At 72.2% G+C, this 51,078-nt stretch carries 46 protein-coding genes and 3 pseudogenes; 19 read left to right on the top strand and 30 right to left on the bottom strand.

Annotated features, from left to right (window positions below; genetic code table 11):
* Positions 1-389: 389 nt before the first annotated feature.
* Together UW392_RS00950 and UW392_RS00945 are read left to right on the top strand one after the other, a co-directional pair.
* On the top strand, positions 390-1,958 hold the full coding sequence (locus tag UW392_RS00950; RefSeq protein ID WP_320772879.1) for a trypsin-like peptidase domain-containing protein: 1,569 nt from the start codon (positions 390-392) through the stop codon (positions 1,956-1,958).
* A 3-nt stretch (positions 1,959-1,961) separates the two neighbouring features.
* Positions 1,962-3,731, top strand: a complete 1,770-nt coding sequence (locus UW392_RS00945; RefSeq protein WP_320772878.1) for a CHAT domain-containing protein — start codon at positions 1,962-1,964, stop codon at positions 3,729-3,731.
* 13 nt (positions 3,732-3,744) lie between these two features.
* On the opposite strand, the gene UW392_RS00940 is transcribed toward UW392_RS00945, so the two are convergent.
* The 4 genes from UW392_RS00940 to UW392_RS00925 form a co-directional block, all read right to left on the bottom strand.
* A complete protein-coding gene (locus UW392_RS00940; RefSeq protein WP_320772877.1) occupies positions 3,745-4,179 on the bottom strand; it encodes a hypothetical protein in 435 nt (144 codons plus the stop codon).
* Between the two features lie 114 nt (positions 4,180-4,293).
* Positions 4,294-4,461, bottom strand: coding sequence for a hypothetical protein (locus tag UW392_RS00935; RefSeq protein WP_320772876.1), 168 nt, complete (start codon positions 4,459-4,461; stop codon positions 4,294-4,296).
* A 255-nt stretch (positions 4,462-4,716) separates the two neighbouring features.
* The gene (locus UW392_RS00930; protein ID WP_320772875.1) at positions 4,717-5,991 is read right to left on the bottom strand and encodes a cation:proton antiporter; all 1,275 of its coding nucleotides are present in this window, start codon (positions 5,989-5,991) and stop codon (positions 4,717-4,719) included.
* Positions 5,992-6,186: 195 nt separating this feature from the next.
* Complete coding sequence (locus UW392_RS00925) at positions 6,187-7,707, bottom strand: MFS transporter (protein ID WP_320772880.1); 1,521 nt, start codon at positions 7,705-7,707, stop codon at positions 6,187-6,189.
* A 140-nt stretch (positions 7,708-7,847) separates the two neighbouring features.
* Between UW392_RS00925 and UW392_RS00920 the strand changes: the two genes are divergently transcribed.
* On the top strand, positions 7,848-8,303 hold the full coding sequence (locus tag UW392_RS00920) for an RpiB/LacA/LacB family sugar-phosphate isomerase (protein ID WP_320772874.1): 456 nt from the start codon (positions 7,848-7,850) through the stop codon (positions 8,301-8,303).
* Positions 8,304-8,410: 107 nt separating this feature from the next.
* Here the strand turns inward: UW392_RS00920 and rocD are convergent, their stop codons facing one another.
* The 3 genes from rocD to UW392_RS00905 all read right to left on the bottom strand — a co-directional run bounded on the left by rocD (position 8,411) and on the right by UW392_RS00905 (position 11,094).
* A complete protein-coding gene (gene rocD, locus UW392_RS00915) occupies positions 8,411-9,634 on the bottom strand; it encodes an ornithine--oxo-acid transaminase (RefSeq protein WP_320772873.1) in 1,224 nt (407 codons plus the stop codon).
* Entirely contained in the window at positions 9,634-10,452 is an 819-nt protein-coding gene (ddaH, locus tag UW392_RS00910; protein WP_320772872.1) for a dimethylargininase, read from the bottom strand. Before ddaH ends, rocD begins: the two co-directional genes overlap by 1 nt.
* 126 nt (positions 10,453-10,578) lie before the next feature.
* Complete coding sequence (locus UW392_RS00905; RefSeq protein WP_320772871.1) at positions 10,579-11,094, bottom strand: Lrp/AsnC family transcriptional regulator; 516 nt, start codon at positions 11,092-11,094, stop codon at positions 10,579-10,581.
* A gap of 77 nt (positions 11,095-11,171) precedes the next feature.
* Between UW392_RS00905 and UW392_RS00900 the strand changes: the two genes are divergently transcribed.
* From UW392_RS00900 to UW392_RS00885, 4 genes and pseudogenes are all read left to right on the top strand, one after another.
* On the top strand, positions 11,172-11,921 hold the full coding sequence (locus tag UW392_RS00900) for a LytTR family DNA-binding domain-containing protein (protein ID WP_320772870.1): 750 nt from the start codon (positions 11,172-11,174) through the stop codon (positions 11,919-11,921).
* Positions 11,922-11,923: 2 nt separating this feature from the next.
* Positions 11,924-12,280: pseudogene (locus UW392_RS00895) on the top strand (hypothetical protein); the annotation flags it as partial.
* A gap of 62 nt (positions 12,281-12,342) precedes the next feature.
* Positions 12,343-14,067 carry a cation acetate symporter gene (locus UW392_RS00890; protein ID WP_320772869.1) on the top strand — a complete coding sequence of 575 codons (1,725 nt, stop codon included), beginning with the start codon at positions 12,343-12,345 and terminating at the stop codon, positions 14,065-14,067.
* On the top strand, positions 14,064-15,269 hold the full coding sequence (locus UW392_RS00885) for a sensor histidine kinase (RefSeq protein ID WP_320772868.1): 1,206 nt from the start codon (positions 14,064-14,066) through the stop codon (positions 15,267-15,269). The genes UW392_RS00890 and UW392_RS00885 overlap by 4 nt, the downstream gene beginning before the upstream one ends.
* Positions 15,270-15,274: 5 nt before the next feature.
* On the opposite strand, the gene UW392_RS00880 is transcribed toward UW392_RS00885, so the two are convergent.
* From UW392_RS00880 to UW392_RS00850, 7 genes are all read right to left on the bottom strand, one after another.
* Complete coding sequence (locus UW392_RS00880) at positions 15,275-15,445, bottom strand: hypothetical protein (protein ID WP_320772867.1); 171 nt, start codon at positions 15,443-15,445, stop codon at positions 15,275-15,277.
* Positions 15,446-15,459: 14 nt separating this feature from the next.
* The gene (locus UW392_RS00875; protein WP_320772866.1) at positions 15,460-17,346 is read right to left on the bottom strand and encodes a serine/threonine-protein kinase; all 1,887 of its coding nucleotides are present in this window, start codon (positions 17,344-17,346) and stop codon (positions 15,460-15,462) included.
* Positions 17,347-17,350: 4 nt separating this feature from the next.
* The gene (locus tag UW392_RS00870) at positions 17,351-18,661 is read right to left on the bottom strand and encodes a DUF6777 domain-containing protein (RefSeq protein WP_320772865.1); all 1,311 of its coding nucleotides are present in this window, start codon (positions 18,659-18,661) and stop codon (positions 17,351-17,353) included.
* 90 nt (positions 18,662-18,751) lie between these two features.
* Positions 18,752-19,705 (bottom strand): cytochrome c oxidase assembly protein, encoded by a 954-nt coding sequence (locus UW392_RS00865; protein ID WP_320772864.1) that lies wholly within the window; start codon positions 19,703-19,705, stop codon positions 18,752-18,754.
* Positions 19,706-19,861: 156 nt separating this feature from the next.
* A complete protein-coding gene (locus UW392_RS00860; RefSeq protein ID WP_320772863.1) occupies positions 19,862-20,887 on the bottom strand; it encodes a 6-phosphofructokinase in 1,026 nt (341 codons plus the stop codon).
* A 180-nt stretch (positions 20,888-21,067) separates the two neighbouring features.
* Complete coding sequence (locus UW392_RS00855; RefSeq protein ID WP_320772862.1) at positions 21,068-21,796, bottom strand: glutamine amidotransferase; 729 nt, start codon at positions 21,794-21,796, stop codon at positions 21,068-21,070.
* Positions 21,797-21,820: 24 nt separating this feature from the next.
* A complete protein-coding gene (locus UW392_RS00850) occupies positions 21,821-23,059 on the bottom strand; it encodes a Mur ligase family protein (protein WP_320772861.1) in 1,239 nt (412 codons plus the stop codon).
* A 218-nt stretch (positions 23,060-23,277) separates the two neighbouring features.
* On the opposite strand from UW392_RS00850, the gene def reads away from it, so the two are divergent.
* Positions 23,278-23,832, top strand: a complete 555-nt coding sequence (gene def / locus UW392_RS00845) for a peptide deformylase (RefSeq protein ID WP_320772860.1) — start codon at positions 23,278-23,280, stop codon at positions 23,830-23,832.
* A 1-nt stretch (position 23,833) separates the two neighbouring features.
* Here def and UW392_RS00840 read toward each other — a convergent pair whose 3' ends face one another.
* Complete coding sequence (locus UW392_RS00840) at positions 23,834-24,475, bottom strand: TetR family transcriptional regulator (RefSeq protein ID WP_320772859.1); 642 nt, start codon at positions 24,473-24,475, stop codon at positions 23,834-23,836.
* Positions 24,476-24,656: 181 nt separating this feature from the next.
* On the opposite strand from UW392_RS00840, the gene UW392_RS00835 reads away from it, so the two are divergent.
* A complete protein-coding gene (locus UW392_RS00835; RefSeq protein WP_320772858.1) occupies positions 24,657-25,883 on the top strand; it encodes an acyl-CoA dehydrogenase family protein in 1,227 nt (408 codons plus the stop codon).
* Between the two features lie 89 nt (positions 25,884-25,972).
* Here the strand turns inward: UW392_RS00835 and UW392_RS00830 are convergent, their stop codons facing one another.
* The 3 genes and pseudogenes from UW392_RS00830 to UW392_RS00820 form a co-directional block, all read right to left on the bottom strand.
* Positions 25,973-26,494, bottom strand: coding sequence for a cupin domain-containing protein (locus UW392_RS00830; protein WP_320772857.1), 522 nt, complete (start codon positions 26,492-26,494; stop codon positions 25,973-25,975).
* Positions 26,495-26,501: 7 nt separating this feature from the next.
* Complete coding sequence (locus UW392_RS00825; RefSeq protein WP_320772856.1) at positions 26,502-27,713, bottom strand: cytochrome P450; 1,212 nt, start codon at positions 27,711-27,713, stop codon at positions 26,502-26,504.
* Positions 27,710-28,795: pseudogene (locus UW392_RS00820) on the bottom strand (type III polyketide synthase); the annotation flags it as partial. The pseudogene UW392_RS00820 and the gene UW392_RS00825, both read right to left, overlap by 4 nt.
* Before the next feature lie 172 nt (positions 28,796-28,967).
* On the opposite strand from UW392_RS00820, the gene UW392_RS00815 reads away from it, so the two are divergent.
* Positions 28,968-29,678 carry a transcriptional regulator gene (locus tag UW392_RS00815; protein WP_320772855.1) on the top strand — a complete coding sequence of 237 codons (711 nt, stop codon included), beginning with the start codon at positions 28,968-28,970 and terminating at the stop codon, positions 29,676-29,678.
* Here UW392_RS00815 and UW392_RS00810 read toward each other — a convergent pair.
* From UW392_RS00810 to UW392_RS00790, 5 genes are all read right to left on the bottom strand, one after another.
* Positions 29,675-29,914: a DUF6213 family protein gene (locus UW392_RS00810; RefSeq protein ID WP_320772854.1), complete on the bottom strand. Its 240-nt coding sequence runs from the start codon at positions 29,912-29,914 to the stop codon at positions 29,675-29,677. The genes UW392_RS00815 and UW392_RS00810 overlap by 4 nt on opposite strands.
* Positions 29,915-29,940: 26 nt before the next feature.
* Positions 29,941-31,326, bottom strand: coding sequence for an NADP-dependent succinic semialdehyde dehydrogenase (locus UW392_RS00805; RefSeq protein WP_320772853.1), 1,386 nt, complete (start codon positions 31,324-31,326; stop codon positions 29,941-29,943).
* A 104-nt stretch (positions 31,327-31,430) separates the two neighbouring features.
* On the bottom strand, positions 31,431-31,898 hold the full coding sequence (locus UW392_RS00800) for an NUDIX domain-containing protein (RefSeq protein ID WP_320772852.1): 468 nt from the start codon (positions 31,896-31,898) through the stop codon (positions 31,431-31,433).
* Positions 31,895-33,433 carry an ATP-dependent DNA ligase gene (locus tag UW392_RS00795; protein WP_320772851.1) on the bottom strand — a complete coding sequence of 513 codons (1,539 nt, stop codon included), beginning with the start codon at positions 33,431-33,433 and terminating at the stop codon, positions 31,895-31,897. Before UW392_RS00795 ends, UW392_RS00800 begins: the two co-directional genes overlap by 4 nt.
* A 30-nt stretch (positions 33,434-33,463) precedes the next feature.
* On the bottom strand, positions 33,464-34,474 hold the full coding sequence (locus UW392_RS00790; protein ID WP_320772850.1) for an NAD(P)/FAD-dependent oxidoreductase: 1,011 nt from the start codon (positions 34,472-34,474) through the stop codon (positions 33,464-33,466).
* A gap of 78 nt (positions 34,475-34,552) precedes the next feature.
* Here UW392_RS00790 and UW392_RS00785 point away from each other — a divergent pair, with 78 nt between their 5' ends.
* The 6 genes from UW392_RS00785 (at position 34,553) to UW392_RS00760 (ending at position 39,933) form a co-directional block, all read left to right on the top strand.
* Positions 34,553-35,125: an XRE family transcriptional regulator gene (locus UW392_RS00785; RefSeq protein ID WP_320772849.1), complete on the top strand. Its 573-nt coding sequence runs from the start codon at positions 34,553-34,555 to the stop codon at positions 35,123-35,125.
* A gap of 102 nt (positions 35,126-35,227) precedes the next feature.
* Positions 35,228-36,208 carry an NADPH:quinone oxidoreductase family protein gene (locus UW392_RS00780; protein WP_320772848.1) on the top strand — a complete coding sequence of 327 codons (981 nt, stop codon included), beginning with the start codon at positions 35,228-35,230 and terminating at the stop codon, positions 36,206-36,208.
* Positions 36,205-37,386: an acyl-CoA dehydrogenase family protein gene (locus UW392_RS00775; RefSeq protein WP_320772847.1), complete on the top strand. Its 1,182-nt coding sequence runs from the start codon at positions 36,205-36,207 to the stop codon at positions 37,384-37,386. Before UW392_RS00780 ends, UW392_RS00775 begins: the two co-directional genes overlap by 4 nt.
* The gene (locus tag UW392_RS00770; protein ID WP_320772846.1) at positions 37,383-38,549 is read left to right on the top strand and encodes an acyl-CoA dehydrogenase family protein; all 1,167 of its coding nucleotides are present in this window, start codon (positions 37,383-37,385) and stop codon (positions 38,547-38,549) included. Before UW392_RS00775 ends, UW392_RS00770 begins: the two co-directional genes overlap by 4 nt.
* A 179-nt stretch (positions 38,550-38,728) precedes the next feature.
* Positions 38,729-39,592, top strand: a complete 864-nt coding sequence (locus UW392_RS00765) for a phosphatidylinositol-specific phospholipase C/glycerophosphodiester phosphodiesterase family protein (protein ID WP_320772845.1) — start codon at positions 38,729-38,731, stop codon at positions 39,590-39,592.
* Positions 39,593-39,738: 146 nt separating this feature from the next.
* The gene (locus UW392_RS00760; RefSeq protein ID WP_320772844.1) at positions 39,739-39,933 is read left to right on the top strand and encodes a hypothetical protein; all 195 of its coding nucleotides are present in this window, start codon (positions 39,739-39,741) and stop codon (positions 39,931-39,933) included.
* Between the two features lie 10 nt (positions 39,934-39,943).
* Here UW392_RS00760 and UW392_RS00755 read toward each other — a convergent pair whose 3' ends face one another.
* Complete coding sequence (locus UW392_RS00755) at positions 39,944-41,113, bottom strand: phosphodiester glycosidase family protein (RefSeq protein WP_414495359.1); 1,170 nt, start codon at positions 41,111-41,113, stop codon at positions 39,944-39,946.
* A gap of 243 nt (positions 41,114-41,356) precedes the next feature.
* Here UW392_RS00755 and UW392_RS00750 point away from each other — a divergent pair, with 243 nt between their 5' ends.
* Together UW392_RS00750 and UW392_RS00745 are read left to right on the top strand one after the other, a co-directional pair.
* The gene (locus UW392_RS00750) at positions 41,357-41,617 is read left to right on the top strand and encodes a hypothetical protein (protein WP_320772842.1); all 261 of its coding nucleotides are present in this window, start codon (positions 41,357-41,359) and stop codon (positions 41,615-41,617) included.
* A 68-nt stretch (positions 41,618-41,685) separates the two neighbouring features.
* Positions 41,686-43,275 carry an MFS transporter gene (locus UW392_RS00745; RefSeq protein ID WP_320772841.1) on the top strand — a complete coding sequence of 530 codons (1,590 nt, stop codon included), beginning with the start codon at positions 41,686-41,688 and terminating at the stop codon, positions 43,273-43,275.
* A gap of 65 nt (positions 43,276-43,340) precedes the next feature.
* On the opposite strand, the gene UW392_RS00740 is transcribed toward UW392_RS00745, so the two are convergent.
* From UW392_RS00740 to xylB, 6 genes are all read right to left on the bottom strand, one after another.
* The gene (locus UW392_RS00740) at positions 43,341-43,742 is read right to left on the bottom strand and encodes a luciferase family protein (protein WP_320772840.1); all 402 of its coding nucleotides are present in this window, start codon (positions 43,740-43,742) and stop codon (positions 43,341-43,343) included.
* Positions 43,743-43,955: 213 nt separating this feature from the next.
* Complete coding sequence (locus UW392_RS00735) at positions 43,956-45,041, bottom strand: lytic polysaccharide monooxygenase (RefSeq protein ID WP_320772839.1); 1,086 nt, start codon at positions 45,039-45,041, stop codon at positions 43,956-43,958.
* A 113-nt stretch (positions 45,042-45,154) separates the two neighbouring features.
* Positions 45,155-46,291, bottom strand: coding sequence for a GH12 family glycosyl hydrolase domain-containing protein (locus UW392_RS00730; protein WP_320772838.1), 1,137 nt, complete (start codon positions 46,289-46,291; stop codon positions 45,155-45,157).
* A gap of 398 nt (positions 46,292-46,689) precedes the next feature.
* Positions 46,690-47,295, bottom strand: a complete 606-nt coding sequence (locus UW392_RS00725; RefSeq protein WP_320772837.1) for an N-acetylmuramoyl-L-alanine amidase — start codon at positions 47,293-47,295, stop codon at positions 46,690-46,692.
* A gap of 474 nt (positions 47,296-47,769) precedes the next feature.
* Positions 47,770-48,996 (bottom strand): ROK family transcriptional regulator, encoded by a 1,227-nt coding sequence (locus UW392_RS00720; protein WP_320772836.1) that lies wholly within the window; start codon positions 48,994-48,996, stop codon positions 47,770-47,772.
* 290 nt (positions 48,997-49,286) lie between these two features.
* Positions 49,287-50,732 carry a xylulokinase gene (xylB, locus tag UW392_RS00715; RefSeq protein ID WP_320772835.1) on the bottom strand — a complete coding sequence of 482 codons (1,446 nt, stop codon included), beginning with the start codon at positions 50,730-50,732 and terminating at the stop codon, positions 49,287-49,289.
* A gap of 184 nt (positions 50,733-50,916) precedes the next feature.
* On the opposite strand from xylB, the pseudogene UW392_RS00710 reads away from it, so the two are divergent.
* Positions 50,917-51,078 (top strand): annotated as a pseudogene (locus tag UW392_RS00710) (xylose isomerase); the annotation flags it as partial.

Raw genomic sequence — 51,078 nt, 5'->3', positions numbered from 1 at the left:
CTCACCTCTGCGGCCTTCGTATGACTCTGATTCCTTGGCGGAACGCAGGATCATGCGAAGGCCGTCCGCCTGTCCGGCGAATCCCCAGGTGAGTGACGGTGTACGACGCCCTGTTCGAGCCCAGAGGTTAAGTAACAAGCTGAGAACCGGTGCCTGATCCACGCTCCTCGTACTCATGAGAACCGGTCCTTCCGCGGTCGGGTCGGGGGACAGAGCCTGTGCTCAGAGTCCGCCCAGAAGGGCGCCGGGTCCATGGGCCGGGCCGTGCTGTGCCGCGGCGGCCGGACCGCACCGGACGGCATCGCGCGTTCCGGTCGCCGGCGGTTCTCAATTCCACACACACGCGTTTCCGTACACACGCGTTTTCGCACACATGGGGGAATCCAGTGATGTTCTTCTCGCGTACACACCGAGGCCGGTCCCGCACCCGGGCCCGTCTCGCGCTCACGTCCGCCGCGCTCGTCGTGGTCGCCGGTCTGACGGCGGCGCCCGGTGTCCGGGCCGCACCGGAGGCCGACGACCCGCTTCCACGGGTGACACCACAGGCCCGCGCCCAGGAACTGGTGCAGCCCGCGACCGTCTTCGTCCAGGTGGATTACCTCGCCTATGTGCTCACCGACATCGAGGGATTCGCCTTCGACGGGCCGTTCACCTGGACGGAGGGCTGCAGCGGGGTGATCGTGGAACCGACCGGATACGTGGCGACGGCCGGGCACTGCCTGGACCAGAGCATGGAGGACGGCGCCCGGGGGAAAGCCGTCGAATACGCCGTCGGCGCACTCGTCGACGAGTACGGACTCGACCCTTACGAGGGTCAGCAGTTGCAGGCGGACGTGATCGCGGGCAACCGGCGCTGGACCGTCGAGGGAAACACCAACGGCTCCCCTCCCGAACGCGAAGCGCATGTGCAGGTGGGGGGCGACCGGGTCACGTGGCGGACCGACGCGCCCGCGGCCGGTGCGGCCGCCCGGGTCATCAGCGTGACCCCGTACAGCGAGGGTGACGTCGCCCTGCTGAAGGTGGCGCAGGACGAACTCCCGGCGGCGGAACTGGCGCCGCAGCGGGACATAGAGGTCGGTCAGGACGTCATCTCCATCGGCTACGCCTACGGGGACGCCGAACCCGGGGCCGAGGAGATATCCCCGACCGCCCGCAGCGGAAAGATGTCCTCCATCGACACGCTCGGCCGGCACGGACCCGGCAACGACTTCTACGAGACCAGCGCCGCGCTGAGCGAGGGGATGAGCGGAGGAGCGGCATTCAACCTCGACGGCCAGGTCGTCGGCCTCGGGAGTTCGCAGTCGTCGGGGAACGAGAGCGCCAACTACATCGTGCCCTCGTCGATCGTCGGCGAGATGCTGGCCCGCAACGGAGTGAAGAGCCGGCCGGGCCGCCTGGACACCCTGTACCGGGCGGGGCTCGCCGACTTCTACCAGGGCTACTACAGCGACGCCATCGACAAGTTCGACCAGGTCGTCGCGATCATGCCCGAGCACAGGTCGGCGGTGGTGAAGCGGGCCAAGGCCGCCGAGCTGAAGCAGCGCTTCGGGGACCAGCCCAAACCCGCGCCGGCGGCCCGCGCGGAGGAGGAGGGGACGCCGATCACCCTGATCGCGGGCATCGGCGCCGGGGTGCTGCTGGCGGCGGCGGTCCTGGTCGCCCTGTTGCTGCGGCGCCGGCGGCGGGGCGAGGGCACACCGCCGCCCGAGCCGCCCGCCGGGGACCGGCCGCCCGTCGTCACCGCCGACCTGGGAGCCCTCCCGGGACACGGACACCCCGGGCAGCCCGAAGCGGGTCGGCCCGCTCCCGACACACGGGAGCCGACCCTGCCGGACCCGGTGCCGTCGTACACGGTCCTCCCCGACGAACCCGTCCGGTGCCCGCAGTGCAGGTGGCCGCACGAACCCGACGCGGTGTTCTGCTCCCACTGCGGTGCACGGCTGTCACAGGGGCAGTGACGGATGGCGGAGGGGGAGCGGGGCCTCGAATTCGAGGTCGAGGTGAGCGAGAGCGAGACCAGGTACCACATCACAGCCCGGTCCAGTATCGGCGGCGAGGGCGTCGCCGACGCCGGACGCACCCCGGACGGTCTGCTGCTCGGCCAGCGACTGCAACGTCTGCGCATCGCGCTGCTCTCCTCGGCCGTGCCGAGGCGCCGGGTGCCGAGCAACGACGAGGCGGCCGTCCAGCAGTTGGGGAAGGCACTGTTCGACAAGTTGTTCATCGACGAGGTGCGGTACCTGTTCGACACGACGCGGCAGCAGGCGGCGCAGCAGAACCGTCCGCTCCGCCTCGTCCTGCGGTTCAGGTCCCCCGAGTTCGCCGCGCTGCCGTGGGAGTTCCTCTACGACGCCCGGCGCGACGACTACCTGTCGCTGAGCATGCCGCTGGTGCGCTACGCGGAGATACCCGAGACGGTGCGGCCGCTGCTGGTGGCACCGCCGCTGCGCATCCTCGGCATGAGCGCCCGTCCCGCCCAGTTCGACGCACTCGACGTGGAGGCGGAGAAGACACGGCTCCAGCGGGCGCTGAGCCACCTGGTACGGGACCGTCTCGTCGAACTGACCTGGGTACGGGGGGAGACCTGGCGGGACCTGGTACACGCCCTCGACAGCGGCCGGTGGCACGTACTGCACCTGGTCGCGCACGGCGCCTTCGACGAGGTCGCCAAGGAGGGCGTCATCTACCTGCCGGGGGAGGACGGCACGACGTACGGCCTCAGAGCGAGCCTGCTCGCCCGCGTCGTCAGTCTTCATCCGTCGCTCCGGCTGGTCTCGTTGAACGCCTGCGAGTCGGCGATGGCGAGCACGACGGACCTCTTCTCCAGCTCGGCGTCGACGCTCGTACGGCGGGGCGTGCCCGCCGTGCTCGCGATGCAGTTCGAGATCACGGACGACGCGGCGATCGAGTTCACCAGCTCCTTCTACGAGGGGCTGGCCTCCGGCCGGCCCATCGACGTCGCCGTGCGCAACGCCCGCCTCGAACTCAGCCTGGCCCGCCCGTACAGCCTGGAATGGGGCACGCCGGTGCTCCATCTGCGGCAGAGCGACGGCCGGATCTTCGACGTGCTGCCGAAGCGTCCGCCCCGGCGGCCCGGCACCCGTCCCGAGCCGCCGGGGGCGGTCGGGGCCCGTGCCGAGCCGTCACGGGTGTCCGGCGTCGGTGACGGGCCGTCACGGGTGGCGGTGAGGGCACCGGCCGCCGCGCGGAGAGCGGCCGCCGCGACCGCTCCGCCGCCCGCCGTCCGGGGGGACGGCGGGCGCGAGGGGTGGACCCGCCGGTCCCGCCGCCCGCTCGTCATCGGCGCGTCCGCCGTCTGCGTCCTCGGGGCGGTGCTGTTCACGCTGGTCACCTCGGCGGCCGACGAGCACGGTGCCGGTTCCGCCACGGTCCGGGTGGACGCCAGCTCCTCCTGGACCGCGTCGGGCGTGCGGCTCAAGGCGGGACAGCGCTACGAGATCGAGGCGACCGGCGAGATCTCCCCGGTGCCCGGCGCCCGCAACGGACCGGAGGGCGAGGCGGGCCACGGCGACGACGCGATGGCCGTCCTTGACCGGGCGAACTTCGCCGCGCTGCTCGCGAGGATCGGCGACCGGGGCGCACCGTTCCTCGTGGGCGGCGGAGCGAAAGGCAGCGCGACGACGTCGGGAGAACTGTCACTCGGCCTCAACGACCGCAACCCGGACGACAACACCGGCGCCCTGACCGTACGGATCAGACTGTTCGACTGACCCGGTGCGCGGGTCAGTCGGCGACCCACGCGCCCCGCACCGGGTCGAACCGGAAGGTGGCGCCCGACGCGAAGGGAAGGTCACCGGTGAAGAGCGCGCGATAGCCCTCGGCGGGGAGGTCCGGATCGAGGATCACCTGGGCGGAACTCCCGACGTCCTGGAGGACGAGCGCGCGGGACGCACCGGTGCCCGCCCGCTTGTCGGTGAACATCCGCCGCACCACGTCCCGCAGCGACTGCACGGCACCCTCCGCCGCCTTCGCCCCCACCGCGTTCAGGAAGGAGACCAGCGGCAGGGTGGCCAGCACCAGCCAGCTCAGCTCGGCGCTCCTTCTCGTCGGCAGGACCCGGACGGTGGCGGTGAGCCCCAGGGCCCGGAACCCGGACTCCACGTCGGCGGCGGTCTCCGCACTCAGCCTGTTGCTCACGAGGAGGTCGACTTCCACCATCCGGCCCCTTCCACGAGGCAGCGAGGACGGAGGACCACGATACGCCGCGGACGCTCGAACTCCAGTGAAATACATGCGAGTTCAGGGAGTCGCGGCATCCGCGAGAGGGGAGGCTCAGCCGTCCAGCGCGGCCACGAAGGGGGCGAGCTTCGCCGGGCTCAGCACCCACAGCACGCGGTCGATGCCCTCCGCCGAGGCGTCGACGGTCAGCAGGGCCGCGGTCTTCCCGCCGGACGAGACCAGGGCGGCCGGACGGCCGTTGGCCCCGCTCGTCTCCAGCACGTCGGCGACCCCGCGGCAGGGGTAGTCGAAGGCCTGATCAACGTGGCGCAGTCCGCTCGGGTACGGCGCGAGGCGTACGTCGGACGCGGTAGGCGATCCCGAAGAGCCGCGGGCGCGCCGCGAGGAAGTTGACGCGGTTGTACGCGCGTAGTCGAGACGCGCGTTCATGGTGCGATCCCCTCGCCGGGGTACGGGTACGTACTGCCGACCGGGGCGGCACCCTGTTCCGTGACAGGTCTCGGTGTGATCCGCATCTCACCCGACTGTGCCGGGGCGGCTCGCCTCCGCGGTGGCCGGACCGGCCGCCGGGGACTCCGGATCGCGCCCCGTCGGCTTCCCCAGCAGCCACGTCAGCAGCGGACCCGCCATTGCCGTCGTCACCACGGCCATCACCACCATGAGCGAGTACAGCTCCGTACGGATGAAGCCCAGCTGCAACCCCACGCTGAGGACGATCAGCTCGGTGAGGCCGCGGGTGTTCATCAGCGTCGCCAGCGCCGCGGACTGCCGTACCGGCATCCGGCTCAGCCGCGCGGCGGCGTACGCGCCGGCGAACTTGCCGCCCACCGCCACCAGCAGGATCAGCGCCAGATCGCCCAGTCCGCTCACGCCGACCCCGGACAGATCGACCTTCAACCCGGCGACCAGGAAGAACACCGGCAGCAGCAGGGTTCCGCTCAGCTGGCCGAGCCGCTCGTGCACGTCGCCGCGCAGCCGCTCCGTGCCGGACCGCGGCAGGACGACGCCGAAGAGGAACGCGCCGAAGATGTAGTGCAGGCCCAGCCACTCGGTGGCGGCCGCGGAGAGCAGCAGGCCGACGAGGACGAAGGCGAAGACGGACGGGGTGAGCCGCTGCCCGACCCCGCGGGCGGCCAGCCGGCGCAGCGCCGGACGCAGCACGAACACCATCGCGAGCAGGTAGGGGACGGCGAGCAGCATGCGCCACTGCTCGGGACCGGCCGCACCGCAGACGGCGACCACCATGGCCAGCAGCGACCAGGCCAGTACGTCGTCGATGGAGGCGCAGGCCAGCGACACCGCGCCCAGCGGCGTACGGACCATGTTCCGGTCGGTGAGAATCCTCGCCAGCACCGGGAACGCGGTGATCGACATGGAGATGCCCATGAAGAGCAGGAACGCCGTGTCGTTGTCGGTGCCGTGCTCATTGAGCAGATAGAGGCCGAGCGCCGCGCCGAGGCCGAACGGCAGCACGATGGAGCTGACGGAGACGGCGGGGGCGATCGCGCCGCTGCCCCGGATCAGCGCCGCGTCCCAGTCCAGACCCACGATGAACATGAAGACGGCGACACCCACCGCCGCCAGGGCGCTCAGCAGCGGGCGGGTGGTGTCGGGGAACAGGGCGTCCGAGACGGCCCCGTCGAACAGCGTGGGTCCCAGCGCGATACCGGCGAGGACCTCGCCGATCACGGCGGGCTGGCCCAGCCGCCGGGCCAGCGCGCCCAGCAGACGCGCCAGCAGCACCATCACGGCGAGGCCGACCAGCAGGGAGGTGGTCTGTTCCGTGGTCATACGGTCCGTCTCTCTCCGGAGGAGAGCCGCGTCCGTGACGGGCTCGCCTCAGGACTGCCCACCGGCAGGAACGGATCAGCGCCCGCAGTTTCGCACGGACGGCAATTGACCGGATCGCGGAGGGTGAGCGACCGAACAGGCGCCGTTGACGGCGGCGCCTCGCTCGGATAGCGCTCCGTACCGCTCCGTGCTTCGTCAGAATTTCGGCACGGGGGCCTGTTCCTCGACCATGGCCGCCGCCTCGGCCTCGCTCTGCACCGACGGGGGAGAACCCTCCAGCGGCTGCCGCGCGGTCTCCTTCATGCAGGCCACCGCGGTGACACCGACCAGGGCCGCCGCCATCGCGTAGTACGCCGGCATCATCTCCGAGCCGGTCGCGCCGATCAGCGCGGTGATGACCAGCGGGGTGGTGCCGCCGAACAGGGACGTCGACAGGTTGTAGCCGACCGAGAGGGAGCCGTAGCGCACGGAGGTCGGGAACATCGCGGGCAGCGCCGCCGACATCGTGCCCAGCAGGCAGACCAGCGACAGGCCGAGCATCAGCATGCCGCCCGCGACGGCGGCCAGACTGCCCTGCCGCACCAGGAGGAACGACGGCGCCGACAGCACGAGGAAGCCGAGCATGCCGGTCATCAGGACGGGCTTGCGGCCGTAGTGGTCGGAGAGCCGGCCCACCTGGTTGATGATCAGCATCAGCACCACCATCGTGACCACGAGGATCAGCAGACCGTGCGTCTCGGAGTAGTGCAGCTCGTCGGAGAGGTACGTCGGCATGTACGACAGCAGCATGTAGTCGGTGATGTTGTACGCGCCGACCAGGGCGATGCAGAGCACCAGCGCCCGCCAGTGCTGCCGGAAGATCTTCGCCAGGTCGCCCCGCTTGGTGGTCTCCACGGAGTCCGCCGCGTCCGGGACGTGCACGTTGCCCTCCTCCAGCTTCAGGAAGGCGGGGGTGTCGTCCAGCCGCATCCGCAGGTAGAGACCGACGATGCCGAGCGGACCGGCGACCAGGAACGGGATGCGCCAGCCCCAGGCGTCCATCGTGTCCGAGCCGAGGCCCGCGGTGAGCGCGGTCACCAGGCCCGCCGCGCCGGTGTACCCGGCCAGCGTGCCCAGCTCCAGGAAGCTGCCGAAGAACCCGCGCCGCTTGTCCGGGGCGTACTCCGCGATGAACGTGGAGGCACCGCCGTACTCACCGCCGGTGGAGAAGCCCTGGAGCAGCCGGAACAGGATCAACAGCAGCGGCGACCAGAAGCCGACCGCGGCGTAGGTGGGGAGCAGGCCGATGGCGAACGTGCCGATCGCCATCAGGATCATCGTCAGCGCGAGGACCTTCTTGCGGCCGATCCTGTCGCCCATCGGCCCGAAGACCATCCCGCCGATCGGCCGCACCAGGAAGGCGACGGCGAAGGTGGCGAAGGACGACAGCAGCTGCGCGGTGTCGCTGCCGGACGGGAAGAAGACCCGTCCGATGGTGCCGGCCAGATAGGCGTAGATACCGAAGTCGAACCACTCCATGGCGTTGCCGAGAGAGGCCGCCTTCACCGCGCGCTTGACCGCCCGCTCGTCCGTCACCGTGATGTCCGAACGGCGCAGTCGGGGGTTCCGCCTGCGTCTGACGGCACGGAAGAGGGCCCTGTGACGCTTGATCGCTGCGGTGTCGGGCACGTGCCCGTTGTCGGTGGAGGACGTGGCTGGCTTCCTTTCCGGGTGCATAAGCACCCGAAGAGGGAACTTATGCGCGTTCGCATACTTCTCCGCTGAACCTGCCACAAAATCCAAAGTTCAGTCCTATGGATCGTCCTATGGATCGTCTATGGATCGGTGACCGGCCGACCGGCGGGTAGGCTCCCGGCATGCGGATCGCCGTCTCCTCCGACATGGACGAACCCGTGGCCCGTCTCCTCGTCGAGGAAGTGCGCGAGCGGGGCCACGAGGTACTGGCGTACGGCGCGCTGAGCCCCGGCGCGGACGCCGCCTGGGCGGCGTGCTCGGAGCGGGCGGCACGTGAGGTCGTGGCCGGTTCGGCCGATCAGGCGATCGTGTGCTGCTGGACCGGGACGGGGGCCTCGATCGCCGCGAACAAGGTGCCCGGGGTGCGGGCCGCGTTGTGCGTGGACGCGTACACGGCGGACGGGGCGCGGCGGTGGAACGACGCGAACGTGCTGGCGTTGTCGTTGCGGCTGACGTCGGGGGCGGTGCTGGGGGAGATCCTCGACGCGTGGTTCTCGGCCGAGCCGAGTCAGGACGCGGAGGATCGGGCCAACGTGGCCCATGTCGTCGGCCTCGACGGAGACGTCCCCACGCCGTGACCTCGCGGGGCGGCCGCGGGTCCGTCGCGCAGTTCCCCGCGCCCCTTCAAGGGGCGCGGGGAACTGTGCGACCAGCCCCCACCGGCCCGCGGCCGAGGACCGACCCCTTACCGCAACACCTCCTCCAGCACCGACAGCGCACCCCCCAGTTCACCCGAGGTGATGGTCAACGGCGGCGCCACCCGCACGGTGGACCCATGCGTGTCCTTCACGAGAACCCCCCGCCCCATCAGCCGCTCACTGATCTCCCGCCCCGTCCCGAGGGACGGATCGACGTCGACGCCCGCCCACAGCCCCCGCGCCCGGAACCCGACCACCCCCCGCCCGACCAGCCCCGCCAGCCCCTCCCTGAGCTGAACGCCCAGCTCCGCCGCCCGGCGCTGGTACTCGCCGGTCTCCAGCAGCTCCACCACCGCCTCCCCGACCGCCGCCGCCAGCGGATTCCCCCCGAACGTGGAGCCGTGCTCACCGGGACGCAGCACCCCCAGGACGTCCCGCCGCCCCGCCACCGCCGACACCGGCACGATGCCCCCGCCCAGCGCCTTGCCGAGCAGCACCACGTCCGGGACGACCCCCTCGTGCTCGACCGCCAGCGTGTGCCCCGTACGCCCGAGGCCCGACTGGATCTCGTCCGCGATGAACAGGCACCCCGCCCGCCGGGTGATCTCCCGCACCCCGGCGAGATAGCCGTCGTCCGGGATCAGCACCCCCGCCTCGCCCTGGACGGGCTCGATCAGCACCGCCGCCGTCGTGTCGTCGACGGCGGCCCGGAGCGCCGCCAGGTCGTTGTACGGCACGATCCGGAACCCCGGCGTGAACGGCCCGAACCCGCCGCGCGCGGTCTCGTCCGTGGAGAAGCTCACGATCGTCGTCGTACGCCCGTGGAAGTTGTCGGCGGCGACGACGATCGTCGCGGCGTCGGCGGGGACGCCCTTCACGTCGTAGGCCCACTTGCGGGCCACCTTGATGCCGCTCTCCACCGCCTCGGCGCCGGTGTTCATCGGCAGCACCATCTCCGTGCCGGTGAGCGCGGCGAGCCGCTCGGCGAAGGAGGCGAGCCGGTCGTTGTGGAAGGCGCGCGACGTCAGCGTCAGCCGGTCCAGCTGCCGGTGGGCGGCCTCGACGAGCGCCGGATGGCGGTGGCCGAAGTTCAGCGCCGAGTATCCGGCCAGCAGATCCAGGTAGCGGCGGCCCTCGACGTCCTCCATCCAGACGCCCTCGGCCCGGCTGACGACCACGGGCAGCGGGTGGTAGTTGTGCGCGAGGACCGGTTCCTCCGCGCGGATCAGCTCGGCGGAGCCACGGGTACCGGTGCGCGTGGTGGTGGTCATCAGCGGATCTCCTGAGTGCAGCACTTGATGCCGCCGCCCGCCTTGTGCAGCTCGGACAGGTCGACGGGCACGGGGACGTAACCGCGTGCGGCGAGCCGGCCGGCGAGGGCCGTCGCCCGCGGCGAGATGAACACATGACGGCCGTCGGAGACGGAGTTCAGACCGAACGCCAGGGCGTCCTCGCGGGTCGCGAGCACCGCGTCCGGGTACAGCCGGGCGAGCACCTCGCGGCTGCCCGGGGAGAACGCCCCCGGGTAGTACGCGATGTTCTCGGTGGTCCCGTCGTCGAGCGTGAACAGCGCCGTGTCCAGGTGGTAGAAGAACGGGTCCACCAGCGTCAGACCGATCACCGGCACACCGAAGAACTCCTGCACCTCACGGTGGGCCGCGACCGTCGTACGGAACCCCGTGCCGGCCAGGATCCACCGGCCCGCCGGGACCAGGTCGCCCTCTCCCTCGCACACCGACTCCGGGTGCTGCACCTCGTACCCCTGAGCCTTGAACCACGCCTCGTAGGGGAGGGACTCGGCGCGCCGCTCGGGGGCCAGGAAGAGGGAGCCGAAGACCCGGCCGCCGACGACGACCGCCGCGTTCGCGGCGAAGACCATGTCGGGCAGGCCCGCGACCGGCGGCACCCGCTCGACGGTGTGGCCGTGCGCGCGGTAGGCGTCGACGAGGGCCTGCCACTGGTCGAGAGCGCGCAGCACGTCCACCGGCCGGCCGGTCTCCATCCACGGGTTGATGGCGTACCGCACCGCGAAGTGGCGGGGTTCGCAGACGAGGAAGCGCCGCCTGCGCGGCTCACGGGATCCGGGCACAGAGGGGTTCCTCCGCTTCGCTCACGAGTGGTCACAGGGTGTGACACCACGGTAAGAACGGACGGGAACGCCCGACAAGCACGGAAGGCTGCGTGTCGGCGCAGCAATCATGCGTAGTTCAGGCGATCAGCGCAGTTCCGCTGCGTCCTCGGCGGCCGGGCGGGGAACCGGATGGCTGGCCCCCGCCTCCGGACTGTCGGGAATCAGATGGGACAGCACCATCACGCTGATCGTCTTGCGGATGAACGGCTCCACCCGGATGCGCTCCAGCACCTCCTCGAAGTGCTCCACGTCCCGCGCCCGCACGTGCAGCAGCGCGTCCGCGCCCCCGGTCACCGTCATGGCCGCCGTGATCTCCGGGTGGTTGCGCACCACCTCCGCAAGGCGCCGCGGCGGCGCCGCCCCCTCGCAGTACACCTCGACGTACGCCTCGGTCCGCCAGCCCAGCGCAGACGGCTTCACCGTGGCCGTGAATCCGGTGATCACCCCGGTCTCCCGCAGCCGGTCCACCCGCCGCTTGACCGCCGTCGCGGAGAGCCCGATGCCCGCGCCGATCTCGGCGAACGACGAACGGGCGTTGGCCATCAGCGCGGTGACGATCTTCCGGTCCAGCTCGTCGAAGGAGGTCGGCCTGCTGTTCATGCGGGCACTGTATCCAGCGGATACGTCCACGCCGGGGCCGTGTTCACGCGTTCGGATCGCCCCTAGACTCCACGACCATGCTGCGTGCCCTGGCTGTCGACGACGAACGCCCCTCGCTGGAGGAGCTGGTGTACCTGCTCAACGCCGACCCGCGGATCCACACCGCGGAAGGCGCCGGCGACGCCACCGAGGCCCTGCGCCGCATCAACCGGGCCCTGGAGTCGGGTCCCGGCGGCCCGGACGCCATCGACGTCGTCTTCCTCGACATCCAGATGCCCGGCCTCGACGGACTCGACCTCGCCCGGCTGCTGAGCGGCTTCGCCCGGCCGCCGCTGGTCGTCTTCGTCACCGCCCACGAGGACTTCGCCGTCCAGGCGTTCGACCTCGAAGCCGTCGACTACGTCCTCAAACCGGTCCGCCGGGAACGCCTCGCCGAGGCCGTCCGCCGCGCCGCCGACCTCCGGGAGACCCTGCCGCGGATCACGGTGCACGAACCCGACCCCGACCACATCCCGGTCGAACTCGGCGGCGTCACCCGCTTCGTGCCCGTCGACGACATCACCCACGTCGAGGCCCGAGGCGACTACGCCCGGCTGCACACCGACCGCGGCAGCCACCTCGTCCGCATTCCGCTGTCCACCCTGGAGGACCGCTGGGGCTCCCGCGGATTCGTCCGCATCCACCGCCGCCACCTGGTCGCCCTGCGCCACATCAGCGAACTGCGCCTCGACGCCGGCACGGTCAGCGTCCTCGTCGGCGGCGAGGAACTCCAGGTCTCCCGCCGCCACGCGCGCGAACTGCGGGACCTGCTGATGAGGAGAGCCTGACGGTGCCCCAGGACCCCGCCGAGCGCCGCGTCACCGTCACCGGCCCGCCCCGCCGCACCGGACGCACCCTCTCGTACTACCGCCCGCGCACCGAGATCGACGAGCAGACCACCCTCGGCCACACCTACGTCCGCTCCCTCATGCGCATACAGCTGCGCACCGGCCTCACCGTCTGCGCCGTCCTGGTCCTCCTCGTCGGCCCGCTGCCGCTGCTGTTCGCCGCGATGCCCGGCGCCCGCCGCCTGGAGTGGGGCGTCCTCGGCTTCGCGCTCTACGCCCCGCTGGTCCTGCTCGCCCGCTGGTACACGGTCCGCGCCGAACGCAACGAACACGACTTCGTCCGCCTGGTCGAAGACCGTCAGGACCCGGACCGTCAGGACCTGAACCGCCCGGCCCCGGACCACCAGGATGCCGAACGCCCGTGAACTCCGGTTACGCCGTCCCCGCCGTCGCCCTCGTCGTCGTCGCCACCGTCCTGGTCGGCGCCTTCGGGCTGCGCATCTCCCGCACCACCAGCGACTTCTACGTCGCCTCCCGCACCGTCGGCCCCCGCCTCAACGCCGCCGCCATCAGCGGCGAGTACCTCTCCGCCGCCTCCTTCCTCGGCATCGCGGGCCTCGTCCTCGTCCAGGGCCCCGACATGCTCTGGTACCCGGTCGGCTACACCGCCGGCTACCTGGTCCTGCTGCTCTTCGTCGCCGCCCCGCTGCGCCGCTCCGGCGCCTACACGCTGCCCGACTTCGCCGAGGCCCGGCTCGCCTCCCAGGCGGTACGGCGCCTCGCGGGCGCCTTCGTCGTCGGCGTCGGCTGGCTCTACCTGCTGCCCCAGCTCCAGGGCGCCGGACTGACGCTGACCGTCCTCACCGACGCGCCCGACTGGCTCGGCGGCGTCATCGTCGCCGTCGTCGTCACCGCCACCGTCGCCGCCGGAGGCATGCGCTCCATCACCTTCGTCCAGGCGTTCCAGTACTGGCTCAAACTCACCGCCCTGCTGGTCCCCGTCCTCTTCCTGCTCCTCGCCTGGCAGGCCGACGGCGCCCCCGACCGCGCCTTCGACGAACCCGCCGCCTTCCGCGAACAGCGCGCCGTCCGCGTCCAGGACACCCTCACCCTGGAACTCGACGCGCCACTGACCGTCACCGTGCGCGGCACCGTCGACGGCCACCGCCACCAGGACACCCGCCTCCGGCTCCCCGCCGGCACCCACCGCGTCGACGCCGGCACCCGCCTCACCTTCGCCCCCGGCACCCCCGTCCCCGCCGCCGCCGGCCGCGCCGCCGACGACGCCCTGTCCCCGTCCCGCGCCGAGAGCCGCACCGAACGCCCGCTGTACGCCACGTACGGACTGATCCTCGCCACGTTCCTCGGCACCATGGGCCTGCCGCACGTCGTCGTCCGCTTCTACACCAGCCCGCACGGCGTCGCCGCCCGCCGCACCACCGTCGCCGTCCTCGGCCTGATCGGCGCCTTCTACCTGCTGCCGCCCGTCTACGGCGCACTCGGCCGCCTCTACGCCCCCGAGCTGACCCTCACCGGCGACGCGGACGCCGCAGTCCTGCTGCTGCCCGACCGCGTGATCGGGGGAGTCGGCGGCGACCTGCTCGGCGCCCTCGTCGCGGGCGGCGCCTTCGCGGCGTTCCTCTCCACCGCGTCCGGACTGACCATGGCCGTCGCCGGCGTCCTCACCCAGGACGTGCTGCCCGCGCGCGGCGTACGGCACTTCCGGCTCGGCACGGTGCTCGCCATGGCCGTCCCCCTCGCGGCCAGCTTCCTGGTGGGCGGCCTGCCCGTCGCCGACGCCGTCGGACTGGCCTTCGCCGTCTCCGCCTCCTCCTTCTGCCCGCTGCTCGTCCTCGGCATCTGGTGGCGGCGGCTCACCCCGCCCGGCGCCGCCGCCGGGATGCTGGTGGGCGGCGGCTCCGCGCTCCTCGCCGTCGCGGCGACCATGGCCGGCTACCCCGGCGACGGCGCCCTGCACGCGCTGCTCGCCTGGCCCGCGCTCTGGTCGGTGCCGCTGGCCTTCCTCACCATGGTCCTGGTCTCCCTGGCCACCGCGGGCCGGGTCCCGGCACAGGCGGCGGCGATCCTCGCCCGCTTCCACCTCCCCGAGGAACTGCGTACCCAGAAAGGCAGGACGACGGCGTGAGCGGATTCCTGGCCGGCCTGTGCGTGGCCGTACTGCCGCTGCTCGCGGCCGGGTTCTGGCTGGGCCGGCGCACGGCCCGCCCCGAGAGCCTGGGCGGCCTCGGCACCCCCGTCGAACACGCCACCTTCCAGACCCTGCACACCGCCTCCCTCGCCGCGCCCCCGCTGCGGGCGGGCCTGACGGAGGAGACCGCCCGCAAGTCCGCCCGCACCCTGCGCTCGCTGCTCGGCACCGACGCGCTCTGCCTCACCGACACCCAGCGGGTCCTGGTCTGGGACGGCGCGGGCGCCCACCACCGCACCGAGATCATGGAACGGCTCGCCGGAGCGCTGGTGACCGGCCGCGGCGAGGCGTTCGAGCTGACCTGCGCCACCCCGGACTGCGCCGTGCGCTGGGCCGTCGTCACCCCGCTCACCGTCGACGACCGGGTGCACGGCACCCTCGTGGCCTGCGCGCCCCGCGAGTCCGCCGTCCTCGTCCGGGCCGCGGGCGAGGTCGCCCGCTGGGTCTCCGTCCAGCTCGAACTCGCCGACCTCGACCGCTCCCGCACCCGGCTCATCGAGGCCGAGATCAGGGCGCTGCGGGCGCAGATCTCCCCGCACTTCATCTTCAACTCGCTCGCCGTGATCGCCTCGTTCGTCCGCACCGACCCCGAACGCGCCCGCGAACTGCTCCTGGAGTTCGCCGACTTCACCCGCTACTCGTTCCGCCGGCACGGCGACTTCACCACCCTCGCCGACGAACTGCACGCCATCGACCACTATCTGGCGCTGGTCCGGGCACGCTTCGGCGACCGGCTCGCCGTGACCCTCCAGATCGCCCCGGAGGTGCTGCCGGTGGCCCTGCCGTTCCTCTGCCTCCAGCCGCTGGTGGAGAACGCCGTCAAACACGGCCTGGAGGGCAAGTCCGGCACCTGCCGCATCCAGATCACCGCCCAGGACGCGGGCGCCGAGGCCCTCGTCGTCATAGAGGACGACGGCGCCGGCATGGACCCCGACCTGCTGCGCTCCATCCTCGCCCGCGAGGTCGTCCCCTCCGGCGGCATCGGCCTGTCCAACGTCGACGACCGGCTCCGCCAGGTCTACGGCGACGACCACGGCCTCGTCATCGAGACCGCGGCCGGCGCCGGCATGAGGATCACCGTGCGGCTGCCCAAGTACCAGCCGGGCGTCCACTCGGCCGCCCGGCCGCTGCGCGGCTGAACCCGTCAGGCGCTGCGGGTGGCGACCATCCCGAGCGTGATCAGTCCGAGCACGACCCAGCCGAACCACAGCCAGCCGTTGCTGCCGAGCGCCACCGTGTAGGCCGTCACCGCCACCAGGCCACCGATGGTGAGCGCCCCCATCGTCTTCGTCGAACCGTCCGTGGAACCGGGCATCGCGACACCCTCCTTCAGGATTGGTCTCCCTCCATGGTGCCCCCGTCCCGCGCCCGGACGGTGCACACCGCGAAATGCGTCGACGTCTTCCAGTCGTTACGGCTGATCCAGAAACCGGACTCGTGGACGCTCGGGTCGAACCCGTAGTCGATCGGATCGACCTTGTCCCGGCAGGCCTCCGGCGCCTTCGTCCGCGCGGCCTCGTACGTCAGCTCCGGGTCCAGCAGGGTGAAGTCCAGCACCTGCTCCTCGTGCGGCCCCGCGCAGGAGACCAGACGGGTGCTCTCCTCGGAGATCCAGTCGAGACAGTCGCGCTTCTGCATGGTCGCCGTGTCCGTGAACCGCATCCCCAGCGGACGGTGCTCGCCCAGCGGCCCGTACACCGGCCGGGACGCGCCGAGGACCAGGCAGGCGACGCGGCGCCCGGCCGCCTCGAAGCCGCCCGCCGTCGGCAGCACCGCGTAGCTGCGCACGTCGGCGAGCCGGTCCCGCAGCTCCGCCGTGCGCTCCTCGCACCGGCCGGGACCCCGCTCGGCGGCCTCCTCCGCGCCGGCCACCGCGACCAGCGCCATCACCTCGCCGTCCGTGTCCTGGCTGACGCACTCCACCAGCTTGACCTCGGGTTTCCCGGTGAACGGCGTACCCGGCCACACCGCGTTGACACAGTCCCCCTCGTGCAGCGCCGACGCCAGCCCGATCTCCTTGCCGTACGGGCCGCCCGTGTAGTGGCCGGTGTCGGGCAGCAGCCCCCGCAGCCAGAGCGCCCCGCCGCCCGCGAGGGCCAGCGCCAGCACACCGGCCAGGACCAGCAGCACCGTCCGCGTCCGCCGGGGACGCCCGGGGGGAGCGGCGGGCGGCAGGGGATCGCCGGTGCGGTGTCCGCCCCGGTACGGGGCGGGCGCGGGCGGCGGCACGGGGACCGCGGCCCCGTACCACGGGGCGCCGGGGGCCGGTCCGAACCCCGCAGGACCCCGCGGATCCGCCGTCCGGGTCGACAGGTCCGCCCAGGGCGGCCGGGACTCCGGGTCGGCGGCGGGCCGGGCCGGCGACCGGGGCGTGACGATCGCCGACAGCCGCTCCTCGGCGCCCTCGGCGGTGATCCGCCGTACCGGGTCCTTGGTGAGCATCCTCGCCAGTACGGCGTCCAGCGCGCCCGCGCGCCGCGTCGGCCGGGGCTCCTCCAGGACCACCGCCGTGAGCGCCGCCAGGTCGCTGTCCCGCTCGAAGGGGCCGCACCCCTCCACGGCGTGGTACAGCGTGCAGCCCAGCGAGAACAGGTCGGCCGCGGCGGTCGGCGGCCCGCCCTGCGCCCGCTCGGGCGCCAGGTACCCGGCGGTGCCGAGCAGCGCGGAGGTGAGCGTGTACCGGGTCTCGTCGCCGTCCGGCTGCACGGAGATGCCGTAGTCCGCGAGCAGCACGCGGGCGTACGGGGTGCCGTTGCGGTCGGGGGCCAGCAGGATGTTGGCGGGCTTGACGTCCCGGTGCATGACGCCGCGCTCGTGCCCGGCGGTCAGCGCGTCGAGGACGGCCAGCCCGATCCGAGCGCTCTCGGCGGGGGCCAGCGGGCCGTGCCGGCCGACGAGGGTGCGCAGGTCGGTGGCGCCGGGCACGTACTCCATGACGATCCACGGCAGGCCCTCGTGCTCCAGCACGTCGTGCACGGTGACGACGTGCGGGTGGTCGCGCAGGCCGGCCGCGTGCCGGGCCTCCGCGCGGGCGCGGGCGATCCGGGCGGGCCGGTCGGACTCGTCGTGGTCCCGGAAGACGATTTCCTTGAGGGCGACCTCGCAGACCAGCTGCTGGTCGTGGGCGAGCCAGACATGGCCCATGCCGCCGCTGCCGAGCCGGTTCAGCAGCAGATAGCGCCCGGCGATGACCCGGCCGACTCCGGAGTGCGTCATCCGGTCACCTCCCGGCCGCGGCGGCGCTGACGACGACTCCGTCCGACGGCGGCACCACGCTGCCGGACTGCTCCGGGGGAGGCGCGGCACTGGTGGTCTGCTCGGCGGGGGACGACTGAGTGGTGCTCTGCTCGGGCGGCGGCGCGGCACCGGTGGACTGCTCCGGGGGAGGCGCCGCGCTGGTGGACTCTTCGGGCGGGGGTGCCTGGCCGGTGGATTCCTCGGGCGGCGGTGCGCCGGTGGTCGTCCCGTCCGTCGGCCCTTCGGTGGTTGCCTCGTCGGAGGGCGCTCCCGGCGTCACCCCTCCGCCACCGTCCCCGGTGCTCCCGGTCCCGGTCCCTTCCTCCTCCTCGTCCACGCTCAGCGTCACCGCCGAGCCGAACTCCAGCGCGGTCCCCGGCTGGGGATCGGTCCCGGTCACCCGCGCGTCCCCGGGCGGCAGCCCGTCACCGGTGACGACCACCGCGAGTCCGAGGCGGGCCAGCTCCTGCCCGGCCGCGTCGAACGCCATACCGGTCACGTCCGGCACCTCGTGCGCCGCGGTCGCGTCGAACGACGTGTCGCTCCCGCCGGTACTGCCGACCGGCCGGCTCAGCCCCTGGCTCGGATTGTCGACGTCGATGAGCTTCAGGTCGTCGATCGGCCGCGGCGCCGGTTCGACGGCGACCGCGGCGGACTCGTCGTAGCCGTCCCATTTCGCGTTGCCGTCCTCGAACTCGACCGTGATGTCGTCGGCGTCCTTGTCGAAGGCGGTCAGCGGATTTCCGCAGGAGCACTTGACGACGGGCATTCCCTCGATGTCCACGAGCACCGCGATACCCGCCTGGAGCAGTGCTTCGAAGGGCGCGGCCCGGCCCTTCTTGTAGTCGTGGTTGACCACCAGTGTGTCGTGCCGCAGCAGGACGGGCGTGAGGGCGTCGAGGTATTCCTCGATCCGGTCCGTGGTGGCCCGGTCGATTCCGATGACCCGGGCCCATTCCCGGGCCTTTTGTTTGTTCTTGGGGTCGGTGAGGAAATCCTTGAGCCGGTCCACGTCGCAGACGGACGGTTTCCGGCTGCCGCCGTAGAGACCGGGCGTGTTCCCCTGCTGAAGACCGCTGTGCGGCGGCTCCGAGGCGATGTCCGCGTCCTCGCCGAGCCCGCTGTCCTCTTCGAAGAAAGGTGCGAGCGAGGGCGCGCCGGCGGCGACGGCCCTCACCAGGAGGGCGGGCGGGCCGGAGGTGCAGCCGCCGAGGATCAGAACTCCGACCAGTAGAAAGGCAATCCGGTGGGCCGCTGTTTTCCCGGCCCTCTGCAAGAGGACGTGCACTGCCATGACCGCTCCCCCGATGAAGTCCCTCATCATGTTACTGAAAGGAAAAGCCTTTCAGCCAAGGGGAATTCCGTTCGGGAAAACGGCGGGACGTCAGCCGCCGTGCGTGTTCAGGGAGGCCAGATAGGCGTTGTACGCCTCCAGCTCCTTGTCGCCGTCCCGGTCGGCGGCCCGGTCCTTCCGCCGGGCCTGGCGCTGGTCGGAGGCGTACCACTGGAAGAGCAGGGCGAGCAGCACCAGGACGGACGGCACCTCGCTGAAGGCCCAGGCGATGCCGCCCGCCGCGTTCTGGTCGGAGAGCGCGTCGATACCGAGCGAGGCGGGTGGATTCTCGAACGTCGAGACCATGGGGGAGGAGGCCATCATCAGCGCGATGCCGAAGAAGGCGTGGAACGGCATGCCCGCGAACAGCTCCAGCATCCGCATCAGATAGCCGGGCCGGTGCGGACCCGGGTCGACGCCCATGATCGGCCAGAAGAAGACCACACCGACGGCGAGGAAGTGGATCATCATCGCGATGTGGCCGACCCTGGAGCCCATCAGGAAGTCGAACAGCGGGGTGAAGTACAGCGCGTAGAGGCTCGCGATGAACATCGGGATCGTGAACACGGGGTGGGTGATCACTCGCATGTAGCGGCTGTGCAGCAGCATCAGCAGCAGTTCGCGCGGCCCCTTGCGGCCCCGTACGGCGGCCGGCGGCAGCGCCCGCAGCGCGAGGGTGACCGGGGCGCCGAGCAGGATCAGGATCGGCGAGACCATGCTGATGACCATGTGCTGCACCATGTGCACGCTGAACATGACCATGCCGTAGTCGTTCAGCTTGGTGCACATCATCAGCGCGATGCTGAGCACACCGACGACGTAGGCCACGGTCCGCCCGACGGGCCAGGCGTCACCGCGCCGGTGCAGCCGGACGACCCCCCAGCCGTAGAGCGCGAGCCCCAGCACACAGGCGACCAGGAAGAACGGGTCCGCCGACCATCCGAGCCCCCGCCCCAGCGTGAACGGCGGCAGATCCGTCATCATGCCGTGCCCGCTGTGATCCATCCCGGCTCCAGTTTCGTACGGATTGAATGCTGTCTGTCCGCACCAGACTAGAACCGCCCCCGGTCACTTCCGCGACCGGGGGGCAGGACAACGCGCCCCACAGGGGCGCGGGGACCGGCGCGATCGGCCACAACGTGCCCGCACCCGGCACACCGCCTAGAGAACACACTCCGCTTCCGCGAACCGGTCCTCAGGCACCGTCTTCAACGACTCCACCGCCTCCGCGAGCGGCACCATCACGATCTCCGTACCGCGCAACGCGGTCATCTTCCCGAAGTCGCCGCGGTGAGCGGCCTCCACCGCATGCCATCCGAACCGCGTCGCCAGCACCCGGTCGTACGCCGTGGGCGTCCCGCCGCGCTGCACGTGCCCGAGGATGACCGGCCGCGCCTCCTTGCCGAGCCGCTGCTCCAGCTCGACGGAGAGCTGCCGGGCGACACCGGCGAACCGCTCGTGGCCGTAGACGTCCTTGACGCCCTCGTCGAACCGCATCGTGCCGGGCCGCGGCTTGGCGCCCTCCGCGGCCACGACGATGGCGAACCGCTTGCCCGCCGCGAACCGCTCGCCGACCTTGGCGGTCAGCTCCTCGATGTCGAAGGGACGTTCCGGCACGACGACGGCGTGCGCGCCGGCCGCCATGCCGGAGTGCAGCGCGATCCAGCCGGTGTGCCGGCCCATGACCTCGACGATCAGCACCCGCTGGTGGGACTCGGCGGTGGTCTTCAGCCGGTCCAGGGCCTCGGTCGCGACCGTCACGGCCGTGTCGAAGCCGAAGGTGACGTCCGTGACCGCTATGTCGTTGTCGATGGTCTTCGGCACGCCCACGATCGGCAGACCGCCGTCGGAGAGCAGCCGGGCCGCCTTCAGCGTGCCCTCGCCGCCGATCGGGATGATCGCGTCGAGACCCAGCTCCCGGACGTGCCCGAGGGCCCGCTCCACGCCGTCGCGCAGGTGCTCGGGACGGACCCGGGAGGAGCCGAGAATGGTGCCGCCGCGGGCCAGGATGCCGCCGACCGCGTCCAGGTCGAGCTTGAGGTAGTCGCACTCCAGGAGGCCCTTCCAGCCGTCCCGGAAACCGATGACCTCGTCGCCGTGGTCGACGACGGCACGGTGCACGACGGACCGGATGACGGCGTTCAGGCCGGGACAGTCGCCGCCGGACGTGAGGACACCAATGCGCATAGCCCGAATACCTTCTCGCTAGGGGCCGAAAGACCGGACCGCGCTGTCCGGCTCGGACCACGTCACCCTAGCGGCATCCCCGGCCCGGCCCGTACCGGGCGTCCGCCTGCTGGACGTACCCGCTCACCTGTGCGGATGCCGCATCAGACGGGTCGTCGGAGGCCGGGCCGGGGCCCTGTGTCACGCGGGTTGTTGCGCGGCGGCGATGCGCTCGTTACGCAGGGCGTCGTACCACCGGTCGTCCGTCGGCGGCAGCGCGTTCACGTCGAGGGCCAGCTTCAGCAGCAGGTCCGCGATGAGCGGGTTGCGGGCCAGCACGGGCCCGTGCATGTACGTACCGAAGACGGTGTCGTTGTACGCGCCCTCCGTGCCGTCGCCCGTGCCGTTGCCGTTGCCGAAGCGGACCCGGGCGAACGGGCGGGCGGTGGGCCCGAGGTGGGTGACGCCCTGGTGGTTCTCGAAGCCGGTCAGCGGGGGCAGGCCGAGGCGCTCGTCGACGTCGCCGAGGACGTCGCCGACGCACCGCTCGCCCTCGCCGCGCACCGAGACCACGTCGAGCAGGCCGAGGCCGGGCTCGCGCTGGCCGAGGTCGTTGACGAACTCGTGGCCGAGGATCTGGTAGCCGGCGCAGACGGAGAAGACGATCGCGCCGTTGCCCACCGCGCGGTGCAGGCCGCCGTCGCGGCGCAGCCGCTCCGCCGCGAGCCGCTGCGGCCGGTCCTCGCCGCCGCCGATCAGGTAGATGTCGCCCGAGGTCGGGATCGGCTGGTCGCTGCGCACGTCGACGCGGGCCACGTCCAGGCCGCGCTGGCGCGCACGGCGCTCCACGACGAGGGCGTTGCCCTGGTCGCCGTAGGTGCTGAGCAGGTCCGGGTAGATCCAGACGACCCGCAGTTGGTTGTCGCTCACTTCACTTCCCTACAGGTGTCGTGGTCAGTTGCCGACGCGGCGGCGCAGGTCCTGGAACGCGGTGTAGTTGGCGATGACCTCGATCCGGCCGGGCGGGCACTGCTGCACCGCCTGGTCGAGGCTGTCGCAGACCTGGAACTGCTGGTTCGCGACCTCCAGGCGGACCGCGAGGTCCAGCTTGCGGTCGCCGAGCACGCAGATCGGGTGGCCGGTCAGCCGCGTGTAGTCGACGTCCCACAGCCAGGAGGTGTCGGTGCCGTCGGCGCCGCGCGCGTTCACCGAGAGGATCACCGGGGTCGGCGGCGGGTCGATCAGGGAGAAGGTCTCCAGCCAGCCGGCCGGGTTCTTGGCCAGCAGCAGCCGGAGGTCGCGGCCCTGGAACTGGACCACGTCGTAGCGTCCGGCGACCGCCTGGACCTGGTACATCCGCTCCAGGGCGACCTGCGGGGGGACCCCGAAGACGGCCGCGACGGCCGCCGAGGAGGCGGCGTTGGCCTTGTTGGCGCGGCCGGGGAGCTGGAGGTGGATCGGCCAGGCCGAACCGTGCGGGTCGAGGACGTGGTCGCCGGAGAGCGCCCAGCTCGGGGTGGGCCGGCGGAAGCCGCACTCGCCGCAGAACCAGTCGTCACCGGGGCGCTGCATCACGCCGCCGCAGGACGGGCAGGACCAGGCGTCGTCCTTCCACATCTGCCCGGCCGCGACCCAGATCACGTTGGGCGAGGAGGAGGCGGCCCAGACCACCAGCGGGTCGTCGGCGTTGGCGACGACGACGGACTTGGTGCCGGCCAGGCCCTCGCGCCAGTTCTCCGCGAGCATGCGGGTCTCGGCGGCGCGGTCGAGCTGGTCGCGGGAGAGGTTGAGCAGGGCGATGCACTTCGGCTCGGTGGCCTGGGCGACGCCGACGAGGTACTTCTCGTCGACCTCGATGACGCCGAACCGGGCGTCCGAACCGCTCGCCAGCGCCGAGGTGATGCCGGCCGGCATGTTCGCGCCGAGCGCGTTGGACACGACCGGACCGGCGGCCTTGAGCGCCTCGGCGATGAGCCGGGTGGTGGTGGTCTTGCCGTTGGTCGCCGAGACCAGTGTCACGTCCAGGTGCTGGGCGAGCCGGGCGAGGAGGTCGGGGTCGAGCCGCAGTGCGACCTTGCCGCCGATCACCGAACCGCTGCCGCGTCCCGCGGCACGGGATGCCGCCGCGACCGCCTTGCCGGCGGTCACGGCCAGCTTGGCCCGCGGCGTGAGCGGGTCCGAGTTGCCTGCCATCAGTTCTCGATCCTCCTTGCGTACGCGCCGCGCCTGAAGCTGGGGAGCCTGACGGCCACGTGGTGTGGACCTCAGCCTATCGAGATCCAATCCCACTCCCGAATCGCGGCCCGCGGCTGCGCGGCGAGCGGGACGCGGCGGGTGCGCCGAGCGGGGCGCGCGGGCGGTGCCTCACGGGGCGCGCGGGCGGTGCCGGACGGGCCCGTACCCTTGCGGCCATGCGACACGGCCCGATCCCGGGCGCCCGCGGGCGCGTCCGGCCCCTGACCCTGCTCGGAGACACGGTACTGCGCGAGCGGTGCCGGGAGGTCACCGACTTCGGCCCCGAACTCTCGGCCCTCGTGGAGGACTTGTTCGCCACCATGTACGCCGCCCGCGGCGTGGGCCTGGCCGCCAACCAGATCGGGGAGCCGCTCAGGGTCTTCGTGTACGACTGCCCGGACGACGAGGACGTGCGCCACCTCGGCCACGTGGTCAACCCGCGGCTGGTCGAGACCGACGGGGTGGTGGTGCGCGGGCCCGAGGGCTGTCTCTCCCTGCCGGGCCTGGAGGCCGGGACCGAGCGCCACGACCACGCCGTCGTCGAGGGGTTCACGGCGACGGGGGAGCCCGTCACCGTGCACGGGACGGGTTTCTTCGCGCGCTGCCTCCAGCACGAGCACGACCACCTGGAGGGCCGTCTGTACGTCGATCACCTCACGGGGTGGCGGCGGCACCGGGTGGAGCGGCAGGCCGCCAGGGCACCGTGGGGCCGGCCGGACCCGGCCCCGTAGTTCAGAAGCCGGGGCCGCCCACCCGGTCGCCCGCCGCCGCCAGCCGGCCCCACAGGAGGTCGGCCAGGCTGCTGACCAACTCCTTGCGCGAGCAGGGGCGCTCGCCGAGCCACCAGTCGCCGGCGGCGTGCATCATGCCGACGATCCCGTGCCCCCACACCCGGGCCAGCTGCTGGCTGCCCGGTCCGAGGTCGAGGCGCTCCTCGATGACCCGGGCCAGTTCCTCGCCCATCCGGCGCAGCAGCGGCGCCGAGTGCTTGCCGACGTCGAAGCCGGTCTCGCCCTGGGAGCTGTCCGCCGGATGCATCAGGAACCGGTACACCTGCGGACGGGCCTCGATGGCCGCCAGGTAGGTGTCCAGGGTGGCCTCGACGCGCTCCCGCCGCTCCGCCGGGGCGTCCAGGGCCGCGCGCAGCGAGTCGAGGAGGGCGTCCGTGTGGCGCTGGGCCAGCGCGGCGTAGAGACCGCCCTTGTCGCCGAAGTGCCGGTAGAGGATCGGCTTGGTGATGCCCGCCTCGGCTGCGATGGCGTTCATCGAGGCGTGCGGCCCGTCGCGCAGCACCACCCGGTCGGCGGCCTCCAGCAGCTCTTTCCGTCGCCGGTCGGCGGACCGCTGCTGATCGGTCCGCTGCCTGGTCTCCATGTGCTCTCCCCACCTGTGCCGGTTCGGTGACGCCTGCGCAAACTAGCACTCACCGCCCGCAGGTGATCGAACGGGCTGCCGACCGGGGCGGGGAGTTGACTTTTCTTACTCGCGGGTAACAGACTCTGTCCCCGGTAGTGGGTTACCGTTAGTAACACGTACGTGCGTCACTGGAGGGGACATGGCCGAGTTCACCATGGAGCTCAACGACGAACAGAAGGAGGTCCGGGACTGGCTCCACGGCTTCGCCGCCGACGTGATCCGTCCCGCCGCCGCCGAATGGGACGAGCGTGAGGAGACTCCCTGGCCGGTCATCCAGGAGGCCGCCAAGGTCGGTATCTACTCCCTCGACTTCTACGCCCAGCAGTACTTCGACGCCACCGGCCTCGGCATCCCCATGACCATGGAGGAGCTGTTCTGGGGCGACGCGGGCATCGCCCTGTCGATCGTCGGCACCGGCCTCGCCGCCGTCGGCGTCCTCGCCAACGGCACCGAGGAGCAGATCGGCACCTGGATCCCGCAGATGTACGGCGACGTCAACGACGTCAAGGTCGCCGCCTTCTGCTCCTCCGAGCCCGACGCCGGCTCCGACGTGTCCGCCATGCGCACCCGTGCCGTCTACGACGAGGCCAAGGACGAGTGGGTGCTCGACGGCACCAAGACCTGGGCGACCAACGGCGGTATCGCCAATGTCCACGTGGTCGTCGCCGTGGTCGACCCGGAGCTGGGCTCCAAGGGCCACGCCTCCTTCATCGTCCCGCCGGGCACGCCCGGACTCTCCCAGGGCCAGAAGTTCAAGAAGCACGGCATCCGCGCCTCGCACACCGCCGAGGTCGTCCTCGACGGCGTCCGCGTCCCCGGCTCCTGCCTGCTCGGCGGCAAGGAGAAGCTGGACGCGCGCCTCGCCCGTGCCCGGGAGAAGGCCAAGAAGGGCGGCGAGCGTCTGAAGAACGCCGCGATGGCCACCTTCGAGGCGTCCCGCCCGGCCGTCGGCGCCATGGCCGTCGGCACGGCGCGCGCCGCCTACGAGGTCGCCCTCGAATACGCCAAGACCCGTGAGCAGTTCGGCCGGCCGATCATCGACAACCAGGGCGTCGCCTTCCAGCTCGCCGACATGCGCACGTCCGTCGACGCCGCCCGGCTGCTGGTGTGGCGCGCCTCCTGGATGGCCATCAACGGCAAGCCGTTCACGGCCGCCGAGGGGTCGATGTCCAAGCTGTTCGCGAGCGAGACGGCGAAGAAGGTGACCGCCCAGGCGGTCCAGATCCTGGGCGGCAACGGGTACACGCGGGAGTATCCCGTGGAGCGGATGCACCGTGACTCCGCGATCTACACGATTTTCGAGGGGACCAGTGAGATCCAGCGGCTGGTGATCGCCCGGACGTTGTCGGGGATGTCCATCCGGTAGCGCCGTCGGGGGGCTGTGCGATGCGGTCAGCGGGCTGTGCGTGGCTGGGCGCGCAGTTCCCCGCGCCCCTTGCGGGGCGCCGCCCCCCCTCAGCCGTGTTTCAGCGGTGTGAGTTGCTGGATGTCGTACTTGGTCCGTAGCGCCTCGATCGCCTCGTGGTCCGGGGGGCCGCCGGACTGGAGGATCTCCAGGAGTTCCTCGAAGTAGCGTTCGTGGTCCGGGGGCGGGCTGGCCTGGAAGAACATCTTCGCCGGGGTGTCCGTCGGGTTGGCGAACGCGTGCGGGCACCCCGGCGGGACGACGATGACCGTCCCCGGGCCGGCGCGGACCACCCGGTTCCCCGAGCCGGACTCCCAGTGCCGCCAGCTGTCCGGGGTGCGCACCCGCGGCTCGAACGCGAGGACGTCCAGCTCGCCCTCCAGGACGTAGAACAGCTCCTCGCTGCGGGTGTGCACATGGGCGCCGACGTCGAAGCCGGGCGGCACGATCACCTCGAAGGTCGAGGCCGTGCGCGAGTGCGAGCCCGTCACCTTGAAGGTCACGTGCTGCGCCGGGGCCTCGACCACCCGGCCGTGCCCCGGCGGCACCAGCAGCCCCTCCGTCGCCGTCATCGTCGGCTCACCAGGTGACCGGCAGGGCCTCGGGCCCGCGGATCAGCGCGCCCTTCTTGAAGGGGACCTCCTCGGGCGGCACCGCGAGCCGCAGCCCCGGCACCCGGTCAAGGAGGGCGTCGACAAGCAGCTCCGACTCCAGCCGGGCCAGCATCCCGCCCGGACAGTAGTGCGGGCCGAAACCGAACGCCACGTGCGGGTTCCGGACGCGCGAGAAGTCGATGTCCTCCGGGTCGGCGAACACCTCGGGGTCCCGGTTGGCGGCCAGGTAGGAGACGTAGACCGGCTCGCCGCGCCGGATCGTGATCCCTTGGACCTCCACGTCCTCCAGCGCGATCCGGGCGAGGCCCACGGCGTTGCGGTGCGGGATCCAGCGCAGCAGTTCGTCGATGGCCTGCCGCCGGATCTCCGGCTCCGCGCGCAGCCGGCCGGCCAGCGCGGGACGGGTCAGCAGCGTGAAGAACATCTGCCCGCTGTTGTTGGTGACCGCCTCGCCGCCGATCTGCAGCAGCACCGCCAGCCCCACGGCCTCCTGGAGCGTGATCTCGCCCCGGCCGACGGCGGCGCCGAGCAGCGAGGAGACGTCCTCGCCCGTGCTGTTCTCGCGCAGCCCGATCAGATCGGAGAAGTAGGCGCCCATCTCCTGCTTGGCCCGCTCGCTGACGTCGGCGCCGTGCGAGGAGGAGAGGATCAGCTGGGTCCAGGTGTGCATGGAGTGCCGGTCGGCCGCGGGCACCCCCATCAGCTCGCAGATCACCGCGATGGGGAACGGGCCGAGCACCGCGTCGGTGAGATCGGCGGGCGGCCCCTGGGCCAGCATCGCGTCGACCAGCTCGTCGAGCAGGGCCCGGGACTGCTCGCGGATGCGCTCCACACCCCGGGCGGTGAAGGCGGCGGCCACCGAGCGGCGCAGCCGCGTGTGATCGGGCGGGTCCAGCAGACCGACCGCGTCCGGCGACGGGATGAAATGCGGGGCGAGCCGGGTGACCTGCCCCTCCATCACGGCCGCGCGGCCGAACCGGGGGTCGTTGGTGACCAGCCGCACGTCGTCGTACCGGGTCACCAGCCAGGCCCAGCCCTCGCCGTTGGGCAGCGAGATCCGGGTGACGGGGCCCTCGGCGGTCAGCTCCCGCAGCACCGGGTCGTAGTCGGTGCCGGCCAGGTCAAGGGCCGGCCAGTCCCGTACGGGGAGGGTCCGGGGGATCGTCTCGTCGCTCACGTTCGTCTCACGCCCTGTGTCTCGTCCGCCGTCTGCCAGTGGCCCAGTGACATCTCCGCGGTGATGCCCGGTCCGAATCCGGCCAGCAGCCCGCGCGCCCGGTCGGGGGCGCCGCCCTCGTCGAAGAGCCGGCGCAGCGCGTCCAGGACGACGGCGCTGGCGATGTTGCCGTACTCGGTCAGCGTCGCCCGGCTGAACCGGAACGCGTGCGGTTCCACCTGGAGGAACTTGCTCAGGTCGTCCAGGATGCGCGGGCCGCCCGCGTGGATGATGTAGAAATCGAGGTCGGTGGCGTCCCAGCCGTGGGAGTCGGCCAGCCTGATCAACGCGGGGGCGAGCGGCTCCATCGTCGCCGGCACCCGTTTGTCCAGCAGGAAGTGGAAGCCGGTCGCCTTCACGTCGTACATGATCCACTCTTCGGTCCTGGGGATCAGGTACGAGCCGTTGCGCTCCAGCCGGACGCCCGTGCCGCCCCGGCCCCGGACCACCGCGGCGGCGATGCCGTCGCCGAAAAGGCCGTTGGAGAGCAGCGAGCCGATGCCGATGTCGGTGGGCTGGTAGCACAGCGAGCAGAACTCGCAGGCCACGATCAGCGCGTTGGCCTCGGGGTACGCCGTGCAGAAGTCGTGCGCCCGGTTGATCGCCGCGCCGCCCGCCGCACACCCCAGCTGGGCTATGGGTATCTGCCGGGTCGTGCTGTCGAAGCCCATCTCGTTGATCAGCCACGCCGTGAGCGAGGGCATCATGAACCCCGTGCACGAGACGTAGATGATCACGTCGATGTCCGTGGGCAGCAGCTCCGCGTCGTCCAGCGCCCGCCGGATCACGTCGGGGACCCGGGCCTTGGCCTCGGCCTCGTAGAGCTTGTTGCGGTCCTCGAAGCCGGGGTGCTTCAAGGTCTCCTCGATGGGCTGCACGATGTGCCGGGTGCGGACGCCGGTGTTCTCGATCAGCCGGAGCGCCAGCGGCAGGTTGGGGTGGTCGGCGTGGCGCTCCCGCGCCAGCTCAAGCGTCTCCTCCATCGTGATCACGTGCTCCGGGACGGACACCGAGGGTCTGCACAAAGTCGCCATGAACCGTGCCTGCTTTCGCCGTCCGGAAGGGCTCGCGCCCCCCGGTCAGAAATGGTCCACACCTCTGGGGTGTTCCTCCCACACTCACCCGCCGGGACGCCGATCTCTCGCGGGGTTACTCCGTCTCGGGGACCGTGTGAGGTGGACGCGGAACCGCACGGCGCAGGCGACGGAGGAAGCGATGGGCGCGACGGCACGGCGACTGCTGGAGACCACCACCGGGAAGCTGGCCCCCGACCCCCGGACCAACCGGCTCCTCCCTGCGGTGGCGCGCGGCGCGGTGGGCCCCGAGACCCTCGCCGCGCTGGCCCTGGAACAGCGCTGGGTGATCGACTCCGACCACCGCGCCTTCGTCTACCTGGCGCACCGGACCGAGGGAACGCCGCCGCTCGCCGCGTACTTCACCGCGCTCGCCCGGGGCGAGGCCCTCGCCGCGCGGAAACTGGAGGCGTTCGCCACGGCCTGCGGCGTCGGGGAGAGCCGGACGGTGGCCCACGAGCCGCTGCCGGGCTGCCAGGCCTACCCCGCCTACGTGGCGTGGCTCGCGCTCAACGGGTCGCCCGCCGAGACCGTCCTCGCGCTGCACGCCAACTTCTCCGCCTGGGGCGGCTACTGCGCGACCGTCGGGAACGCGCTGCGCCGGCACCACGGCTTCACCGACGAGGCGTGCGCCTTCTTCGACTTCTTCGCCGCACCCGACCCCGACCTGGAGCACGCGGCGACGGCCGCCGTCCAGGCGGGCCTGGACGGCGGACCGGTCAGCGAGGACCTCGTGCACCGCTACGGACGGCTGCTCCAGGCGTACGAGGCGATGTTCTGGCAGAGCCTGTGGGAACTGGAGCGGCCCGGGGCCGCCGAGGAGACCACCGAGGGGCTTGCTCAGAAGTCCTAGGAAGACTGTCCGCTGCTGTGGGCGATGCAGGCCACGTCGATCCGGTCGGCCAGCTTGGCCAGTTCGATGGTGAGGGCCGCCACCGTGTCCTCGTCCAGCCGGCCGTCCTCGCCGGTCTCGACCAGACGCAGCCACCGTCCGCCCACCGTGCGCAGCAGCTTGCTCACGTCCGCAGCGGACACCTGCAGGGTGCCGCGGTCGTCGACGATCAGGGGGAGGGTCACTTCGCGGGTCACAGGAGAGGATCGTAGTCGCGGATGTCTCACGCTCCGTGCCATACGGTGGTGATGTTGCAGAACTCCCGGATTCCGTGCCCGGACAGCTCACGGCCGTAGCCCGACCGCTTGACACCGCCGAACGGGAGCGCCGGGTGCGAGGCGGTCATGCCGTTGAGGTAGACGCCGCCCGCCTCCAGGTCCCGTACGAAGCGGTCGACCTCGGCGTCGTCGCGCGTCCACACGTTCGAACTGAGCCCGAACCCGGTGTCGTTGGCGAGCAGCACGGCCTCGTCCAGGTCGGCCACGCGGTACAGCGTGGCGACCGGGCCGAAGGTCTCCTCGTTGTGGACGCGCATCTCACGGGTGATGTCGGCGAGCACGGTCGGCGGGTAGAACCAGCCGGGCCCGTCGGGGCGCTCACCGCCGCAGAGCACGGTCGCCCCGCCGCGTACCGCGTCGTCCACCAGCTCGGCCAGGTCGTCGACGCCCTGCTCGCTGGAGAGCGGCCCGACATCGGTGTCCTCGTCCATCGGGTCGCCGGTCCTGAGCGCCTTCATCCCGGCCACGAACCGCTCCGCGAAGGCGTCGTAGACGTCGGCGTGCACGATGAACCGCTTGGCGGCGATGCAGGACTGCCCGGCGTTCTGCACGCGCGCGGTCACCGCGACCTCGGCCGCCCGGTCGATGTCGGCGGACGGCATGACGACGAACGGGTCGCTGCCGCCCAGCTCCAGCACCGTCTTCTTGATCATCTCTCCGGCGGTGGAGGCGACCGCGCGGCCCGCGGGCTCGCTGCCGGTCAGCGTGGCAGCCTTCACCCGCTCGTCGCGCAGGATGTCGTCGACCGCGGCGGAGCCGATCAGCAGGGTCTGGAAACAGCCCTCGGGAAAACCCGCGCGGTGGAACAGGTCCTCCAGGTACAGGGCGGTCCGCGGCACGTTCGAGGCGTGCTTGAGCAGGCCGACGTTGCCGGCCATCAGCGCGGGCGCCGCGAACCGGATCACCTGCCACAGCGGGAAGTTCCACGGCATCACCGCGAGCACCGGCCCGAGCGGCCGGTAGCGCACCAGCGCCCGGGAGCCGCCCGAGTCGCGCACGTCCGCCTCGTCCGGCTCCTCGTCGGCCAGCAGCCCGGCGGCCCGGTCGGCGTACCAGCGCATCGCCTTGGCGCACTTCGCGGCCTCGGCGCGGGCCTGCTTGACCGGCTTGCCCATCTCCAGGGTGATGACCTTGCCGATCTCCTCCTGGTCCTTCTCCAGCAGGTCGGCCGCCCGGTGCATCAGCCGGGCCCGCTCGTCGAACGACGACGTCCGGTACGTACGGAAGGTGGCCTCGGCGAGCTGGAGCCGCCGTTCGACCTCCTCCTCGTCCATGGCCTCGTACGTCCGGACCGTCTCGCCGTTCGCCGGGTTCACCGTCGCGATGGGCATGGCCGACCTCCTGGGGGCGCTCTGTACTCAGCACCTTCGCGCGGGGCGCCGGGGGCCGCAACGCGAAGGGACTCGTCCTGCGGGTCCGTGCGGGTGACACGGACTCATCGGTGCGAGTGCTCCGCCAGACGGTCGAGAAACGCGGTCTGGGCCTTGACGATCACCTCGCGGGCCCGGTCGAGGGTGAGCCACGCGACGCGGTCCAGCTCCGGGAACTCCTGGATCCGGCCCGAGCGCGGCGGCCACTCCATCCGGAAGGTGCCGGGGACGACCGCCGCCGGGTCCAGGTCGGCCTCCACCGCCCAGACGGTGACGGTCTTGCCGCCGGACTGGCGGACCTCGCCCAGGGGAACGGCGTCCGCGCCCTCGGGCGGCTCCAGCCCCAGTTCCTCCTCGAACTCGCGGCGCGCCGCGTCCCACGCCGGCTCGTCCGGCTCGTACTCGCCCTTCGGGACCGTCCACGCGCCCTGCTCGCGGCGGGCGAAGAAGGGGCCGCCCATGTGACCGAGCAGCACCTCCGTGCCGCCCTCGGCGGTACGGCGGAAGAGCAGCAGCCCGGCGCTGCGCCTCACGGCCGCACCTCCGGGTGGGCCGCGAGGAGGGACTCCACCGTGTCCGCCTCCTCCGGGCGCTTGTCGTCGCGGTAGCGGAGCAGCCGGGCGAAGCGGAGGGTGACGCCGGCCGGGTAGCGGGTGGAGCGCTGCAGACCGTCGTAGGCGATCTCGACGACCAGTTCGGGGCGGACGGTCACGCCCCAGCCGTGCTCCTCGACGGCCAGTTCACCGAGCCGCTCCGTCTGCCAGGCCAGCAGCGCGTCCGTCATGCCCTTGAACGTCTTGCCGAGCATGGTGAAGGAGCCGTCGGCGGCGCGGGCGCCCAGGTGCAGGTTGGAGAGCCTGCCGGTGCGCCGGCCGTGCCCCCACTCGGCACCGAGGACCACCAGGTCCAGCGTGTGCACGGGCTTCACCTTCAGCCAGGACGCCCCGCGCCGCCCGGCGCTGTACGCCGCGTCGGTGCCCTTGACCACCACGCCCTCGTGGCCGCGCTCCAGCGTGACGGCGAGGAACTTCTCCGCCGCCGCCACGTTCTCGGTCCCCGGCACGGTCAGGCGCCGCACCCGCATCGGCTCCGGGACCAGCCGGGCCAGCTCCGCGTGCCGCCCGGTCAGCGGCAGGCCGAGCAGATCGCGGCCGTCGACCATCAGGGCGTCGAAGAAGACGGGGGAGACCGGCACCTCCCGGGCCGCCGCGGCGACGTCCGTGCGCGAACCCACCCGCCCGGCGGTCTCCTGGAACGACCTCGGCCGCCCGTCGGGCCCGAACGAGATGACCTCCCCGTCCAGCACGAACCGGTCACCGGGCAGTTCGAGCACCGCCGCGGTCACTTCGGGCAGCCGGTCGGTGATGTCGTCGAGGGTGCGCGTGTACAGCCGTACGGACTCCCCGTCGCGGTGCGCCTGTACGCGGATGCCGTCGAGCTTCTCCTCGACCGCGCAGGCGCCCAGCCTGCCGACCGCCTCCGCCACCGAGGAGGCGCTGTGCGCCAGCATCGGCAGCACCGGGCGGCCCACGGTGAGCCGGAACCGGCCGAGCGCCCCGGGACCCTCGGCGAGCAGCGCCTCGGCCACCGTCCGCAGGGAGCCCGCCAGCATCACCGCCCGCCGCACGTCCGCCGGGTCCGCCCCGGTGGCCTGCGCGAGTCCCTCCACCGCGGCCGCGTCCAGGGCGCCCTGCCGGACCTCGCCGGTGAGCAGCCCGAGCAGGAAACGCTGCTCGTCCTCGGTGGCCGCGCCCATCAGCTCGCCGACCAGCCTGACCCGCTCGGCCTGCGCGCCGGGACCGGAGACGGCGGCGAGCCGGGTGAGCGCGGCGTCCACCGCGCGCACGGTCAGCGCGGGAGCCGCGGCGGGCTCGACCGGCCGGCCGAGCACCTTCCAGCCGACGCCGATGCGCCCCTGCGGGAGCCGCCCCGCCAGGTACGGGATGACGACCGGCACGTCGTCCGGCTCCGCCTCCCGGAACAACTCCGCGAGCAGGACGGTCTTCCGGGACCGCGCCGAGGTGGCGGCGACCTCCCGGGACACTTGCGCCAACCGGGCCAGCAGCATGCCCTTCATGGTGCACCGGGAGGGCCCGCCTCACACCTGGTCGTCGCCGGGGAGGGAAGCGTCCTGGTCGTCGGGGAGAGAGACGTCCAGGTCCGACATGATCAGGTCGCCGACGATCGCCGTCGCCGCGCGGTAGCCGCCGCTGGCCGCGTGCACGACCTGCTCCCCGAAGCCCCTCGCGTTCCCGGCGGTCCACACCCCCGGCACGCTGGTCAGGCCGGTCGCGTCGACGACGGGGTACGAACCGAACGGGGTCTCGGTCAGTTCGGCGCCGAGCTGCTCCAGCAGGCCGGTCCGCGGCACGGCGCGCGGCGCGACGAACAGCACCGAACGGGCGTGCGCCGATCCGTCCGCGAGCCGTACGCCGGTGACCCGGTCGTCCTCGACGACCAGCTCCGCGACCTCGCCGGGCACGACCTTCACCCCGGCCGCGGCCAGCCTGCGCAGGTCCTGGTCGGACAGCTCGGACTCGTTGACGTGGTGCAGGAACAGGGTCACGTCGTCCGACCAGCCGGAGACCATCAGCGCCTGGTGCGCGCTCGTCGGACCGGAGGCGAGCACGCCGAACCGTTCGTCGCGCACCTCCCAGCCGTGGCAGAACGGACAGTGCAGCACGTCCCGGCCGAACCGCTCGGCCACTCCGGGCACCGCCGGCAGCTCGTCCTTCAGCCCGGTGGTGACGACCAGCCGCCGGGCCCGCACGGTGCGGCCGCCTGCCAGCTCCACGGCGAAGTCCTCGCCCTTGGTGCCCCCGGCGTTCTCGGAGACGCTCACGGCCCGGTCGCGGACCAGTTCCACGCCGTACGCCGCGATCTCCTCGCGGCCGACGGCCAGGAACTCGGCGGGGGACATCCCGTCCCGGGACAGATAGCCCTGCATGTGGGCGGCGGGCGCGTTGCGCGGTTCGCCGGCGTCGACGACGAGGGTGCGGCGCCGTGCGCGGCCCAGGGTCAGCGCGGCGGACAGACCGGCGGAGCCGCCGCCGATGACAATCACGTCGAAAGTGTCATCCAGGTACTGCTTCTCGTTGCTCTCGGTCACGGTGACCACCTCCTGACCAGAAGGTCGCTCCGAAGGTGCCGTATTGACAAATGGATTTGCTGTATCTGCAATAAGGGCATGACGACGGACGATGTTCTCGCGGGGGTCGGCCCGCGCCTGCGCCAGCTGCGCAAGGAGCGCGAGGTGACCCTCGCCGGGCTGTCGGAGGCGACCGGGATCTCCCTGAGCACCCTCTCCCGGCTGGAATCGGGGCTGCGCAAGCCGAGCCTGGAGCTGCTGCTGCCGATCGCCCAGGCCCACCAGGTGCCGCTGGACGAACTGGTCGGCGCCCCGCCGGTCGGCGACCCCCGGGTGCGGTCCGAGCCGATCCGGCGCCACGGCCGGGTCTACTGGCCGCTCACCCGCCAGCCCGGCGGCCTCCAGGCGTTCAAGATCCTGATCCCCCCGGGCCAGGACGCCCCGGACCCGCGGACCCACGAGGGATACGAGTGGATCTACGTGCTCTCCGGCCGGCTCCGGCTGGTCCTCGGCGACCACGACCTGGTGGTCGCCGCCGGGGAGGCCGCCGAGTTCGACACCCGGGTGCCGCACTGGTTCGGGCCGGCGGGGGAGGGGCCGGTGGAGTTCCTCAGCCTGTTCGGGCCGCAGGGCGAGCGGATGCACGTACGGGCGCGGCCCGCCCGGTCCTGAGGTCCGGCCCCTTTGCCTCCCCGGTGACTGTTCCCTCGGGTGCAAGCGACCGCTTAGTATGCGGTGGACCCGGACGGACGACGCAGTCGGTGGAGGCCCCGCATGCAGGCATGGCAGGTGCACGAGAACGGCGAGCCGGGCGAGGTGATGCGCCTCACGGAGGTCCCGCCGCCGACCCCGGCCGAGGGGCAGGTCCTGCTCAAGGTGCGCGCCGCGAACGTCAACTTCCCGGACGCCCTGCTCTGCCGGGGCCAGTACCAGGTCAGGCCGCCGCTGCCGTTCACGCCGGGCGTGGAGGTCTGCGCGGAGACCGAGGACGGCCGCCGGGTCCTGGCCACCCCGGCGCTGCCGCACGGCGGCTTCGCCGAGTACACCGTCGCGGACGCCGCGGCCCTGCTGCCCGCGCCGGACGCGCTGGACGACGCCGAGGCCGCCGCGCTGCACATCGGCTACCAGACGGGCTGGTTCGGTCTGCACCGCCGGGCCCGCCTGGAGGCCGGCGAGACGCTGCTGGTGCACGCCGCCGCGGGCGGGGTCGGCAGCGCCGCCGTGCAGCTCGGCAAGGCGGCCGGCGCCCGGGTCATCGGCGTCGTCGGCGGTCCGGAGAAGGCCGCGGCGGCCCGCTCGCTCGGCTGCGACGTGGTGGTCGACCGGCGGAGCGAGGACGTGATCACCGCCGTGAAGGACGCCACCGGCGGACACGGCGCCGACGTGATCTACGACCCGGTAGGCGGCGCCGCCTACCGGCAGTCGGCCAAGACCGTCGCCTTCGAGGGCCGGATCGTCGTCGTCGGTTTCGCGAGCGGCGACATCCCCGCCCCCGCGCTGAACCACGCGCTCGTGAAGAACTACGCGATCCTCGGCCTGCACTGGGGCCTGTACAACACCAAGAGCCCCGCGGTGGTCCGGCAGTGCCACGAGCAGCTCACCGAACTGGCCGCACAGGGAGTCGTCAAACCCCTGGTCAGCGAGCGGGTGTCGCTGGACGGCGCCGCCGCGGCAGTGCAGCGCGTCGCCGACGGCGTGACGACCGGCCGGGTGGCCGTCGTCACGGACGACTCCGAGAAGGGGGAGGCGGCATGACCGACGCCGACGACCTGCGTCACCGCGTGAGCGCACTGCTGGCCGCGCACCCGCCCGCCGCCACCGACCGCCTCGACTTCCTGCGGGCCCGCTTCGACGCGGGACTCGCCTGGGTGCACTTCCCCGAGGGGCTCGGCGGGCTCGGCGCCCCCCGCTCCCTCCAGGTCGTCGTCGACACCGAACTGGCCGCCGCGGGCGCGCCCGACAACGACCCCCGCCGCATCGGCATCGGCCTCGGCATGGCCGCGCCGACCGTCCTCCAGTACGGCACCGAGGAGCAGAAGCACCGCTTCCTGCGCCCGCTGTGGACCGGCGAGGAGGTCTGGTGCCAGCTGTTCAGCGAGCCGGGCGCCGGGTCCGACCTCGCCGCGCTCGGCACCCGCGCCGTCCGGGACGGCGAGAGCTGGGTCGTCGACGGACAGAAGGTGTGGACCTCCAGCGCGCACCTCGCCCGCTGGGCCATCCTCATCGCCCGCACCGACCCGGACGTGCCCAAACACCGCGGCATCACCTACTTCGTCTGCGACATGACCGATCCCGGCGTCGAGGTCCGCCCGCTGCGGCAGATCACCGGCGAGGCCGAGTTCAACGAGGTGTTCCTCACCGGGGTCCGCATCCCCGACTCCCGCCGCCTCGGTGAGGTCGGCGACGGCTGGCGCGTCGCGCAGACCACCCTCAACAACGAGCGCGTCGCGATCGGCGGCGCCCGGCTGCCCCGCGAGGGCGGCATGATCGGCCCGGTCTCCAGGACCTGGCGCGAACGCCCCGCACTGCGCACCCACGCCCTGCATCAGCGGCTGCTGGGCCTGTGGGTCGAGGCCGAGGTCGCCCGGCTCACCGGTGAGCGGCTGCGCCAGCAGCTCACCGCCGGTCACCCCGGCCCCGAGGGTGCCGGCATGAAACTGGCCTTCGCCCGCCTGAACCAGGAGATCAGCGGCCTGGAGGTGGAACTCCTCGGCGAGGAGGGCCTGCTGTACGACGACTGGACGATGCGCCGCCCGGAGCTGGTCGACTTCACCGGCCGCGAGGCCGGCTACCGCTACCTGCGCTCCAAGGGCAACAGCATCGAGGGCGGGACCAGCGAGATCCTGCTCAACATCGTCGCCGAGCGGGTCCTCGGTCTGCCCACGGAACCGCGTACCGACAAGGACGTCGCATGGAAGGACCTCTCCCGATGAGCGATCTCTTGTACGCGGAGGAAGAGGAGGCGCTGCGCGCCGCCGTCCGGGACCTGCTCACCGACCACGCCGACCCGGCGGACGTGATCACGCGCGCGGAGACGGACACCCCGCACGACCTGGCGGTGTGGAAGTCCCTCACCGAGGGGATGGGCCTGGCCGGTCTGCTGGTCCCCGAGGAGTACGGCGGCCAGGGCGCCGGTCACCGCGAAGTGGCCGTCGTCCTGGAGGAACTGGGCCGCGCCGTCACGCCCGTGCCGTACCTGACCAGCGCCGTCGTGGCCACGGAGGCACTGCTGGCCCTGTCCGGCTCCGGCTCCGGCTCCGGATCTGACGTCGGCTCCGGCACTGGCTCCCGCTCCGGCGTCGGCTCCGGATCTGGCCTCGGCTCCGGCTCCGGTGTCGGGGAACTGCTCGGCGAGCTGGCCTCCGGCCGCCGGATCGGTGCCCTCGCCGTCGGGCTGCACACCGCCCCGGGCGCCCCTTTCCCCGCCGTACGGCTGGAGAACGGCACCCTGCGCGGCGAGCTGACCGGCATCGCGGACGCCGCCGTCGCCGACGTACTGCTCGTCCCCGCCGACGACGGCGGCCTGTACGCGGTGCGCGCCGCCGACGCGACCGTCACCCCGCTGAGCTCCCTGGACCTCACCCGCCCCGTGGCGAGGATCGCGCTCGACGGGGCGCCGGGGGAGCGGCTGGGCGACGCGGAACCCGCCGTACGGCGCGCCCTGCGCTCCGGCGCCGGACTGCTCGCCTCGGAGCAACTGGGCCTTGCCGACTGGTCGCTGACCGAAACCGTGCGCTACCTGAAGGAGCGCAAGCAGTTCAACCGGCCCGTCGGCGGGTTCCAGGCGCTCAAGCACCGGCTCGCCGCCCTGTGGCTCCAGACCGTCCACCTGCGTGCCGCGGCCCGCGCCGCCGCCGACGCGCTCGCCGCCGACCGCGACGCGGACGTGTCCGTCGCCGTCGCGCAGGCGTACGCCGGGCCCGTCGCCGTCCGCGCCGCGGGGGAGGCACTGCAACTGCACGGCGGTATCGGCATGACGTGGGAGCACCCGGTCCACCTCTACCTGAAGCGGGCCAAGGCCGACTCGATCGCCTACGGCACGACCGGCGCGCACCACGCGGCGCTCGCGGAACTGGTGGAACTGCCCGCCCCCTGAACCGTCCCGAGAAGCGCCCGCCCGGCCTCGTCCGGGCGGGCGCTGCCGCGTGTCCACGCACCCCGTGAGAATGAACAGGTGGCGGCACATCGGCCAATTCCCCGCACGGCACTGCTCCCGAACCCCTTCCGCCTCGCATACTCACTGAGGTCCCGTAAGGCCCACCAGGGAGGCAGAGCATGGCCCGCACCACCCGCCGCAGAGCCCTCACCACCCTCGGCGCCGCACTCGCGGTCTCGGTCGCCCTGCCCGCCGGCACCGCGCTGGCCGGCGAACGGACGCACCGCCCGCGCCCGTTGTGGCGTGCCCACGCCCACAACGACTACGAGCACCCCCGCCCCCTCCTCGACGCCCTCGACCACCGCTTCGGCAGCGTCGAGACGGACATCTACCTCGTCGACGGCCAACTCCTCGTCGCCCACGACCCGGAGGACCTCGACCCGGCCCGCACCCTCGAAGCGCTGTACCTCGACCCGCTCGCCGCCCGCGTCCGTGCCCAGGGCGGCCAGGTCTACCGGGGGCACCAGCGCCCGCTGCAACTGCTCGTCGACATCAAGACCGAGGGTGCCTCGACCTACCTCGAACTCGACCGCCGCCTGCGCCGCTACCGCCATCTGTTCACCTCGTACGCCCACGGCCGGGTCCGCACCGGCCCGGTCACCGCCGTGATCTCCGGCGACCGGGCGGCCCGCGTCCCCATGGAGGCCCAGACCGAACGGCGCGCCTTCTACGACGGCCGCCTCACCGACCTCGGCACCGCCGCTCCGGCTTCCTTCGCCCCCCTGATCAGCGACAACTGGACACTCAACTTCACCTGGCAGGGCGTGGGCGCCTTCCCTGTCGCCGAACGGCGCAAGCTGCGCGGCATCGTCTCCGCCGCCCACGCACAGGGCCGGCGCGTCCGGTTCTGGGCCACGCCCGACGTCGCGGGACCGGCCCGCGACGCGGTGTGGACGGAGTTGCTCGCCGCGGACGTCGACCACATCAACACCGACGACCTCGCCGGACTGGAAGCGTTCCTGGACGCGCACCGGGCGGAGTAGGGGCGCGGCAGGGGTGGAGTAGAACACCCGGCACGACACCACACGTTCGGAGGACAGCACAGCCGCCCGGACGAACCCTCCGCTACGCCACACTTGCGGCCGAACGCCGTGAACCAGACATCGCGGCGTGGCGGAGGGAGTTGACGATGGCCGTTTCCATCTCTGTGGTGCTGTTGCTCGCGATCCTGGCGGTGATCTTCCTGCGCAACGGCGGCCTGAAGGTCTCCCACGCGCTCGTCTGCCTGCTGCTGGGCTTCTACCTGGCGAGCACGAACATGGCCCCCACCATCAACAGCGGTCTGATCGCGACGGCCGAGATCGTCAGCAGCTTCAGACCATGACCTCGTGGGGTCAGGCGTCCGTGAAGACGCCGATCCCGTTCGCGACGGCGCGCTCGGAGCCGCCGCTTGGATGGTTGCGCACCGTGACGCCACTCGCGCCCGGCGCGCGGGCGACCAGCGTCGTCGAGCCGCCGCCGTCCAGGCTGAAGCCCTCCGTCGCGCCCCGTGCGCGCAGCGCCTCGGCCACCTCGGCGATCGTCAGCCCGCCGCGGTACTCGGCCGCGCCGTCCACCGCGAACAGCAGCACCCGCCGGCCCCCGTCCGCGACGCCCACCGCGGTCCGCACGGCGGACGTACGGTCGTCCAGTCCGGCCGACGGCTCGCCTCCCGACAGCACCGGATAGCCGCCGAGGGCGAAGCCGAACGGCTCCTGGGAACCGGACGCCACCAGCCGGTGCGTGACCCGCACCGAGTCGCCGGTGCCGAGCTTCCGCAGCTGCCGCGCCCCTTCCTCGCGGCCGACCAGCACCGTCGTGTCGGAGGCGATCGCCCCGCTGCCGGGAGTGTCGGACACCGATACCACCCGCTCGCCTCGGACCGTCACCTCGTAGGTGTCCGTGCTGCACGCGGCGGCCCGGTCCGTGTCGGTGCCGCATGTGGCGCGCACGCGGGAAGCCGCGCCCCAGTCACCGGTGAAGGCGCCCACCGAGTCCACCGGCAGTGCGTACTGGTTCAACCCGCCGAGCGGCAGCGTGCCCCCGTCCGTGCTGACCTGCCCGTCGAGGGCGAGCCGGTCGAGCCTCGCCCGGCGGTCGGTACCGACGCCGAACACGGCCTCGGCGGTCGTACCGGACGGCAGTGCCGGTCCGAACCGCTGCCCGTCCGGCACCGCCGCCTTCAGCGCCCGGCCCTCGGCGACCGCCGGTCCCACGCTCGCGCCGGTCGCCTCGACACCCGGGTGCTGGCTCTCGGTGATGTTGAAGAAGTCCCCGTTGACGCCGCCCACGGCACCCTGGTCGCCGGCCATCCGCGAGACGGTGCCCCGCGCCGCGACGGCCCCCGGGTAGAGCAGTCCGAGCCCCACCTCCGGAACGCCCAGGTCGACGTCGAGCACATGGGCATGGGTCGTCCCCTTCGCCGCCGCGAGGTCGAACTCCTCATAGGTCACGCCCGGCGCGATCTCCACGGCCCGCGGCGCCGCCCCGGCGGGCGAGGCCCCCGCGAGAGCCGCGCCGACCAGCGCTCCGAAGGCCGCGAGGAGGGCGAGTACTGGTCTGGTGCGACGTGTCACGGAAGCCCCCGGTGTGTGCTGTTGGGCAGTCGGGCAGGACGTGACGGCAGTGCACCAGAAGGCGGTGCCCCCGGGGGCGGCTTGCCGCGGGCGACGCGGGAATGGGCTGGAAAACGCACTCCCACGGGTGCTTCCGGAGGCCCGACATTGGCTCCTTTGACATACCTATAGAGGTATAGCTAAAGTGTTCGTGTGACCGCTTCCAGCTCCCCGCGCCGGGACATCGACCGCGTGGCCGCCGGCCCCGCGGCGCGTCCTCACCCGCCGCACCGGACGCTGGACCCGAAGGCCGACGCGGAGTACCCGCACCCCGGGCAGGGTCACGCCGAGCGCCGACGGGACGGCGTCCGCCACGCCCCCTCGCCCCTCACCGAGGGACAGCAAGGTGCGCTGGGCGCCGCCGTGAACGCTCTCGAAGCGTCGCCGCGTCGGCTTCGCCGCACCGCCCGCTGACCGGGCGCGCTGCCGGTCTTCTATCTGCTTCCGCAGACCCTTGAACCCTCGTAGAGAAGGCTCGTCCCATGTCGTCCACGTCCGTGGATCACTCCGCCGTGCCCGTCGCCGGCCCCGCCGCGCCGGTGACCGGCGGTCGCCGGTCCAACCCCTGGCTGACCCTGTGCGCCGTCGCGTTCGGCCTGTTCATGGTCCAGCTCGACGCGTCCGTCGTCGCCATCGCCAACCCCGAGATCGGCAGCGACCTCAAGGCGTCCACCGCCCAGCTCCAGTGGGTCACCAACTCCTACCTGCTGGCCCTCGCCGCCTCCCTCATCCTCGGCGGCAAACTCGGCGACCGCTTCGGCCGGCGCACTTACTACCTCGTCGGCGTCACCGGCTTCACCCTCGCCTCCGTCGCCATCGGCCTGTCCGGCTCGATCGAGGGCGTCATCGTCTTCCGCGCCCTCCAGGGCGTCTTCGGCGGTCTGCTGATGCCCAACACCCTCGGCCTGCTGCGCGCGGTCTTCCCGCCGAAGAAGTTCGGCATGGCCGTGGGCATCTGGGCCATGGTCTCCGCCGTCTCCACGGCTCTCGGCCCGATCATCGGCGGCCTCCTGGTCGAGCACGTCAACTGGGAGTCGGTCTTCTACATCAACGCCCCCATCGGCGTCATCGCCTTCGCCTTCAGCGCCTTCGTGCTGCCGGAGAGCAAGAACTCCACCGGACACCACCGGTTCGACGTCCCCGGCGTCGTCCTCCTCGCGCTCGGCCTGCTCGCCGTCGTCTTCGGCGTCGTCAAGGGCGAGACCTGGGGCTGGACATCGGCCGGCACGTGGGGCGCCATCGCCGCGGGCGTCGTGATCCTGCTCGTCTTCGGCTGGTACGAGACCCGCGTCGAGCACCCGCTGCTGCCCATGCGGCTGTTCCGCAGCCGCGCCCTGACGGTCGGCGCGGTCATCACCGCCCTGAACTTCTTCGTCATGCTCGGCGTGATCTTCTTCGTCATGCTGTACCTCCAGAACGTCCGCGGCTTCACCCCCGTCGAGGCCGGTGTACGGACGCTCCCGCTGAGCCTCGCCTCCCTGGTCGCCTCACCGCTGGGCGCCGCGCTGACCCAGCGCTTCGGCCCCCGGCTGACGATGCCGCTCGGCATGGTGCTCCAGGCCGCCTCCTGCTTCGGCATGCTCACCTGGCAGACGGACTCCTCCTACGCCACGATGTGGCCCCCGTTCGTCGCCCTCGGCCTCGGTGTCGGCATGGTGCTGTCCGCCTCCTCGGACGCCATCGTCGGCAACGCACCCGTCAGGGACGGCGGCGTCGCCGGTGGCCTGCAGGCCACCACCCTGCAGATCGGCGGCGCGCTCGGCACCTCCGTACTGGTCTCCCTGATCAGCAGCAAGGTCGGCTCCACCCTCACCGGCGAACTGACGGGCGCGGGCGTCCCCGCCGCCCTGGCGGAGAAGCTCCGATCGGCCGAGGACGCGGTCGCGATGGGCGTCGCACCGGTCTCCGGCGACATGCCGGCCGCCCTGCGGGCCGCCGTGACCGAGGCCAGCGGCCAGGCCTTCCTCAACGGCGTCCACCTGGCCGTCGTCGTCACCGGCGTCCTCTGCCTGGCGGGCGCGGCCCTCGCGGGCCTCGGACTGCGCCGCTCGACGGAACCCGCCGGTCACTGACCGGGGGCACCCGCCGCCGGAGCCCGTCGCCGGAACCGGTCGCCGGAGCCGGTCGTCGGCCGCGCTCAACCGTCCAGGACACCGTCGCGGTGGAGCACGGTGACCCGGTGGAAGTTGCAGCCGGACGGCGGCTCGGTGGCGGGCCACGTCTCGGGCCACGTCTGATGGGCCTTCAGCGCGATGCTGACCAGACTCATCAAGAGGTCGACATCCGTCTCGCAGTCGAGATGCACGGTCACCCAGCGCGAACCGGGGATCATGTGGATCGCACTGGAACTGCCGAGGTCGTAGTGGAAACGCTGGATGGCCCGTTGGGTCAGGTGGAGATCCACGTCACGGTCCGAGTGAAAGTGGATGATCTCGTCATGCACGGAGCTGAGCGCCTGTCCGGTACCGCAACTGGCCGGCCCCGCCGAGAGGTCGGGCCAGACCTGCAGTCGCTCCAGGGCACGCTGGGCCAGAGTCATGTCCCCATCGTCGCCCCATAACCCTCCGGCAACCAGGGGTTGAGCGATTTGTAACCGGCACGTGAGGTAAGAGGAGCCGCGCGAACCCGCGCGGCGCCTCTCCGTACCGGGCAAGCCGTGCCGAACAGGTACTGCCGAACAGGTACTGCCTAACAGGTACTGCCGGACAGAGTGCGCTGAACAGACTAGATCACTATCAGGTCCCGTTGACTGTCAGGGCGTGACACAACCGATCGTTCCGGTCGGATAGTCGTTGCCCGTAGAGGTCGCGGTGAACCCGAACGTCACGCTGGAGTCGGCGGCTATGACCCGGTTGTAGTCCACGTTCCGCACGGTCACTGTGCCGTCCGAGCCGGTGGTCAACGCTCCGTTCCATACGTTGGAGACGCGGGTACCGGTGCCGGGCGTCCACTGCACCGCCCAGCCGTTGCGCGGCTCCGTCCCGTGGTTCATCACCTCGACCTGACCCTGGAAACCGCCGTTCCACGAGCTCTGCACGGTGTACACGGCCATGCAGGACCCGGTGTGCGGCGGGTCCGTCGGGTCAGGCGTCGGAGTCGGCGTGGGGTCCGGCGTACCGGTCGAACCGCGGATGCCGGTCACCTCGCCGTTGCCGCCGTCGAAGACGATGTCGGAGCAGGAGAAGAAGTTCTCCTGGCTGTCCGAGCGGACCCACTGGATGAAGAGCAGCGCGTCACCGGAGCGGCCCGACGGCAGTGCCACATCCCAGTAGTAGTGCCCGCCGCTGCTCCCGGCCGACCCCTGCTGGGGCGGATCGGTGACCGTCTGGATCAGCTCCAGGTCGTCCCAGCTCAACGCGGTCGTCGGCGACCAGCCGGGCTCGGTCAGGTAGACCCGGAAGTCACCGGGGTGCGCCGCCCAGTTGCTGTACTGCAGTTCTATCGTCGACCCGGACGTCAGATGGGTCTTCGGCCAGTCGGCCCGAGCGGCGTTGTAAGCCTTGAAATCGTACGGGGACCGGTCGCCGGCGCTGCACAGCGTGCCGTCGGGCACATAACCGGCGCCCCGGCCGCCCGCGTTGGAGTCGAGTACGGCGAACCAGTTGTACAGCGCGTTCGCCCCGCTCTGGTCCAGCGCGTCCTGGCACGCGGGGTTGGTCGGGTCCAGGCCCCCCGTGCCGGTGATGGCGTCCAGCTGACAGAGGTACGTGCGCGAGCCGGGTGTCATCGCCACGCCGTGCGCCTCCGCCTTGCCCTGCCAGAGCGCGGTGAGTCCGAGAGCGCCGAGCAGAGTGGCCAGTACCGCCGCGAGGGAGAGGAGTCTGCTGCGTCGAGCCATGGAATCTCCTGTTCCTATGGGGTGGGTCGGGGGTCGGTCGGGATGGGTCCAGGGTCGGTCGGGATCGGCCGCGGGCCGGTCGGGCGGGGTCGAGGGCCGGTCGGGCGGGGTCGTCACACGGTGGTGCAGGCGGAGCCGTTCAGGCTGAAGCCGCCGGGTACGGCGAAGGCGCCGCTGTAGGTGCCCTGGTATCCGAACGTCTGGCTTCCGCCCGCGGCGATCCGCGTACTGTGCGCCGGTCCGCTCACCGTGACGGCGCCCGCGGTACCGCTCACCGACGCGTTCCACGCCTGGGTGATCTGCTGACCGGAGGGCAGGGTGAACCCGAGCCGCCAGTCGTCCACGGCCGTCGACCCGGTGTTGCTTATGGTGACGCTCGCGGTGAAGCCGCCCGGCCAGACGTTCGTGGCGTAGGACACTTCGCATGCCGCCGGTGCCCCGGGGTCGGTCGGTTCCCCGCCGTCGCCGGTCACCACAGTCGACGAGAAGGCGTCGAGCGACAGTCCCGCTCCGTTCTGCCAGGGCTCGAAGCCGGCCTGGACGCTGGTCAGGTACCAGTCGTTCTGGGCGAGACCGCGGGAGACGGCCTGCCGGACGAAGTCCATGACGTCGAAGCTCCAGCTGTCGATGGCCGCCGGCGCGACGAAGGACAGGACGTCGTTGGAACCGTTGCTCCCGGACCACACCTCCCAGGTGCGGCCGGCCACCGTGGCGGTGCCCACCGCCGAGCCGATCGGCTGGATCGCACCGACCCGGTTGAACCAGATCATGATCTCGGTCCGGTTCACCCCGTCGGTCCGCGGCGTCGGGTCCAGCCATATGTCGTACGAGGCGTTGTACACGGCACCGTCGACATAGCCGTAGGAGACGCCGGTGGGCGCGCTCGCGATGCCGTCCACCCGGGCGGGCAGAGCCGTGCCTGGCGAGCAGTTCGTGTAGTGGCACCCGTTGAAGACCGACGGGTACGACTTCGGTGCGCCGTTGGTCGGAACCGAACCGTCCGCTCTGCTGAGCTGGAATCCCGTGTCGCTCACGGTGACGCACTGTTCGCCGCTGCTGCCCCAGCGGTTGTTCTGGACGACGTAACGGCCCTGGATCGTGGTCGATCCGTACTGCTCACAGATGGTGGTGTCGGCGGCGGCCCGTGCGGGTGCGGTCGACGCCGTGAGCGCCGCGATGAGGGAGAGCGCGGCGAGCAGCGTCCCTAAGAGGGCGCGCAGGGCGGGAGCCTGATGTGCTGACGGTCGCATGCGGGGGACCTCTCTGAGAGGGGTGGGGGCGTGAGAGGGCGGAAGCGCTGCCGGTCCACCGGGCACCGGGCGTGTGGGAGCGCTCCCATTGCTTGTCCGTGGGGGGACTGTAGGAGTGGTTCATGTCCCTGACAAGGGTGTGCGCGAGGGAGGAAGGAGGGAATTTTCGAACCCCGGGTGGCGTGGGAGGGGGCGTGGCGTCGGAATCCGCGCCGTGGTTCCCGGGGTTCGGTTGAGGGCGGGCGGGGTGCGGGATCGGTCCGCAGCGGCGGGCGGCGGGCGGCGGGCGGTGGGCGGCGTAGGCGGTTGGCTGCCCGTAGCCCGTAGCCCGTAGCCCGTGCCCGTAGCGCCGTAGAACCCGTAGCCGACGGCTGGCTGTGTGGCCTGGGCCGCTGCCGTCACATCACATTGACCAGTCTGATGTAACGGGTCCAGTCCCACAGTGGGCCCGGGTCCGTGTGATCGCTGCCCGGCACCTCGTGGTGCCCGAGGATGTGTTTCCGGTCCTTCGGGATGCCGTATCTGGCGCAGATCGCCGAGGTGAGTGCCGCGGAACGCTCGTACAGCGCGTCGGTGAAGTACTCCGGCTGATCCACCCACCCCTCGTGCTCGATGCCGACGCTGCGCGTGTTGTAGTCCCAGTTGCCGGCGTGCCAGGCGATGTCGGCCTCGCGGACGCACTGGGCGATGTGCCCGTCGGACGAGCGCACCACGTAGTGCGAGGACACCTTCTTCTGCGGGTTCTGGAAGATGGCCAGGGTGTCGGCGTAGGTCTCCTGGGTGACGTGGATGATCACGTAGTCGACGGGATAGGCGCTGGGCCGACTGGACTTGGTGTAGTTCGAACCGCTGGCCGGCTGCCACTCCGCGGTCGGGTGGTCGACGTCCTGGGGTCGTGCGCCGGCTCTCGTACCGGTCAGCAGCGTGTACGAGGTGGCCGCGGTGAGGGCGGCGCCACCGGCGAGGAGCCGTCGTCTGGTCGGGAGCGGTCGGGTGCGTTCCATGGAAGTCACCTTTCGGCGCGTTGGGTCGTGGGGGAGGTGAGGTGGGGGAGACCCGGGGAGGGAAGTCGGGAGGCAAGGAGGGGGCGTCGGGGAAGAGGGTGGGCCGTCTGCCAAGGGTGGCTCGCGGACTCACGTGAGCACGGGCGCGACCCGAGGGCTCCTCCGTACGGAGGTGGGCCGGGCGACCGCTCCCGCCGTTCGGGTGGCGGTTGCGTTCCGCGTGAATCACGTTACGGGCAGCGAGGGTTGGGTGGGAGAACCCGACGTCGTTCGGTGGACAAGCGCGCGCTTGTGGATAAGTCCGTCACTCGATCGAGTGGAGGCCAGCTGTGTGGCGGCGAACGCCTGGGTCGGTTGAGGCGATCGGGGCGAGTGAGGCGAGTGAGGTGAGCGGGGCGAGCAGGCCAAGGCAGATGTGTGGTGCGGGCGAAGCAGGGTTGAGCACGCGGAGGCCGGACAGCCGCTGGGGCTTGCTCAACCCGTTCCGGTCCGCGTGGCGTACTTCGCTATCGCCGCCGGATCGTCCAGGACGGTCCGTACCACCGAGTGCGCGGCCCCCAGCAGTGGGCCCTGCGGCCCCAGAGCGGACACGGAAACCGGACAGGCCGGACCCGCCGTGCGCCGGGCCAGTTCGTCCCGCAGAGAGGGCAACAGCCAGGGCGCCAACTCGGCGAGGGCGCCGCCCAGCACCACGCCCTCCGGGTCCAGCAGGTTGACCGCGCCGGTCAGCGCGATGCCGAGTGCTGTCCCGGCGTCGGTGAGGGCTCGCCGAACGTTCTCGTCGCCCTGCTCGGCCTTCTCCGCGAGCAGGCCGACGCGGTCCTCGCCGGGTGCGAGGCCGGAGGCGCGCAGGACCGCTTCCTCTCCGGCGTACTGCTCCAGGCAGCCGCGTCCGCCGCAGCGGCACGCCGGGCCATCGGGATGGACCGGGACATGCCCCAGCTCGCCGGCGAAACCGCGGGTGCCGCGCAGCAGTTGTCCGTCCACGACCACCGCCGCACCGATGCCGATCTCCGCCGACACGTGCACGAAGTCCGGCGGCGTGCGCTCGCCGAGCCACAGTTCGGCCAGGGCGCCGAAGTTGGCCTCGTTGTCCACGGTCAACGGCATGTCCACGGCCAGCAGCTCACCGAGGTCGGTGTCGTGCCAGTCGAGGTTGGGAGCCCGTACGACGGTCCTGCCGTCCCGCGCCACCAGCCCCGGCACGGCCACGGCGAGTCCTGCCGGCCACAGGCCCTCCGCCTCGGTCTCGTCGACGACCTGCCGGACCAGGCGGGTGAGCTGTTCGAGCACCGGTTCGGCAGAGCGGGCCCGGTTGCCGCCGTGCCGCACGGCCCGGGACCGTACTTGGCCCCGCAGGTCGACCGCGCACACGGCGAGGTGGTCGACACCGACCTCGGCGCCGATCCCGGCGGGCCCGGTGGCGCTGACCGCGAGCGCGGAACCGGGGCGGCCCACCCTGCCCGGTCGCTCAGGACCGAGCTCCTCCAGCAGCCGAAACCGGATGAGCTCGTCCACGAGGGTCGAGACGGCCGCCCGGGTGAGCCCGATCCGCGATGCCACGGCGGCCCGGGAGAGGGGGCCCTCCGCACGGACGGTGTGCAGCACCCGGGAGAGGTTGCGGCGGCGCATGCCCTGCTGGGTGTCCGGCAGGGGACGTCCGGGGCCGCCCGGACGGGCCGAGTGCGGCGGTGCGGTCATGCCTCCTCAATCCTGCGTCGTTCTCATCGCTCGGCCGTCCTCATCGTTCGATTGTTCGGTTGTCCGGTCGAGCGGTTGCTTGCTGGTGGTAGGTCGGCGGTGGTCGACGGCGGCTGCTCGCCGGTCGTCGGTGACCAGCGGATCGCGGACGCCACCGGCCATCACCGGCCACCACCGGCCGGCGGGCGGTCGAAAGCGCCGGACGGACGGTTCCGCGCCCATGGAGCTGTGGCGGCTGCCCGACCGGGGTGGAGTGGGCGCGCCACCCGGTCGAGCCGGTACCACGTCCGTCAGCGGCCGGGCGTGCCCCGCTCCAGCAGCGGGGCCGCATCGGAGAGTACTCCGGAGATCCGGGACAGCGTCGCCTCGTCCCGTTCCACGGCTTCCAGCACCGGACCGGCAGCCGTGTTCCAGCGCCGGGCGACGGCCGCCGGGTCCTCGCCGGTCAGCACTCCGGCGGCCTGCGCCGCGGCGCCGAGAGCCACCAGTTCCCGGGCTTCGGGGATCTGCACCGGACGTCCGGAGAGCCGTCGTACGGTCTCCTGCCACGCCGTGCCCCGCGCGCCGCCGCCGATCAGCAGCAGGGGAGCGGAGGGGTCCGCGTCCGCGTCGAGGACCAGTTCCAGCGCGCCCAGCAGGGCATGGACGGCACCGTCGTAGGCGGCCTGGAGCAACTGGCCGGCGGTGGTGTCGTGCCGCAGCCCGTGCAGCAGGCCGGAGGCGTTGGGAAGGTTCGGAGTGCGTTCGCCGTCCAGGTACGGCAGGAGCGTGACGGCGGTGCCGGGGTCGACGGCCTCCCGGTCGAGGTGGAGCAGTGCCGCCACGCGGTCGACGGCGAGCGTGCAGTTCAGCGTGCACGCCAGCGGCAGCCAGTCGCCGCACGCGTCGGCGAAACCGGCCACTGTGCCGGACGGGTCGGCGGGGCGGTGCCGGGACACGGCGTACACCGTCCCCGAGGTGCCGAGGCTCATCACCGGGACTCCGGGGCGGACGCCCAGGCCCAGCGCGGCGGCGGCGTTGTCCCCGGTGCCGGCGGCGACCAGCGTGCCCTTGGCGAACGGCAGGCCGTGACCGTCCCGCACGGTACCGGCGACCTCGCCCGGCCGGACGACCCGCGGCAGCAGCGCCGGATCGAGCCCCACGCGCGCGAGGGTCTCGTCGTCGTACGCCTCCGTCCCGGAAGCCCACCAACCGGTGCCCGAGGCGTCGCCGCGGTCGGTGGTCCCCTCGCCGGTGAGGCGCTCGGTGAGGTAGTCGTGGGGGAGCCGGACGGCCTTGGTCGCGCGGACGGCGTCCGGCTCGTTCTCGGCCAGCCAAGCCCACTTGGTGACGGTGAACGACGCGCTGGGCACGCTGCCCGTGCGCTCGGCCCACGCCTTGGGGCCGCCCAGCTCCTCGATCAGCCGCCGCGCGTGCGGCGCCGAACGGACGTCGTTCCACAGCAGGGCGGGACGCACCGGATCTCCCTGGGCGTCCAGCGTGACCAGGCCGTGCTGCTGTCCGCCGACCGACACCGCGGCCGCCTCGCGCGCGGGCTCGCCGCACTGCCGCAGGGCCTCGCGCAGGGCGTCCCACCACTGGCGCGGATCACTCTCGCGGCCCGCACCCGACGACACGGTGTGCGGGGCCTGGCCGCTTGCGACGACCCGGCCGGTGGCCACGTCGACCACCAGTGCCTTGGTGGACTGGGTGGACGTGTCCACGCCGACGACGAGCGGACCCTCGGCTGCTGACATCGGGCTACTCCCTCTTTCCGCGCGGCTCCGCGCGACTCTGACCTGGGGTTCTACGAGGTGTCCGGCCTGCGAAGGCACAGACGTCACTCCTCGGGGACACCCGGTCCCTTCCCAGGAATGCGTCCGCATACTAATTTGTAAAGTGCCATGACGAAATAGTCGCAAGCGAGCAAGGAGCCGCGGCATGAGCTACCAGCCCACTCCCGAGGACAGGTTCACGTTCGGTCTGTGGACCGTCGGCTGGCAGGGCAGGGATCCGTTCGGGGACGCGACCCGGGCGGAGCTGGATCCGGTGGTGTCGGTGCGGCGTCTGTCGGAGCTGGGCGCCTACGGGGTGACCTTCCAC

This window comes from Streptomyces sp. CRN 30 (genome assembly GCF_034105845.1).
Note: the sequence above shows the minus strand (reverse complement) of the source record. Positions and strands in the feature narration are given on the sequence as shown.

What these genes read in the sequence shown, in the direction of transcription:
- UW392_RS00950 (WP_320772879.1), top strand. Translation starts at nt 390, where the DNA reads ATGTTCTTCTCGCGTACACACCGAGGCCGGTCCCGCACCCGGGCCCGT.
- UW392_RS00945 (WP_320772878.1), top strand. Translation starts at nt 1,962, where the DNA reads ATGGCGGAGGGGGAGCGGGGCCTCGAATTCGAGGTCGAGGTGAGCGAG.
- UW392_RS00940 (WP_320772877.1), bottom strand. Translation starts at nt 4,179, where the DNA reads ATGGTGGAAGTCGACCTCCTCGTGAGCAACAGGCTGAGTGCGGAGACC.
- UW392_RS00930 (WP_320772875.1), bottom strand. Translation starts at nt 5,991, where the DNA reads ATGACCACGGAACAGACCACCTCCCTGCTGGTCGGCCTCGCCGTGATG.
- UW392_RS00925 (WP_320772880.1), bottom strand. Translation starts at nt 7,707, where the DNA reads ATGCACCCGGAAAGGAAGCCAGCCACGTCCTCCACCGACAACGGGCAC.
- UW392_RS00920 (WP_320772874.1), top strand. Translation starts at nt 7,848, where the DNA reads ATGCGGATCGCCGTCTCCTCCGACATGGACGAACCCGTGGCCCGTCTC.
- rocD (WP_320772873.1), bottom strand. Translation starts at nt 9,634, where the DNA reads ATGACCACCACCACGCGCACCGGTACCCGTGGCTCCGCCGAGCTGATC.
- UW392_RS00905 (WP_320772871.1), bottom strand. Translation starts at nt 11,094, where the DNA reads ATGAACAGCAGGCCGACCTCCTTCGACGAGCTGGACCGGAAGATCGTC.
- UW392_RS00900 (WP_320772870.1), top strand. Translation starts at nt 11,172, where the DNA reads ATGCTGCGTGCCCTGGCTGTCGACGACGAACGCCCCTCGCTGGAGGAG.
- UW392_RS00880 (WP_320772867.1), bottom strand. Translation starts at nt 15,445, where the DNA reads ATGCCCGGTTCCACGGACGGTTCGACGAAGACGATGGGGGCGCTCACC.
- UW392_RS00875 (WP_320772866.1), bottom strand. Translation starts at nt 17,346, where the DNA reads ATGACGCACTCCGGAGTCGGCCGGGTCATCGCCGGGCGCTATCTGCTG.
- UW392_RS00870 (WP_320772865.1), bottom strand. Translation starts at nt 18,661, where the DNA reads ATGGCAGTGCACGTCCTCTTGCAGAGGGCCGGGAAAACAGCGGCCCAC.
- UW392_RS00865 (WP_320772864.1), bottom strand. Translation starts at nt 19,705, where the DNA reads ATGGATCACAGCGGGCACGGCATGATGACGGATCTGCCGCCGTTCACG.
- UW392_RS00860 (WP_320772863.1), bottom strand. Translation starts at nt 20,887, where the DNA reads ATGCGCATTGGTGTCCTCACGTCCGGCGGCGACTGTCCCGGCCTGAAC.
- UW392_RS00850 (WP_320772861.1), bottom strand. Translation starts at nt 23,059, where the DNA reads ATGGCAGGCAACTCGGACCCGCTCACGCCGCGGGCCAAGCTGGCCGTG.
- def (WP_320772860.1), top strand. Translation starts at nt 23,278, where the DNA reads ATGCGACACGGCCCGATCCCGGGCGCCCGCGGGCGCGTCCGGCCCCTG.
- UW392_RS00840 (WP_320772859.1), bottom strand. Translation starts at nt 24,475, where the DNA reads ATGGAGACCAGGCAGCGGACCGATCAGCAGCGGTCCGCCGACCGGCGA.
- UW392_RS00835 (WP_320772858.1), top strand. Translation starts at nt 24,657, where the DNA reads ATGGCCGAGTTCACCATGGAGCTCAACGACGAACAGAAGGAGGTCCGG.
- UW392_RS00830 (WP_320772857.1), bottom strand. Translation starts at nt 26,494, where the DNA reads ATGACGGCGACGGAGGGGCTGCTGGTGCCGCCGGGGCACGGCCGGGTG.
- UW392_RS00815 (WP_320772855.1), top strand. Translation starts at nt 28,968, where the DNA reads ATGGGCGCGACGGCACGGCGACTGCTGGAGACCACCACCGGGAAGCTG.
- UW392_RS00805 (WP_320772853.1), bottom strand. Translation starts at nt 31,326, where the DNA reads ATGCCCATCGCGACGGTGAACCCGGCGAACGGCGAGACGGTCCGGACG.
- UW392_RS00795 (WP_320772851.1), bottom strand. Translation starts at nt 33,433, where the DNA reads ATGCTGCTGGCCCGGTTGGCGCAAGTGTCCCGGGAGGTCGCCGCCACC.
- UW392_RS00785 (WP_320772849.1), top strand. Translation starts at nt 34,553, where the DNA reads ATGACGACGGACGATGTTCTCGCGGGGGTCGGCCCGCGCCTGCGCCAG.
- UW392_RS00780 (WP_320772848.1), top strand. Translation starts at nt 35,228, where the DNA reads ATGCAGGCATGGCAGGTGCACGAGAACGGCGAGCCGGGCGAGGTGATG.
- UW392_RS00775 (WP_320772847.1), top strand. Translation starts at nt 36,205, where the DNA reads ATGACCGACGCCGACGACCTGCGTCACCGCGTGAGCGCACTGCTGGCC.
- UW392_RS00770 (WP_320772846.1), top strand. Translation starts at nt 37,383, where the DNA reads ATGAGCGATCTCTTGTACGCGGAGGAAGAGGAGGCGCTGCGCGCCGCC.
- UW392_RS00765 (WP_320772845.1), top strand. Translation starts at nt 38,729, where the DNA reads ATGGCCCGCACCACCCGCCGCAGAGCCCTCACCACCCTCGGCGCCGCA.
- UW392_RS00760 (WP_320772844.1), top strand. Translation starts at nt 39,739, where the DNA reads ATGGCCGTTTCCATCTCTGTGGTGCTGTTGCTCGCGATCCTGGCGGTG.
- UW392_RS00745 (WP_320772841.1), top strand. Translation starts at nt 41,686, where the DNA reads ATGTCGTCCACGTCCGTGGATCACTCCGCCGTGCCCGTCGCCGGCCCC.
- UW392_RS00740 (WP_320772840.1), bottom strand. Translation starts at nt 43,742, where the DNA reads ATGACTCTGGCCCAGCGTGCCCTGGAGCGACTGCAGGTCTGGCCCGAC.
- UW392_RS00735 (WP_320772839.1), bottom strand. Translation starts at nt 45,041, where the DNA reads ATGGCTCGACGCAGCAGACTCCTCTCCCTCGCGGCGGTACTGGCCACT.
- UW392_RS00730 (WP_320772838.1), bottom strand. Translation starts at nt 46,291, where the DNA reads ATGCGACCGTCAGCACATCAGGCTCCCGCCCTGCGCGCCCTCTTAGGG.
- UW392_RS00725 (WP_320772837.1), bottom strand. Translation starts at nt 47,295, where the DNA reads ATGGAACGCACCCGACCGCTCCCGACCAGACGACGGCTCCTCGCCGGT.
- UW392_RS00720 (WP_320772836.1), bottom strand. Translation starts at nt 48,996, where the DNA reads ATGACCGCACCGCCGCACTCGGCCCGTCCGGGCGGCCCCGGACGTCCC.
- xylB (WP_320772835.1), bottom strand. Translation starts at nt 50,732, where the DNA reads ATGTCAGCAGCCGAGGGTCCGCTCGTCGTCGGCGTGGACACGTCCACC.